This is a genomic window from Vibrio sp. 10N.239.312.C11 (assembly GCF_041466065.1).
Classification (GTDB): Bacteria; Pseudomonadota; Gammaproteobacteria; order Enterobacterales; family Vibrionaceae; genus Vibrio; species Vibrio tasmaniensis_A.
Genome location: NZ_JBFSRZ010000044.1, coordinates 1 through 42,631, shown reverse-complemented (window position 1 = coordinate 42,631; position 42,631 = coordinate 1). Strand labels below are relative to the sequence as shown.

32 protein-coding genes are annotated in these 42,631 nt (G+C 42.9%); 18 read left to right on the top strand and 14 right to left on the bottom strand.

From position 1 onward, the window contains the following. On the bottom strand, positions 1-323 hold a 323-nt coding region (locus AB6D07_RS17135), incomplete at its 3' end, for a LysR family transcriptional regulator (RefSeq protein WP_372125108.1). Between the two features lie 114 nt (positions 324-437). Here AB6D07_RS17135 and AB6D07_RS17130 point away from each other — a divergent pair. Next, a complete protein-coding gene (locus tag AB6D07_RS17130; protein WP_009847040.1) occupies positions 438-863 on the top strand; it encodes an ester cyclase in 426 nt (141 codons plus the stop codon). Positions 864-1,171: 308 nt separating this feature from the next. Further along, positions 1,172-2,806 (top strand): methyl-accepting chemotaxis protein, encoded by a 1,635-nt coding sequence (locus AB6D07_RS17125; protein WP_029222861.1) that lies wholly within the window; start codon positions 1,172-1,174, stop codon positions 2,804-2,806. A gap of 154 nt (positions 2,807-2,960) precedes the next feature. Here AB6D07_RS17125 and AB6D07_RS17120 read toward each other — a convergent pair whose 3' ends face one another. Beyond that, the gene (locus AB6D07_RS17120) at positions 2,961-4,451 is read right to left on the bottom strand and encodes a SulP family inorganic anion transporter (RefSeq protein ID WP_372140737.1); all 1,491 of its coding nucleotides are present in this window, start codon (positions 4,449-4,451) and stop codon (positions 2,961-2,963) included. 720 nt (positions 4,452-5,171) lie between these two features. Here AB6D07_RS17120 and asnS point away from each other — a divergent pair. Together asnS and AB6D07_RS17110 are read left to right on the top strand one after the other, a co-directional pair. After that, on the top strand, positions 5,172-6,572 hold the full coding sequence (gene asnS / locus AB6D07_RS17115; protein WP_004734710.1) for an asparagine--tRNA ligase: 1,401 nt from the start codon (positions 5,172-5,174) through the stop codon (positions 6,570-6,572). Between the two features lie 368 nt (positions 6,573-6,940). Then, positions 6,941-8,317: a hypothetical protein gene (locus AB6D07_RS17110; RefSeq protein WP_017102672.1), complete on the top strand. Its 1,377-nt coding sequence runs from the start codon at positions 6,941-6,943 to the stop codon at positions 8,315-8,317. Between the two features lie 93 nt (positions 8,318-8,410). Here AB6D07_RS17110 and AB6D07_RS17105 read toward each other — a convergent pair whose 3' ends face one another. The 4 genes from AB6D07_RS17105 to AB6D07_RS17090 all read right to left on the bottom strand — a co-directional run bounded on the left by AB6D07_RS17105 (position 8,411) and on the right by AB6D07_RS17090 (position 12,408). Continuing rightward, the gene (locus AB6D07_RS17105; protein WP_017102671.1) at positions 8,411-9,571 is read right to left on the bottom strand and encodes a serine protease; all 1,161 of its coding nucleotides are present in this window, start codon (positions 9,569-9,571) and stop codon (positions 8,411-8,413) included. Position 9,572: 1 nt separating this feature from the next. Further along, positions 9,573-10,250 (bottom strand): hypothetical protein, encoded by a 678-nt coding sequence (locus tag AB6D07_RS17100; RefSeq protein ID WP_017096733.1) that lies wholly within the window; start codon positions 10,248-10,250, stop codon positions 9,573-9,575. A 420-nt stretch (positions 10,251-10,670) separates the two neighbouring features. Beyond that, positions 10,671-10,877 (bottom strand): hypothetical protein, encoded by a 207-nt coding sequence (locus AB6D07_RS17095; RefSeq protein ID WP_004734707.1) that lies wholly within the window; start codon positions 10,875-10,877, stop codon positions 10,671-10,673. A 127-nt stretch (positions 10,878-11,004) separates the two neighbouring features. Beyond that, positions 11,005-12,408 carry a PLP-dependent aminotransferase family protein gene (locus AB6D07_RS17090; protein ID WP_017102670.1) on the bottom strand — a complete coding sequence of 468 codons (1,404 nt, stop codon included), beginning with the start codon at positions 12,406-12,408 and terminating at the stop codon, positions 11,005-11,007. Between the two features lie 220 nt (positions 12,409-12,628). On the opposite strand from AB6D07_RS17090, the gene AB6D07_RS17085 reads away from it, so the two are divergent. Together AB6D07_RS17085 and AB6D07_RS17080 are read left to right on the top strand one after the other, a co-directional pair. Further along, on the top strand, positions 12,629-12,928 hold the full coding sequence (locus tag AB6D07_RS17085; RefSeq protein WP_009847048.1) for a hypothetical protein: 300 nt from the start codon (positions 12,629-12,631) through the stop codon (positions 12,926-12,928). Positions 12,929-13,226: 298 nt separating this feature from the next. Beyond that, positions 13,227-14,753: an HD-GYP domain-containing protein gene (locus tag AB6D07_RS17080; RefSeq protein ID WP_029222860.1), complete on the top strand. Its 1,527-nt coding sequence runs from the start codon at positions 13,227-13,229 to the stop codon at positions 14,751-14,753. A gap of 215 nt (positions 14,754-14,968) precedes the next feature. Here AB6D07_RS17080 and AB6D07_RS17075 read toward each other — a convergent pair whose 3' ends face one another. Continuing rightward, the gene (locus AB6D07_RS17075) at positions 14,969-18,127 is read right to left on the bottom strand and encodes an Ig-like domain-containing protein (protein ID WP_017102668.1); all 3,159 of its coding nucleotides are present in this window, start codon (positions 18,125-18,127) and stop codon (positions 14,969-14,971) included. 198 nt (positions 18,128-18,325) lie between these two features. Beyond that, positions 18,326-21,472 (bottom strand): Ig-like domain-containing protein, encoded by a 3,147-nt coding sequence (locus AB6D07_RS17070; RefSeq protein WP_017102667.1) that lies wholly within the window; start codon positions 21,470-21,472, stop codon positions 18,326-18,328. A gap of 261 nt (positions 21,473-21,733) precedes the next feature. Between AB6D07_RS17070 and AB6D07_RS17065 the strand changes: the two genes are divergently transcribed. After that, on the top strand, positions 21,734-22,924 hold the full coding sequence (locus AB6D07_RS17065) for an amino acid aminotransferase (protein WP_017102666.1): 1,191 nt from the start codon (positions 21,734-21,736) through the stop codon (positions 22,922-22,924). 122 nt (positions 22,925-23,046) lie between these two features. Here the strand turns inward: AB6D07_RS17065 and AB6D07_RS17060 are convergent, their stop codons facing one another. After that, a complete protein-coding gene (locus AB6D07_RS17060) occupies positions 23,047-23,688 on the bottom strand; it encodes an outer membrane beta-barrel protein (protein ID WP_029222859.1) in 642 nt (213 codons plus the stop codon). Positions 23,689-23,838: 150 nt separating this feature from the next. On the opposite strand from AB6D07_RS17060, the gene AB6D07_RS17055 reads away from it, so the two are divergent. After that, entirely contained in the window at positions 23,839-25,728 is a 1,890-nt protein-coding gene (locus AB6D07_RS17055; protein ID WP_009847053.1) for a DUF294 nucleotidyltransferase-like domain-containing protein, read from the top strand. A 5-nt stretch (positions 25,729-25,733) separates the two neighbouring features. Further along, on the top strand, positions 25,734-26,450 hold the full coding sequence (locus AB6D07_RS17050; RefSeq protein WP_012604226.1) for a 3'-5' exonuclease: 717 nt from the start codon (positions 25,734-25,736) through the stop codon (positions 26,448-26,450). 128 nt (positions 26,451-26,578) lie between these two features. On the opposite strand, the gene AB6D07_RS17045 is transcribed toward AB6D07_RS17050, so the two are convergent. From AB6D07_RS17045 to AB6D07_RS17035, 3 genes are all read right to left on the bottom strand, one after another. Further along, positions 26,579-27,271 carry an MOSC domain-containing protein gene (locus AB6D07_RS17045; protein WP_029222858.1) on the bottom strand — a complete coding sequence of 231 codons (693 nt, stop codon included), beginning with the start codon at positions 27,269-27,271 and terminating at the stop codon, positions 26,579-26,581. Positions 27,272-27,337: 66 nt separating this feature from the next. After that, positions 27,338-28,432, bottom strand: coding sequence for a 3-phosphoserine/phosphohydroxythreonine transaminase (gene serC / locus AB6D07_RS17040; RefSeq protein ID WP_029222857.1), 1,095 nt, complete (start codon positions 28,430-28,432; stop codon positions 27,338-27,340). Between the two features lie 163 nt (positions 28,433-28,595). Continuing rightward, positions 28,596-29,858, bottom strand: a complete 1,263-nt coding sequence (locus AB6D07_RS17035) for a DUF945 family protein (protein WP_017101469.1) — start codon at positions 29,856-29,858, stop codon at positions 28,596-28,598. 183 nt (positions 29,859-30,041) lie between these two features. On the opposite strand from AB6D07_RS17035, the gene AB6D07_RS17030 reads away from it, so the two are divergent. The 3 genes from AB6D07_RS17030 to AB6D07_RS17020 all read left to right on the top strand — a co-directional run bounded on the left by AB6D07_RS17030 (position 30,042) and on the right by AB6D07_RS17020 (position 33,389). Continuing rightward, a complete protein-coding gene (locus AB6D07_RS17030) occupies positions 30,042-31,985 on the top strand; it encodes an ATP-binding protein (RefSeq protein WP_017102663.1) in 1,944 nt (647 codons plus the stop codon). Further along, positions 31,978-32,475, top strand: coding sequence for a response regulator (locus tag AB6D07_RS17025; RefSeq protein ID WP_017102662.1), 498 nt, complete (start codon positions 31,978-31,980; stop codon positions 32,473-32,475). Before AB6D07_RS17030 ends, AB6D07_RS17025 begins: the two co-directional genes overlap by 8 nt. Positions 32,476-32,834: 359 nt before the next feature. Further along, positions 32,835-33,389, top strand: coding sequence for a hypothetical protein (locus tag AB6D07_RS17020; RefSeq protein WP_009847060.1), 555 nt, complete (start codon positions 32,835-32,837; stop codon positions 33,387-33,389). 125 nt (positions 33,390-33,514) lie between these two features. On the opposite strand, the gene AB6D07_RS17015 is transcribed toward AB6D07_RS17020, so the two are convergent. Further along, positions 33,515-34,096, bottom strand: coding sequence for a TfoX/Sxy family DNA transformation protein (locus AB6D07_RS17015; RefSeq protein ID WP_009847061.1), 582 nt, complete (start codon positions 34,094-34,096; stop codon positions 33,515-33,517). A 355-nt stretch (positions 34,097-34,451) separates the two neighbouring features. On the opposite strand from AB6D07_RS17015, the gene AB6D07_RS17010 reads away from it, so the two are divergent. The 5 genes from AB6D07_RS17010 (at position 34,452) to AB6D07_RS16990 (ending at position 40,010) form a co-directional block, all read left to right on the top strand. Next, positions 34,452-35,372, top strand: a complete 921-nt coding sequence (locus AB6D07_RS17010) for an HDOD domain-containing protein (protein ID WP_017096721.1) — start codon at positions 34,452-34,454, stop codon at positions 35,370-35,372. A 54-nt stretch (positions 35,373-35,426) separates the two neighbouring features. Continuing rightward, positions 35,427-36,332 carry a lysine exporter LysO family protein gene (locus tag AB6D07_RS17005; protein WP_017096720.1) on the top strand — a complete coding sequence of 302 codons (906 nt, stop codon included), beginning with the start codon at positions 35,427-35,429 and terminating at the stop codon, positions 36,330-36,332. Between the two features lie 174 nt (positions 36,333-36,506). Further along, the gene (locus tag AB6D07_RS17000) at positions 36,507-37,034 is read left to right on the top strand and encodes a hypothetical protein (protein ID WP_009847065.1); all 528 of its coding nucleotides are present in this window, start codon (positions 36,507-36,509) and stop codon (positions 37,032-37,034) included. Positions 37,035-37,152: 118 nt separating this feature from the next. Then, the gene (panP, locus tag AB6D07_RS16995) at positions 37,153-38,796 is read left to right on the top strand and encodes a pyridoxal-dependent aspartate 1-decarboxylase PanP (RefSeq protein WP_017101464.1); all 1,644 of its coding nucleotides are present in this window, start codon (positions 37,153-37,155) and stop codon (positions 38,794-38,796) included. 359 nt (positions 38,797-39,155) lie between these two features. After that, entirely contained in the window at positions 39,156-40,010 is an 855-nt protein-coding gene (locus AB6D07_RS16990; RefSeq protein WP_004734686.1) for a MurR/RpiR family transcriptional regulator, read from the top strand. Between the two features lie 135 nt (positions 40,011-40,145). Here the strand turns inward: AB6D07_RS16990 and AB6D07_RS16985 are convergent, their stop codons facing one another. After that, complete coding sequence (locus AB6D07_RS16985) at positions 40,146-41,438, bottom strand: iron-containing alcohol dehydrogenase (RefSeq protein WP_017102661.1); 1,293 nt, start codon at positions 41,436-41,438, stop codon at positions 40,146-40,148. A 518-nt stretch (positions 41,439-41,956) separates the two neighbouring features. On the opposite strand from AB6D07_RS16985, the gene AB6D07_RS16980 reads away from it, so the two are divergent. After that, complete coding sequence (locus tag AB6D07_RS16980) at positions 41,957-42,220, top strand: GrxA family glutaredoxin (RefSeq protein WP_009847069.1); 264 nt, start codon at positions 41,957-41,959, stop codon at positions 42,218-42,220. Positions 42,221-42,631: the final 411 nt, after the last annotated feature.

Here is a 42,631-nt window from a genome sequence, read left to right as displayed (position 1 = left end):
CTTTGAAAAGCGAAATGTCGCTTAGCTAAGTGTCCAGTCTGACTGGAGCAGATCATTTCTGAACTATCAAACCTCAAAGAATCATTTAAATCTTCAATGCCGTCGACCAACCCATGAGCCTCATTAAAATAGCGACGACCAACCTCAGTTAAGGACAGTGACTTGGTAGAGCGATTCAATAAGCGAGTATTTAGGTAAGCCTCAAGCTCTCTTACATGGCGACTAACTAAAGACTTCGACACTCCGATCTTCTTAGCCGCACCTGTAAAACTGCCCTCCTCAACAGTCACAATAAATGACTTAATAGACGTTAATACGTTCATGAACTCACCCCACTGTTTACATATTGTCGACAGACTATCTACAAAATGGGCTCTACTCAAGGCAGTAACGTTCCATTAGATTGTTGGCACTCAACAAACATAAGGATAGAAACTATGACAAGCAAACAAGTTCAGGTTGTAAAAGACTACTTTAAGCATTGTGTAGACGGTAAACAAACTCACCGTATTGGCGAATATTTCGCTGAAAATACGATGATCCATAGACCTGATTGCAATAAGATAATTAACGGCCTCTCTGAGTTCGAAGCCATGTTAAAAGTTCACGTTACTGAACGATATGAATCACTGGAAACGACGTTTCAAAAAATCGTAGAAGACGGCCATCAAGTTGTTGTTGCGCTCACTCACAGAGCTAAAGGTGCTGATGAGTGGAAAGGCTACCAACTGAATGGAAAAAACGTTACTTGGACTAGCCTTACTTACTTCCGATTCAATGATGAAGGCAAAGTTGTCGAGGAGATTGTTGAACGCAATGAGCTAAGCATGGCACTTCAACTGGGCTTAAACCTAACTAGTTAAAAGCTCACTGGAATGATACTGACTCAGCAGTTAAGTCAGATTGAATAATACGAAGAAGGCATCTATCAGGTGCCTTTTAGAAAGTAATTTTTATTTAAGTTATGTACGTTTATTGGGCTTTAATACCCTTCAAATTTAGCGATAAACTCCCATCCATTCGCCCAAAGAACATCATTACAAACTCGCTACATCACAGAAACATAACCACAACCGGAGTGTGGTCACACAATCGGTTATACCCCATAGGTGGTAGAGCCGCTTACACGTAAAGTATGCATGTCATTATACTTAATAAAAACAAACACCTTATGCGCTCAACAATCACCTTTAAAATCCTAGTGGCCCTCGCCATCGTGTTCACTTTTCTATTAGCAATATCGACCTACTTTCAATATTCGCAGCAAAAGCAACTTGTAAACTCAGTGTTAAGTGAGCAACTTCACGATAAAGCGAGCAACTATTTCGATAGCCTCAATATGATGATGCTCACTGGCACCATGGCACAAAAAGAGACCCTTCGTCAGAAAGCCTTAGCTCAAGAAGGCATTGAAAATGTTCGTGTATTGCGTGCTGATGCGGTAAGTAAATTATACGGTCCTGGCAATGGCAACCAAACACCTGTGGATGATATTGATAAACGAGCGCTAGCGGGCGAAACCGTTATCAAACCCTTTTCTGCCGATTGGGGAAAAGGCTTGGTTATTGCTCTGCCAATGAAGTCGAGCGAGAACTATCGCGGCACCAATTGTGTGGCCTGTCATATGGCGCCAGAAGGGGAAGTATTAGGTGCAATTCGACTTGAATATAACCTTAACCATGTCAACTCGCTGATCAATACTCAAACGATGACAGCGATCGGTATCATGGCAGTGATCTCCTTTGCCGGATTCGTTCTTACTATGGGATTGATTCGTAAGATAATCGTTCGCCCGCTTCAACAAACCTCTCGCTTTATGACTCAAGTCAGCAGTGATAAAAACCTATCCACTCGACTGCCAGAGCAAAGCAAGGATGAAATTGGCACGCTTGCTAACTCCATCAACTCGTTCATGGGCACGGTTTCCGACAGCTTAGAGAGGGTACAAGACACCTCGCACAAACTGAATGCGTCAGCCAATCAACTGACTAGCGTTGCTCAAATTACCGAGCAAGCCGCCAGCGATCAACAAAACGAAACCACAGAAGTGCAAAACAATGTCGAAGGAATACAAGCACAACAGGTCAATGTAGAACAAGCCACTTTAACCGCGTCAGAACTCATCAATCACACCTCAGATGTGGCTTGTAAGAGTGCTAACCAAGCACATGATGCAAGTAGTGAGATTAAGAATCTAGTGAGCAGTATCGAAGAAGTGAAACACAAGATACAAACACTTAATGAGCAAACTGGAGAAGTCTCTTCAATATTGAGTGTGATTCGTGGCATTGCCGACCAAACCAACCTTCTAGCCTTGAATGCAGCGATTGAAGCGGCTCGAGCGGGAGAACAAGGTCGCGGCTTTGCGGTAGTGGCAGATGAAGTTCGTAATCTTGCATCACGAACGGCAGAGGCTACTGGCAGTATTGAGTCTATCATTCATCAGTTCCAACAAGGCAGTGAAGAGTCTCTGACTTCTGCCGATCGCGTTTGCGAGCAAGCACATCAAAGCTCAACAGATATCGACGCACTGTCCGTTGAAATGAATGGTGTCGTTGAAGAAATGAAACAAGTGCTGGCTCATGCACAAAATATTCAGCAACAGACGCAATCCACCACACAAGCAACCCAAGATGTGCAACAAAAAGTTGAAACCATCACTTCTCACGCCGACAACACATCGCAGTCTGCAGCTGAGACTCGTGGAATCAGTAATGATTTAGAAGAGCTATCAGATCACCTTGAATCTCTTATCAACCAATTCACCTTATCGAACTCAAATACCAACGATAAAGGTCAGTCATAGGCCGTTAGAACTCCCCTAGCGACATCAACAAAAAAGCGCTCAAAGATGAGCGCTTTATCTTCACAACAATGTCTAGTTCAGGCTTTAAGATTTTAAGATTTTAAGATTTTAAGATTTTAAGATTTTAAGATTTTAAGAGCACCTTAAACCACGATTAGTGCGTAATGGAAACCGCGGTTAAATCTTTATGCTTGTGGTACATCGCGTGCTTAAATATCAGATTCGCACTCACGGTATCCATTCCTGCGACCTCTACATAAGCACCCTTTTTTCGGAACTTAAACACGACCTTATCAAGCGCCTCAACCGACGTGTTATCTAGGAACGATGCATCCGATATATCGATCGTCACTAAAGAGGTGGCCTTGTCATAGTCAAATAGATCGACAAACGCATCTGAAGAAGCAAAAAAGACATGGCCTTTTACTCGATGGGTGGTGTGCAGTTCGTTAGTCACCACTTCATCAGATATAAAGACCATGGATTTGCTGGCATGCGCATAAAACAGAGCCGATAACACCACGCCAACCGCAACACCTATTGCGAGATTGTGAGTAAACACCACCACCGCCACGGTTGCTAGCATGGTTACATTGGTTGGGAGTGTGTGATCTTTAAGTTCAACAACAGAACGCCATGAAAACGTGCCGATTGAAACCATGATCATCACAGATACTAAAGCCGCCATCGGTATCAGCTTCAACCAATCAGAAACAAACACCACCATTAGCAACAAAACAACCCCAGCGATCATACTGGATAATCGGGTTAAGCCACCTGATTTGATGTTAATGATCGACTGACCGATCATCGCACCCCCCGCCATACCACCAAATAATGAGGCAACGATGTTCGCTACTCCCTGCCCTTTACACTCATTGTTTTTATTGCTTTCAGTATCGGTCAGATCATCGACTATGGTCGCTGTCATCAAAGATTCCAGTAAGCCAACCAGAGATAGAGCGATAGAATATGGCAGGATGGTTGCAAGCGTATCGAACGTGAATGGGATATTAGGAATCAAGAATACCGGCAGTGAATCCGGAAGCTTGCCCATATCGCCAATCGTTCTCACATCTAATCCGAACAACAAACTAATGATTGTCAGGGCAACAATAGCGACCAATGGAGAAGGTATTGCACGACCAAACTTGGGAAAATATGGAAGCAGATAAATGATCGCCAAACCCAAAGCGACTAACACGTAAACGCTCGAAGGGACGTTGATCAACTCAGGGAGCTGAGCCATAAATATAAGAATAGCGAGCGCGTTAACAAACCCAGTAATCACCGATTTGGAAACGAAATTCATCAGATTACCAAGCTTGAGGTATCCAGCCGCGATTTGAATGACGCCAGCAAGAAATGAAGCTGCGAGTAGATACTCTAGCCCGTGTTCTCTCACTAAGGTAACCATCAACAGCGCCATTGCGCCCGTTGCCCCAGAGATCATCCCCGGACGACTGCCAACCAAAGCGGTTACAACACAGATACAGAAAGAAGCATAAAGCCCTACTTTAGGGTCGACGCCTGCGATAATTGAAAATGCGATGGCTTCAGGGATCAATGCGAGTGCAACCACAATCCCAGATAATGAATCTCCTTTAACGTTTGGTAACCAGTGTTTTTTTAAATAATTAAGCATGTAATTCTCTTTTACTTGTACAGCCAGTCCTGCCTTGTTGAGACATAATTTGATCGACTGTTTTTCTTGAATGAGCGAGCGCTCGAAAAGTGCGGGTGTAGAGAGAATGCAGGGGTTAAGGCGGCGTAATTAACACGTGAACATTAAACTCCTTTAGTGGGTGGTTGTTTAGTAGAACGAAATCAACACCTGTGCTTTTTTTTATCGCGTTTGTCCTACACAGGTCAGAATGGCTGACAATATAGAGTGAGTGCCACTTTAATCACACGACCAATATTGCAAACAAAGGTTTCGAATATTAACGCTTCTTAATCCGGCCAAAAACCGCTAGCGGACTCGATTTCAGCCAGCTCTATGTTGTAATCAACTTCAGTTCATGTCATTTCAATCACTCTGCTCACATCGATTTACAAGGTATTGAAGAATACTTAACCATTAGCGCTAGCGCACCTCCTTAGCACTCAAACAAATACCAAACAGAAAGCCAAATCGAACAAAAAACACACCCTAAAAGGTATTTCTGCTCAGTAGACACAATATTTCTTTCACCAAGCAAGAATAAAGGTTGAAGCTGTCGGTATGACAGGTAATATGTTCAATCGATTTAAAAAGTTTATACAACTTAATGTTTCGGCTAATTATTGTGCAAATGTATGTTTATTTGCAGCAATGCCAGAGACTTTGAGTTGAATTTGTCCCTCAATGGAGAATGAAATCAACATGACTTACGCGCCTGTAACAGACGTACTTGGCGGCAAGCTAGCGGTAGACAGTGAAGTAACTGTTCGCGGCTGGATCCGTTCACGTCGTGATTCCAAAGCTGGAATCTCTTTCCTTGCCATTTATGACGGCTCTTGTTTCGACCCGATTCAGGCCGTGGTTCCTAATAATCTTAATAATTACGAAGACGAAGTATTAAAGCTAACAACTGGCTGCTCTGTTGAAGTAACAGGTAAGATTGTTGAGTCTCCTGCGAAAGGTCAAGACTTCGAACTAGCAGCAACTGACGTTAAAGTTGTAGGCTGGGTTGAAGACGCTGACACTTACCCAATGGCTAAGACACGTCACTCTATCGAATACCTTCGTGAAGTTGCTCACCTACGCCCACGTACGAACGTGATCGGCGCAGTAGCACGTGTACGTAACTGTCTATCTCAAGCGATTCACCGTTTCTACCACGAGCAAGGTTTCTTCTGGACTTCAGCTCCGCTTATCACTGCATCTGATGCAGAAGGCGCTGGTGAAATGTTCCGCGTATCGACGCTAGACATGGAAAACCTACCTCGCACTGACGAAGGCAAAGTTGACTTCAATGAAGATTTCTTCGGTAAAGAAACTTTCCTAACAGTATCTGGCCAACTTAATGCTGAAGCTTACGCTTGTGCACTAAGCAAGGTTTACACGTTCGGTCCTACGTTCCGTGCTGAAAACTCAAACACAAGCCGCCACCTAGCTGAGTTCTGGATGGTTGAGCCTGAAGTTGCATTTGCAGACCTTGACGATGTAGCGAAACTGGCTGAAGACATGCTTAAGTACGTTTTCGCTGCTGTTCTTGAAGAGCGCCGCGACGACCTTGAGTTCTTCGCTTCTCGCATCGACAAAGAAGCAATCACTCGTCTAGAGCAATTCGTAGACGCTGATTTCGCACAAGTTGACTACACTGACGCAATCCAAATCCTACTAGATTCTGGTAAGAAATTTGAATTCGACGTTGAGTGGGGCATCGACATGTCTTCTGAGCATGAGCGTTACCTAGCTGAAGAGCACTTCAAAGCGCCTGTTATCGTTAAGAACTACCCGAAAGACATCAAAGCTTTCTACATGCGCTTAAACGACGACGGCAAAACAGTTGCGGCAATGGACGTACTAGCACCAGGCATCGGTGAAATCATCGGTGGTGCACAACGTGAAGAGCGTCTAGACATTCTAGACGAGCGCATGATTGGTATGGGTATCGACCCTGAGCACATGAGCTGGTACCGCGACCTACGTAAATACGGCACAGTGCCTCACGCTGGCTTCGGTCTTGGCTTTGAGCGTCTAGTGTCTTACGTAACAGGTATGGGCAACGTTCGTGACGTTATCCCGTTCCCACGTACACCACGCTCTGCTAACTTCTAATCTCAGCTTTCTTCTTTCAGAGAAGTCAGTATAGATAGATAGATAGATAATTAAATAAATAAAAACCTCCGTATATACGGAGGTTTTTTTATTCCCCGAGATTATTTCCGTTACCCACAACCTCCCTTCCCCACCCACAAATTCTCCTGCGTATTCTCGATTCAAAAGCGGTTAGACGTGAAGATAACAAATCAACAAATCAACAAATCAACAAATCAACAAATCAACAAATCAACAAACCAAAATCATATAGTTAAGCACTGTAATTTTATGTAATGAACACCTGACAAAGTCATACAGTATTGATGTCCTGTATAAATTATTCTTCTTACTAATTAATTTGTGAATATAAATTTTTAGGGACCCCAATGAAAACAAGCATTTTATCTGCAGCTCTACTAATCACTTTAACTGGATGTGGCGGAGGAGGCTCATCGACTCCCGCGAAAAAACCAACAGTTAAGCCAACGCAAAAGCCAGTGGTATTTATCTCTAAATGTTCGCAACCCTTACAAGGGGATACAGCCTTAACCTTCAAGATTAAGGGTACAATAGCGAGTGTCAATGGCGTTGCATGTAGTGGTAGCCCCAAAGCATTTGACGATATGATCAAAGTTCACCCGAATACAAAAACGCTGAACTTCATCGATATGGGTGGCTCTATGAATGATGATGCCAACATTCAACTAGCGTACAAAGTAAGAGCGAAAAAATTAGACACGTACATTAGCTCTATTGGACATGTCGCTTCGGGGGGAACTGACCTTTTCGCTGCGGGTGTGAAAAGAACGATTGAACCAGGTGCTCGATTAGGCGTTCACTCATGGGCACAAGGGTCTTTACAAGGGGCTTCATTGCCTGTTGGTCATAGTGAGCATAAACCCTACATTGATTATTATAAAAAGATGGGATTACCAGATCCGAGCGGCTTCTACTGGTTTACACTGAAAGCTGCTCCGGCTCAAGGAATGCATTATATGACTCCTGCTGAAGTATCTAAGTATGGTTTGGCGTCTGTAATGACGGGTGTTACAAAAGACCTACGAGCAAATTACACTCCTAAAAACAGCCTTTTGAACAACAACCTGTTAGACGTTGTTAGTGATAGTCTGAAAGCTGTAGCCGTTGAAAACCACGTAAGAAGCAGTGTCTATGTGCTCGACCATGTCTCCACACTTCTATTTAAGCATTTCAATGTATCAAATAGAGACGAGTTAATCACTTACATAAAGCTCAATGGGAAACTCGACCCCGTAACGAAATCTTACGTCTTCGCAGCCACGTCAGACAAACCTGCGACGATCTATAACTCAAACAAAGATGTAATTCATTCATCTTACAGCTCCAATAGTAAGTATAAGATCCAAGCTAAACCTTTAATTGAAACTGGCTTGACGATACAAGACTATGGCGTCGAAGACACAACAACAAGTGTTCAAGTCGTATTAAATAGAAGTGATGTCAAAGTTACCGTAGGAAGTGAAGAGTTTTCTCTAACCAAAGCCTCTTCAACAAATAAAATAAACCATTGCAAAATGGATAGTGCAGCGAATTCATCAGGTCACTTAGTAACGATTGCAAACTGTACAGAAAGCCGCCTTCAAGGTGACGTGGTACAATTGGTGAATTACAAGCGAACGACAAAAACACCCTTAATTGGTGGAACTCCCTCAGTAAAGAACTCCATTACTAAGACTTCGAACTTTGAATTCAATGCTAAGCAAAGTACGCTAATTACTAAGTAATTTTACAATGTGTAAAAAAAGCCCTACTTAACATAAGTAGGGCTTCCTTTTTATTTATTGCGCTTAAGTTTCATTTAAGCTGTCCAGACTAAATTAGTCAGCCTTGCGTACCAAAAAGTGATCGAGCATAATTTTTTCACCTGTACTTTGAAGAGGCTTAAATTCAATGACTAACTGATCGCCTTTCTGTTCAAATGCATTCACTTTCAAAAACAGACTTTCTTTGTCCGCTTTAATGTTATGAGCGACCTGACGACCATTAACAAACACATCAAATGCAGGCGCTTTAGAATTTACAGGTATCACTGTTTCAAAAGTGTACTTTTCCCCTTCTATCGCATAAGCGGTGTTATAAATACCACCATCCGCCGTCCAGTAAGTGCCATTGAAATCCATACTATCCGCGTTCCAATAGCTGTAAAATGCATGCAGATTTTCAATATCGTTCTGAGTTGTTGACGTCCACTTTGCGTCAGAGAGGTTTACTGGTTTCGTGTAACTAAAGCCATGATCTCTCATATCTTTATTTAACGAATCTAATCTTCCCAAAACATCATCGAAGGTATCTTGCCAACCAAGCTCACCATAATATTGAAGCCCTATCTCCCCAATAATATAAAACTCACCATCTCTCTCAATCGTGATACCAGAGCCTGAATCCCCATGGATAATTAACCACTGCAAGTTACTTTGAGGCATGATCACTGGGTCATATTTGTACTCAGCTAACCATTTTTTGTCTGTGTCGTTGTACTTAACAAACTTTTTGCCACCATTACGTCCGTTATAGTTGCCAAAGCCAACGCTATTTACTTCATAGACTTCTGAATGATCAAACATCCCTTTCTCGGGCAACTTCGCCGGCTTGATACCGGTGATAGGCGTATCTAAGCGCACCAAAGCGAAGTCGTAAATACCATCGGTAAATTCATACTCCCCCCACTCACCATCAGGGTCAGTAGTCGCACGTGACGTATGAACAACATTGTACTTACCATTCTTATCTTTTTCATAAGAAGAACAAGTTACCGCATTTTCATATCCTTCACTTTTTGAACCTGACACATGATTTGCTGTGATAACCCAATACGGGTCGATTAAAGTGGCCGACCCTGCATTCATGTGGCAAGCAAAATCAAATTGAGTTTGTAAGGCAAACGCTTTGTGTTGAGTAACCGAGCGATCCATCTTGCCTATGCCCGCCTGCGCTGAAAAAGTAGCAACGATCGCTGATGCCAAAATAATTTTTTTCATGTTACTGAGCCTCTCTCAATTGGATAGCTTCAATAGCGTGGTAACCCTGTCTAGCTTCAAAGTCGAACTGTCTATGTTGACGTGTATAAGTGATTTCGACGATATCATCAGGAGATTGGGATTCGAAAACTATCGTATTTTTGACACTGGTCATGTGAAAGGAGATATCATTTTTAATAGTGATACATTGCTTTTTAACACATGCGGTTACATCAGCAGAAGAGAGCCAATTGTGTGTATAAAGCTCTACAGAAAATCGCCCGCCTTTACCTGGCTGAACGTCAAAAGAGAAACCACTAGTGCCGACAAGTAAACCAGAGAAAGCTAGCTCTTGGTTGTAATCTGTAGAATCACCACCCTGCCAGTAATAACGGTTACCAATTGCGTTTTTGGTCTCTGAATTAGAAACTTGTCGTAATTCACCAATAACGTTTACGTCACCAATTAAAGCACTATTGGGTTTATCTTTTCTTTGATGCTCTCCATACAAGAAAACCCAATCTAAACCGTTCAAGTCAACGTCTCTTGCGTAACGATACTTGCCATCATTAAGTTCATAACCGATGAACTCACTAGCGATCGACAAAGTATCTGTACCAATTTCTGAAACATTACTTAATTTATTTAAATCGACCTCAACCTCACTGGCCGCTGCATTGGTTGTTAGCAATGCCAACATGCAGAGGTTCAATTTTGCACATTTTAATCTCATATTTTCGCCTCAGTATTAGTTCCAAGTAATTGTAGGCTAAAGATAAGTTGAAAATGTAAGGTGCTGTAAGGGCTTTGTTCATCACGATTCAAACCTCACCGACTGATAGTTGGCACGAATAACTATAAACCCAACCATACCAATAGTTAATGATGATAAATGGCGTTTGCCAAGCTTTTGACTAAAGGTGATTTACTTTCCAAGTAGTGACTCGACGCTCCTTACATATGCTTACAATAGGTATGGATAGTAATTGTATGTCATTAAGAATTTTTATTTCACGACGATAACAGCGATACCTATGCAAGTTCGTTTCATGTATACAACGAAAAAGCCCCACCAAATCATGGAGGGGCTCTGAAAGATCATTTTTGTGTACTCAAAAACTTAGTCGACATCTTGGTCGATAGCGTATTTTATCGCGAGACCGCAGATTGCCATCATAACGAATGGGATGGCGGCAGTCGTGTATTCTGCCCATGCCATATCAGCGAATGCTTTTGCCAGTAGTACGTGGCCGAGGATTAACAGAAGTGCACACACAATAGCAACGATAATCAACTTAACTTCGTTACCCATAGTCATTTTCAACATAACGGTATCTCCAATATTTGGTCTATCGATATTGAATCACAACTCGTTGGTCAAGAAGGCGTACAGTTGCATCGGAATCAGTCCGTACAGTTGGAATCATTGTCTTTTTTATGAGTGACTTACGGTTTTACGAGTGCGTAAGTTGATGCGCAAGTTTACCAAGTAAGAGCAGCGCTTGCTCTTTCTCTGCTGTGAGTTCATAAGAGAAGTTCAATCTGATCGCGTTATCTACTCTGCCCTGCTCACTAAACAGATCGCCTGAAGCGACGCTGATCCCCTGAGCAATTGCGAGTTGATGGAATTGTTGGCTATCGAAGTGAGGAGAGAACCGTACCCACACGAAGTAACCACCAGCAGGGTCTTCTATCTCGATGGAATGTGGGAAATATTGCTTAATGACCTCTATAAATCGCTTTTTTCTCATTAGAAGATTTTTACGCAATTTACGAAGGTGATTGTCGTAGCTTTCGTGTGTCAAGAAGTGCGCGACGCCAAGCTGCACAGGAGCACTACTCGACAGCGTAGAAAGAAGCTGAAGTTTTTGAATCGCATCATTAAAACGCGAACTCACCACCCAACCAACACGATAGCCAGGACATAAACTCTTAGAGTAAGAGCCGCATAGCAACACTGAGTCTGTTTTATCAAATGCTTTTAGCGGTTTAGGTTTATACCCTTCGAAATATAGGTCGCCGTAAACATCATCTTCGATAATATAAGTCTTGTATTGTTCAGCAACCTCAACCACTCGGCGCTTCGCATCTTCAGACAAACTTGTCCCTGTCGGGTTTTGAAACGTCGTCATCAGCCAACACGCTTTCACATCCTGGTTTTGTAGTGCGCTTTCAAACTGCTCAATATTCAATCCATTGATTGGACAAACATCCACTTCGATAGGGTTGAGTCCTAACCTCTCGACAGCTTGCAGAGCACCATAGAAAGCGGGAGATTCAATCACAACGTAGTCACCGGGCTTGGTTACAGTTTGAAGGCTCAAGTTAAGCGCTTCCATCGCACCAGAAGTAATCACGATATCTTGATGGTTGACGGTAATACCTTGCTGCAGGTAACGTTGAGCGATTTGTCTTCTTAGGGACTCACTGCCCGGTGGCAGATTATTGATCACACTAGCACCTGTCATCTTCCTTCCCGCACTGGCGAGGTTTCGAGTCAAGGTAGGCAAAGGAAAAAGGTCAGGATCTGGGAATGCTGATCCAAAAGGAATAACCCCCTCTGCCGAACTCGATTTCAAAAAGTCGAATAAGCGATCATTAATGGCTTTCTTTTTGTGTACTAACGGCTGTTCATAATCAACGCCGTCCACACGTGGTGCAACAAAGTAGCCCGACTGAGGCTTAGCGATGATCCACCCTTCGCTTTCTAACAATTGGTAGGCTTGTAAGACAGTACTATTGCTGACGCTGTAATTGCGACAACTCATGCGGACGGAAGGGATCTTTTCTCCTGAACGCCACGTGTTGTTCGCTATCTGAGTTCGAATATCCTTTGCAAGCTCTTCATAACGCGCCATCTAATTGTACTACCTAGAGAAATTCTAATAAGCCTGAGATTTTATCACTAACGTTAACAACTATTGCTGCTATCCATATGATTGAGCCTAATTTCTATAATAGTGTGAATTGGTTCACAGATAACTTTGTATGCTTTGCTAAGTTTGTAACCAAGGCGAGAGCCAAGTTCGTTCTACGCCTCTATAATTTGATGTAATCCAAAAAACATGCGAGATAAAAATGAAAAAAATAGAAGCAGACCAGTTAAGTTATAAAGGAGAGTCAAACGGTGTTCATAGTTGGACAACACCGAGTGGCCAGCCATATTACTGGCACCCAGACTGGCTCCATATCGCTGAAGATGCAACAGGCTCACATCCAAAACAGGAGATCGACGTCGATCAAGACCAAGCACCAACTGAGAAACACGCGGTGTCTGCTATTCTGAAACACCTAAACCAATGGGCATCAGACAAACTAGCATCTCACCCAGACATTGAAACCAACTCAATTGAATCTGAAATCAATCTGAAAAAGTAATTTGATTAGAGGTAAGTAGTCGTCAATCACTCTCGACTTTACTCAAATATATCGACTGAATAGTCTCGTATTTCAACCGGGACTATTCAAGTGTCTTCATAAAAACTGCCGTAATAACACCCATATAGCTAACAATTATCTAACACAAACCAATTTTTTGTATCATTCAACAAAAGCTATCGATAGAATCCCCGACCTTATTCACACTCGCTATACTAGCCATACATACCTACCAACCTCGTGAATTAATACACAAAATACGTATTCGTAAACTTAGGAATAGTTGCGAGACCTTAAGATGAAAATGAACAAAGGCTTATCGATGGATACTTCAAATTACAATCAATCGCTAACGACTCAATTATACGTCATCGCTGGCGTGCTATTTGGCACCTACGGCAGTCGGGTATGCCCGATGCTCGAAAGCTTAACGACGTTAGAAATTTTCACCCAAGTCAGTAGTGTCTTTATCTTATTGTGGCTAGCGCGTCATTATTTGCTATCGCAACACACCTTAGTCAAACAAGGTCGATTTGCACAACTCGATACTATGTTGTTCTTTGCCGCGAGTATTCCTTTCGCGCTCTACTACAACCTAAGCTACGACTTCACGATAGACAGTAACTTGAAAGTGCTGTTTGGCATGAGTCTATTCGGTTTCTTTACCGGTACCATTCTTCAACTGAAAGCGAAGCTTAGCCAAATAGATGAAATGGAGATGACTGGGCAATTTGACTTCCACCTGATGGGTGAAAGAAGTTCACTGGTTAAACAAATGATTGGTTTGGTCATCGTGCTTCTGGTAACACTGACCACCATGCTGACTATGGTGGCCGTCAAAGACATCTTCTGGCTAGAACACAACCCCGGTCGTTTGCTAGATGGTACGGGCAAGATCAGCGTGATCAAAGAGTTCATTTATTTGGCGGTTGTACTAGGTGGATACGCGATAACCATCATGACTCTATGGAGCCAGCTGATTAAACGTATTCTTCTAAGCCAAGAGCACGCATTAAGTAAAGTAACTAATGGTGAGCAAGGCGTTCGCTTACCTATATTCAGCTACAACGAGCTTGGGTCAATAGCATCTATGACCAATACCATGCTTGATAGCCTCGAAAACGCGCAACACGAAGTCAAAACCACACGTGACGTTGCGATTGTGAGCTTATCTGCGCTTGCTGAATCTCGAGACAATGAAACTGGCGCCCATATTTTACGAACTCAAGAATACGTAAAGGTACTCGCACTGGAGCTCAGCAAATCTGAAGCTCACGCGATCTTATTAACACCCAACTATATCGAGCTGCTTTATAAATCTGCCCCACTGCATGATGTAGGTAAGGTTGGAGTACCTGACAGTGTGCTGCTAAAACCGGGCAAACTGACGGATGAAGAGTTTGAGATAATGAAAGGTCACCCTGCTATTGGCGCCGAAGCGTTATCTATTGCAGAAAAGCAATTGGGAAGCAGTTCTTTCTTAAGAGTCGCGAAAGAGATTTCTCTCACTCACCACGAGAAATGGAACGGCAGCGGTTATCCCAACCAGCTGTCTGGGGAAGATATCCCTCTGTCCGGCCGCTTAATGGCATTGGCCGATGTTTATGACGCATTAATATCGAAGCGAGTCTACAAGCCAGCCTTTACTCATGAGCAAGCGAAACAGATTATCTTGGAAGGTAATGGGACCCATTTTGATCCGCAAGTTGTCCAAGCTTTTCTGGCCGTCGAACAAGAGTTCGTTTCAATTGCCGCGACCTACAAGGATGGAAAAAACATGCAAAGTGAACTTGAACGAGAAAGCTTTGTTGCTCAACCTGCTTAGTCTTTTCGAAAACCACTAACTATACAGGCTATACCGGTAACAGTAAGTTATTGGGTGCTACACAGCCGACAATAGTTATATAGGTTAGATCGCAGAGTGATTTTTTGAGTCAGCTTCATTCGAGTGTTAAGTTAAGCGAAACAGGAAGAGTGACTGAGTAAGATTCTATAAAAAACCAGCATATATATGCTGGTTTTTTTGGTTTAGAAGAAACACTATCTTAGTAGTTGCACACCACCAAGAGCTACACCTGGGTTCTTCCCTTTACTATCCAGATTTTCTACTTCATATACCCATTTTAGGGTCGTGGTATCGTCTGGTAAATCAACTTGGTGAATACCGTAGCGGCCTACCTTAGTGCCTCTAGGTACACTGACTGAAGAAGAACCGATAGAAGGTAAGCTAGACCACTGATTCCCTGATTTTGCTAACGCGCCATCAATAATATTGTCACCAACGCTATATGCCTTCCATACTTCAGTGCCATTCGCGAATAATTTAAGCGTACCTTTTGGTACGTCTTGAGCACCAGTCCAGCCTTTTCCAATAACAGCGGCTCTAAAACGAATGGCCTTCCAGCTTTGTCCGCTTTCAGCTGTAACTGACACTTCAGGCTTTTTATCTTCACCACCAAGGTAGAGGTGACCTTCCCAGTTAGTGATATCGGCAGGGTTTTGTGTCCAACTATGATTAAATTGGTCAGTTGTATTGCCATCATCCCAACCAAACAGACAATCCCCATTCTTAGTGACTGTACATTGAGGGTAATTAGCACCAGAGTTTGCTTCAGCATAACTGAAAGATAAGTTCTGAATACCCGTTTTGAGTGAGTTACGAACAGACCATACTTTTCCGGTTTTACCATCAAAATCAATGCGCCAATATAAAACATCGCTTGCTGGGTCTAGATTGACAGTGTGCGAACCTGAAGCAGCAGAACTAGCACCTGATTGAACTTCTAACCAAGTGCTATTATCTGTACTGGTATACACTTTGTAAGCACTTGATTTAGATACTTTCCAAGTGAACTTATGGTTACCCTTGAATGGGAACGATTGTCCATTATATGGTCGCGGTGTATACGCATACTTTAAGCTATCATTAGCAAGCGCCACCATGTCACCATCAGACAAAGCAAATGAGCGCATCTCGATATTATCAACCAAGATATTACCTGCTTTTTGCTCAGACTTTATATTAGCTGTAGCATCTTTGCCTGCATCCATCCAAGGCTTAGAAATGATCAACCCTTGGCTTGTGCCCGCAGACAAACGGCTACCCGCCCCCCAAACACCCGCATAACCATCAGCCAACTCCATATCATCGCTTTCTTCTTTACTGCGACTGTAGTTGTTAACTAGCGTAGCTTGCTTTCCATTAACCCAAATAGAAACTTTTTGAGTGGTACGATCAACACGCACTGCGACAGTATTCCATTGACTGAGGTTAAGTGCCTCTTTGGTTGTAACAGACACCTTTCTAAGGTCACTTCCACCCGCATAAGCAGCAAGTTGACGCGAAATCATGAACCACTCTAGTGTTCCTTCGTTCGTTAACTTAAGTTGGAACCCATCAACCCAAATGCCCTTACTAACGAGATCAATTGGATGTTCTAGCTTGACTTTAGGTTTCACTTTGAGTGACAAAGTAAAATCGTCTTCACCGAAATCGAAATCATGTCCGTAGTGGAACTTATACTTATAAGATTCCTGAACATCGTTCTCTAGTAAGTTAGATTTTACTGACTCGTAAGCACCTAGTTTTAGTGTTTTCGAATTCGCGTAACCTTGGTTAACCCAAACTTCAGAAACTTCCTGCTTACTCGACTCTTTTACAACAGCAACTTGTCCTGCCAATCCTGTTTGAGCGTTCACCATCCATAAGTCATCAACAGGTGCGTCTTCAAAATCGAAACGAGCATATAGATCTGGAGTCGTAACCTTGACATGAACAACGTCACGATCGAACAGTTTCTTGCCATCAGTAATGATGTAGTGGAACTCATCCTCACCAATAAAGCCTTTTGGTGCTTTATAGGTGACTTTCCCATTTGTGATACTGAGCTCAGCACCTTGTGCCGAGTATTTATCAACGTTGTGGATAGAAATCTTATCGCCATTAGCATCTACGTCATTTTTCATGACATCTAATGCCGTCGTGCTATCACGTTTTATACTAAAGTGGTCAATTTTAGCCGAAGGAGGCAGAGGGTAATCCGCAGGTCCAACAAGATTTCTTCTTAGACGGTTATTTTTATAAATATTGAAATTGATATCGTCAACGTGCGCTTCACCACCTTGAATTCCGTGGCCTTCAGCAGAAGTACTATGCCCTGTGCCTAAGTAGTGCGCGGTTTCATGCAATACAACGCCATCAGCACCAATGATGTCACCTGGAGAGCGAACAATACTTCCGAAGTTTACACCTAGAATCCAGTTACCTTTCAGCCACAACATTCTATGTTTAAGGTCCCAACCTCGCGTTTTTCTTTGTTCATCCCACCATTTTATAGCAGCGACTCTAATGGGTTCATTCTCGTGTTGGTACCCCCAAGTCTTACAAGCGTCATGAGAAGCGCTTTTTTTACAAGTTTGGTAATGGTCGTCCAGATAGCCCCAAGTTTCTATCAACACATCATTGACAGAGAAACGTAACAAAGCATCTCGACTCAAAACATAATCAACCAAGTTAATGTAGTAATCGACGAGCACCATCGCATCATCCAAGTTGCTATCCGCTTCTTGAACAAACGCTTGGTAAGAGACATGAACTGCCACTTTTACTTTGTGCAGCTGAACTTGCGTTTTGTCTTTAGCAATTAAGTTATCTAAACCCGATGTTGGTGCACTCGGGTGCTCATCTACGGTTTTAATTGCTTTTTGCATGTTGTCTAAAATTGCAGACTGCGGCGTAACCGAAGCTAAGTTTTGAGCTGTTGCTGTTAGCTTCTTAGCGGAAAGACCGCTTATGATGTCCGCTTTTTCAATTGTCCATACTCTTTGACTACCACGGAACGCTGTCACATAGAGTTTATTTTTACTGGTCAGTGCGGCAATAACTTGCGTATTCTCATCACTGGTATCAACACCACGATAAACACGAATCGCTGGCGTATTAATAGTACTGGATGGTGCATTCCCATTAATACGGTGATCCCAAAGATATACTTTCATATCGGGCTCTCTGATCGAGTAACGATGGAGCTCTAACGTACGCTTTTTACCATTAACCGTAATTGCCACTGAAAGATCTGGGGGTGATGCTTTCGTAGGGTTGTAGACCATAGGTTTATGGCCTTCGTTTTTGCTATCTTTGCACCCACCAGCCATGACTACCGCTAGTACCACAAAACATAGACTCAGTATTTTATTCATTCTATGTGGTTCCCTTATATCGACCAGTCTAAAGATGAATAAAAACCATAGTAATAGCAATGAATTACGTTGAACAAAACAACGCCAACGTACAGCCTATCAAAGGACTGTCTTTCAAAAGGGAGCATGATTTAACTACGTAAATAAAAAAGCCCAGCGTACAAATACGCTGGGCTATTAAAGTTTAAAAGAAAAGTACTACCTTATTAGTTGTACGCCTCCTATAACGGCTCCGGGGGTCATTCCTTTGCTATCTAAGCGTGAGCTTTCATATTCCCATTTGAGCTGTGTGACATTTGCAGGGAGATCAATAAAGTGAACGCCATACATATCAGATTTCACTTTACGAGGTACACTTACTGAGTAAGTACCGATAGAAGGCAGTGACGCCCACTCTGTACCTGCTTTAGTCCAAACCTCATCACCGATATTATAAGCTTTCCATACTTCCTTCCCATTTGCATACAGCTTCAGTGTACCTGAAGGGTAATCGTCCGCACCGGTCCAACCTTTGCCCGCCGCAGCTGCTCGAAAACGAACACCAGACCACTCACCGGTTGGAGTATCAACTTGTAAGCTCAACGTTTTTTGTTTACCACCAAGATATATATGGCCTTCCCAGTTAGTAGTCCCGCCGTTGTCAATTGTCCAAGTATTACCATATAAGTCGTTATAACCATTTTGCGTTGCTGGCCAACCAAATAAGCAGGTTACACCTGATTTGACTTCACAATCAGGTATTGCGGCACCGTTACTAATTTCAGAGTGACTGAATGCGACTTCTTGACGACCATTAACTAGATTATTTCGAACCGACCACACTTCGCCGACAGAACCGTTCACGTCGACACGCCAATAAAGCGCCTCATCGGAGGCATTGAGCGCGACAGTATGTGAACCCGAACTACCATTACCAATTTTTTCAGTAGACCAAGACTTTCCATCACGGCTAATCATTAACTTGTAAGCCGATGACTTAGACAATTTCCAGCTCAGTGTTTTGCTTCCTGAGAAAGCAATGCCTTCACCATTATATGGACGCGGTGCATAAGGATACACATAATTGTTGTTGGTCAATTTTGATATCTGATCATCTGTAAGTGCAAATGACCTCAACTCTACGTTATCGATACGCAAATAGCGGCTCTGGCTTTTTTGTAACTCCTGCTTGTGTACTTCGTCCGTATCCCACCATGCTTGCCCGATAGTCAAACCTTGACTGATACTTGACGCTCTTCGGCTACCTCCGCCCCATAAACCAGCATAACCTTTAGGAAGATTAACCTCATTTTGCGCTTCATCGACAAGCGACTGTTTAACCCCATCAACCCATAAGCTTGCTTGATTCGTTGTTCGGTCAACTCGCACAGCAATTGCATGCCATGCGCTATCAGCAGGTAAAGGTGACTCCGTCGTCATTGTTACAATGCGGTAATCAGTACCGCCTTTATGCATAGCGTATTGACGAGACTTCATGTACCACTTTAGTTTTCCATCTTTCAGTAGTCGTAAGTGGTAGCCTTCTCTCTCCATTCCACGGTTAACCAAATTAATGTCATGAGGAAGTCTAGTTCCAACTTTCACTTTCAATGAAACCGTGAAGCTATCATCACCGAGATCAAATGCATGACCGTAATGAGTATTATATTTAAACGACTCAGGTACATCGTATTTGCTTTTGATTGACCTTACCGCTTCATGAGCGCCCAGCGTTAATGTCTTTCCATAGGAATCGTTAGTCACTGATTGTGAGTAATCAACCCAGACATCCTTCCCTGAACGCCAATCACGACTAACATGAAGCTGACTTGCTAGTCCGGTCTGTTCGTTAGGAATCCAAAAATCTTCAATCGCGCTTTCAAATCCGAATCTAGCGTACAAACCAGGGCTTGTTACTCTTAAATGAACCTCTTCACGATCATACAATTGTTTTCCATGATGCTTAGTTGAGTCAGTGATTTGATAAAAGAACGAATCTTCTCCCACAAACCCTTTCGGTGGGGTATAGACCAGTTTATCTCCGACGATCTTAACTTGACCGCCTTGAACGGTAAGCGAGTCCACTTTATTTATCGATATCGAATCACCATTTGCATCAAAGTCATTTTTCAACACATCTAATGTTTTCGCTGTATCACGCAACACACCAAAGTGATCAATTTTAGCCGATGGGGGTAACGGGTAATCAGCAGGGCCAACAATCGCTCGTCTGGCTACACGGTTTTTGTAACCGACTAAACCAATATCTCCCACGTGCGCTTCACCACCTTGTGAGGTTTCTTCCTCGCCACCAGTATGGTGCCCCGTACCTAAATAGTGTGAGGTTTCGTGTAAAACAACACCATCCGCTTGAATCAATTGACCCATCGAGCGAACATAAGATCCCCAGTTCACACCAACAACCCCACTGCCTACCAAATCAATCATGCGATGTCGAACATCCCAATGGCGCGTTTTTCTTTGGGCATCCACCCAACGTCGTGTTGCGTTTTTAATTGAGGTATTCTCATTTTGGTAACCCCAGTCTTTACATCTATCGTGACTGCTACTCTTTATACAGTTATTGTAGTGACTCCTTAAATGCCCCCATGTTTCAATAAGAACATCTTGCATAGAGAATCGAATTAACGCATCACGACTATACACATAGTCCACTAAGTTTATGTAGTAATCAGCTAAAACCATAGCATCATCAAAGTTACCGTCAGCTTGCTCTTTAAAAGTCTGGTAACTAATTTGAACAAATGCATTTATCTTACTCAGTTTAATGTCTGACATATTTGTTGGTAAGATATTGTCTAGACCCGAAACTGGGTTATCCGGATTTTTGTCTATTGGCTTAATCGACTTCTGAACCGCATCTAATATACTGTTTTGTCGAGACACAGAAGAAAAGCTAGACTTCAGCGGTTGGATAGTACCCGCTGATTTACCACCAGTTACCGCTGCACCCTTGATCGACCAAACTCGGTGGCTACCACGAAAAGCAGTTACATATAATTTATTTTTAGTGGTAAGAGCCGCTATAACTTGAGTATTCTCATCACTCGTATCAACGCCTCGGTAAACACGAATGTCCGGAGTTTTAATAGTACTCGAAGGGGCGTTCCCGTTAATACGATGATCCCATAGATATACTTTCATATCGGGCTCACGAATAGAGTAACGATTCAGCTCTAACGTACGCTTTTTTCCATTAACAATAATTTCAACAGAAAGCTCTGACGGTGATGCTTTCGTTGGCTTATAGACCATAGGTTTATGGCCTTCATTTTTGCTATCTTTACAGCCCCCAGCAGTGACCACTGCTAAAGCCACGAAAAACAGACTCAGTGTTTTCTTCATTCTAAAGAGTTCCTTCATGTTTACCGCCCTAAACATGAACAAAAACAACATTGTTAGCAATGAATTACGTTAAACAAAACCGCATCGACGCACAGTCATTTCAAATGGAAATGCCGAAAAATTCCATAAATCAAATTTTCGAAGCTGTTGGTTATAAATCGTTTTAATAAATTCTAGGTTTTGAGTTGTAACAACCTTGTATGAAAGGTATAAATACCGGAGTTATTATTACCTCCCTCTCAATTGACATGGATGAAGATTATGTTTGAAAAAGTGTTAGCAGCTCCCGCCGATCCTATTCTCGGCCTTACTGAAGAATTTAAAAAAGACTCTCGTGAAGAGAAAATTAACCTTGGTGTTGGCATCTACAAAAATGAAGAAGGTCAAACGCCAGTACTTAAAACAGTAAAGAAAGCAGAAGCTGCACTTCTTGAAAACGAAAAAACCAAATCTTACCTAACGATTGAAGGTACCGCTGAATACGGTCTAGCGGTTCAGAAACTGCTTTTCGGTTCAGATGCAGAGATCGTAACGTCTCAACGCGCTAAAACAGCACAAGCTCCAGGTGGTACAGGTGCACTTCGCGTAGCGGGTGAATTCATCAAGCGCCAACTGGGTGACGTGAAAATCTGGATCAGTAACCCAACTTGGGCTAACCACAACGGCGTTTTCGCTGCTGCCGGTATCGAAACAGCTCAATACAGCTACTACAACGCTGAAACCAAAGACAAAGACTTCGCAGGCATGGTTGCTGACCTAGAGAAAGCTTCTGAAGGCGACATCGTTCTTCTTCACGGCTGCTGTCATAACCCAACAGGCATCGACCCAACAACTGAAGAGTGGGAAGTACTTGCTAAGCTAGTTGCTGAGAAGAAACTGCTTCCTCTATTCGATTTTGCCTACCAAGGTTTTGCTAAAGGTGTTGAAGAAGATGCAGCTGGCCTGCGCATTTTTGCTCAATACAACAAAGAGATTCTTGTTGCTAGCTCGTTCTCTAAGAACTTCGGCTTGTACAACGAGCGTGTGGGTGCATTCACTCTGGTTGCAGAATCTGCAGACGTAGCAACAACAGCGTTCTCTCAAGTTAAGAGCATCATCCGCTCTATCTACTCTAACCCACCAGCGCACGGCAGTGCTGTCGTTACTCACATCCTTGGTGATGCTGATCTACGTGCTGAATGGGAAGCAGAAGTAGCAGAAATGCGTGACCGTATCCAAGAGATGCGCGAGCTATTCGTAACGACACTGAAATCTGAAGGTGTTGATGCAGACTTCACATTCATCGAGCGCCAAAACGGCATGTTCTCTTTCTCTGGTTTAAGCAAAGAGCAAGTAACTCGCCTGAAAGACGAATTCGCTATCTACATTGTCGGTTCTGGCCGTATCAGCGTAGCGGGCATGACGAAGTCAAATATGGGTCCTCTATGTAAAGGTATCGCTGCGGTTCTTTAATCGAAAAAGAAACCTGCACTTGCAGACCAATAGATATGCAAAAGCCAGCTATTAAGCTGGCTTTTTTGTGTCTGTCTCCTTTATATGTCAGTTTTTAAGACGCTTAGTCTATATATCGCTAACTAATACTCTAGGAAGAACTCTACACCTAGCTCGTTAGTGCGTTCACTACGAATCTTACCTTCGCCATTTCTGTGTTGATAAGAGCCACCAATCGCAAACTTGTTGGTCACGAGATAACGTAAACCCACGTGGTAAATTTCTTCATCAAACAAGTCACTTCGGTTCACTTGCACACTACCGTTAGCAATCCAACGTTTCGCAAAGCCATAGTTGAGTTCGGCTTTTATCCCTTGGATAAACTCCGAGTCTGACGAGCGAGTAATGTTAGTTCCATTATCTTCGACTTCCCCCTTAGTAATACCAAGCAGGTAGTAAGCCACTATATCTAGATCTCGCTTAATACTGTAACGGTACCCAATGCCCGGCATAAGGGTATCCATTCGAGTTGTTGATTCATCTGGGTGAATGAAACGAGCACTGTAGTCACCCAACAATAGCCAATCATCCGATATCGCATAGCTGATACCTAATCCATAAGATGATGCATTGTTATTGCTGCCTGCATCTTCATTCAAACTTCCCGAATGAGCGGTGGCGTATATATGGTCATAATCAAGAATATCCACACTGTGAGTTTCGGCCCACGAACTTGAAGAAAACATAAAAATTGCAGACACTAAACTAAGTTTCCACTTCGGCATTCCTATCATCCTTTAACTGTCACCCTATTATTTGAAAGATTAGTCTATCCCTAAGACTTTAAAAAGGTTTTAGCTCACAGATTGATTTGTGACGGCAAAATATTATCAAATGTTGTACCATGAAATCATACAAACCAATGGATGATCATTATGGATGCTGAGTTATTAGAGATTCAAAACTTTCTGGCACAATACCCCCCTTTCACAGAACTCCCAGAGGAGATGTTGGCGAAAGTGACCAGTAGCGTCGAAATTTCTTATTACCGCCAAGATACCCCTATCATTCACTTTGGTGATCAGATTAACGACCTTTACATTGTTCGAAGCGGCGAAGTAGAAGTCTATCGTCGTAAAGGTGAGCTCTATAACCGGCTGGATGAGGGACACTTATTTGGCCAAATGGGGCTACTCACCAACAATAAAGTTCGCTTCCCGGTAAAAGCAACAGAAGACACCCTACTCTACTGTATCCCTGAACCTATTTTCCAAGAACTCTACGACAACTATGATTCATTCGCTGACTTTGTCGAAGTAGAAGATAATGCGCGACTGCGTCAGGCTAACTCAGACAGCAACGACGCTAACGATCTAACCACGTCAAAGGTAAAGACGCTGCTGACTAGCGAAGCGCCAATGATCGAAAAAACACGAACCATCCAACAAGCTGCTACCATGATGGCACAAGATAATGTTTCATCTTTGCTGATCATCGACCCGGATATTGTCGAAGATGATGAAGACGATTCGACGCCCGTTATTGGCATCATTACCGACCGTGATCTGTGTACCCGAGTTTTAGCAGAAGGACTCGATCCATCGGATGAAGTATCAAGTGTAATGACAGCAGAGGTTATCTCGCTCGATCATAATGCCTATGTCTACGAAGCTATGATGACCATGCTTCGCTACAACGTGCATCACCTACCAGTACTAAAAGACAAGAAGCCTATTGGTATTATTGAAGCGACCGATATTGTACGTTACGAGTCTCAAAACTCGCTGTTATTGGTAAGCAGCATCTTCCAGCAACAAAGTATCGAAGACCTAAAAGTCCTTTCTGAGCAAGTAAAAGACAGCTTTGTGCGCTTGGTTAACGAAGACGCCAACGCCCACATGGTGGGTACCGCAATGTCGGTAATTGGCCGTAGCTTTAAACAACGAATTATTGAATTAGCCGAAGATAAACTCGGTAAAGCGCCGATCCCTTATTGTTTCCTCGCGCTCGGCTCGATGGGGCGTGATGAGCAGCTGCTCGTTACTGACCAAGACAACGCAATTATTCTTGATGATACCTACGATGAGAAAAAGCACGGTAAGTACTTTGAAGAGCTATCGACCTTCATTTGTGATGGCTTAGACCAATGTGGCTATGTGTACTGTACCGGTGACATCATGGCCACTAACCCAACTTGGCGTATGACACGTCGACAATGGGAAGAATGCTTCGCCGATTGGATTGATGATCCAAACCCGAAAGCACTGCTGAACGCCTCTATCTTCTTTGATTTAGATGGGGTTTATGGTCGCTTAAAATGGGCAGAACAGTTAAATAGCTTTATTGTAAGACGTGCGCGTAAGAACAACCGCTTCTTGGCGTGTCTTGCTCGCAACGCACTCAACCGAACACCGCCTCTGGGTTTCTTTAAAGATTTCGTAATGGAGAAAGATGGTCGTCATAACAACTCGATCAACCTTAAACGTCGTGGTACCGCGCCACTTGCCGATCTAATCCGCGTTCACTCTTTAGCAGTTGCATCTCGCTCTAAGAACTCATTCGAACGTTTAGATGACATTATCGACGCAGGTATTTTGCCAAAAGGTCGAGCTCAAGACTTGAAAGATGCGATGGAATTTATCTCCTTAGTTCGTATTCGCCACCAAGCACACGATGTCGACAACAACATCGAACCGGATAACAACATCGAACCAGAGAACCTTTCTGACTTCGAGCGACGTAATCTAAAGGATGCATTCCAAATATTAAGCAATGCACAGAACTTTCTTAAGTTCCGTTATCAAGCCAGCAATAAGTTTAAGTAGGTGCTATGAACAAACTATTCAGATCACCTGCAGTCGATTGGCCATTTAAGTTTGCTCAGAAATTGGAACGAGCGAGAGACGAGCGCTTAAAGCAATTTTATAGCCAGCCTCTTCCTGCACCTGATACGCCATTATCAGAAGTGACTTTCTTAGCTGTCGACTTTGAGACAACGGGTTTAAACCCAAACAAAGATGGCATCATTACCATTGGTCTAGTTCCGTTTACGCTAAATCGAATCTACCTAAGACAAGCCAAGCACTGGACCCTGAGACCAAAGCAGAAATTGGAAGAAGACTCGGTTGTTATCCATGGCATCACTCACAACGACATCATTGATGCGCCAGACTTAAGTGAAGTATTAGATGAGATCTTAGAATCAATGGGCGGCCATATCCCAGTCGTTCATTATCGCCGCATCGAGCGTGATTTCTTGGATAACGCGTTGAAGGTCAGATTAGGTGAAGGAATTGAGTTTCCAGTCCTCGACACGCTCGAGATTGAATCTCAAATCCAAAACAAACTGGCCGGCGGTCTATGGAATAAGCTAAAAGGTAAGAAGCCTGCGTCAGTAAGGCTTGGTCAGAGCCGTCGTAGATACCACTTGCCTGACTATACTCCGCATCATGCGTTAACTGATGCGATTGCGACAGCGGAGCTTCTACAAGCACAGATTGCGCACCATTTTAGCCCTGATATGCCTGTTAAAGATTTCTGGTTATAGCTAGATAAACTAGTCGCTGTTAGTTACTGACTAATAAGTGCTCACCTCAGAACTAAAAACGCTCACATCTTCTAGATAGTGAGCGTTTTGTTTTGCGCATGATTGTCTTTTAAGCATGAATGGAAAGTCTACTCGGCTGTCGGGCCAACCAATCTCATTTCCCAATCTTCAACTTCGCCAGTTTGAAGTCGACGTTCTACGAGCGTGCCCCAAGATTCCACTAGAGGCAGCTCCGCCAATTCTCTAAGCTCTTGTTTATCCAAACAACCCGTGAACACCGCACCCATAACCCGGCTTAACGGCCATTCTGGGTAAGGTCTTTCACACAGGATAATCTCGTCGCCGGAGCCGATATCACCCTCTTCCAAAACACGGAAGTACCAGCCAGTTCGAAGGGTGTCTTGTAGCCTTTTCGCCATATCATTTTGATCGAATCGTACATTGAGCTTCCAACAAGGCATACGACCTTGTGAAACTTCCAGCAAGGTTGAACCAATTCGAATCTTATCTTTTAAACAAATGGAAGCTTCAGTCACCCCACTTGAACTTATGTTCTCACCAAATGCACCTTCAGATTGGAAGATTGCTTTGTCGCCCAACTCCTCCTGCCAAATTAAGTAGTGCTCGCTTGGGTAGATATGAAGGGCTTTCTGAATACCACCATGAAAGCGAGGGTCGCCTTGCTCATCGTTAATAAATCCAAGCTCAGTGGTGTATTGGCGCTCAGATAAAACCTGCTTATTGATAGCACTCTGTGTACCGTGAGCAAAAGCAACAACCTTACCGCCCAAAACACTGTTTACTGTACCTAACTTCTTCATACCCTTCCTTTTCAGCAAGTAAAAAAAGAGAAGCTTTCGCTCCTCTTATTGTGAAATACGCCTTAATTAAGCGTATTTCTCTTCAAAGTCTTTCATGAAGCTGACTAATACTTGCACGCCTTCCAGAGACATCGCGTTGTAAAGTGATGCTCGCATCCCACCTACCGCTCTATGGCCTTTTAGTGATTTCAGACCAGCAGCATCAGCCAACTCTAAAAACTTAGCATCTAGCTCTGGTTTCGCTAACTGGAATGGCACGTTCATTCTTGAACGGTTTGCTGTATGAACATCGTTTTTGTAGAAAGCAGAATCGTCAATCGCGTTGTAAAGTAGCGCTGCTTTTTCTTGGTTAACACGTTCCATAGCCTCTACACCACCTTGAGCTTTCAACCACTTGAATACAAGGCCTGATAGGTACCAAGCGTACGTTGGCGGTGTGTTGAACATTGAGTCTTTTTCAGCAAGTACTTTGTAGTTAAGAATACTCGGCAATACGTCGTTTGCTAGCTCTAGCAGATCATCACGCACGATAGCAATGCAGATACCCGCAGGGCCTATATTCTTTTGAGCACCAGCGTAGATAACACCATACTGAGACACATCGATCTTACGAGACAGAATGTTAGATGACATATCCGCTACGATTGGCTTATCCGTTTGAGGAAGCTCACTGATTTCAATACCATCGATGGTCTCATTTGGACAGAAATGTACATACGCCGCTTCCGGGTCGATTTTCCAATCTTTAGCTGGAACAACCGCTGCTTTGCCATCAATTGACGTCTTGGCATTGAATACATCGATTTCGCAATATTTGCTCGCTTCAGTCACTGCACTTTCAGCCCAGTAACCCGCATCAATGTAAGTCGCTTTCGTCGCGTTACCTAGAAGGTTTAGAGGAACAGCAGCGAATTGAGCACGAGCGCCCCCCTGACAGAAAAGAACTTTGTAGTTGTCTGGGATGTTCAGAAGATCACGTAAGTCCTGCTCGGACTCGTCTGCAACTTGAATAAATTCCTTGCTGCGATGGCTGATTTCCATCACGGAAGTCCCTAAACCATTCCAATCAATAAAGTCCGCTTGCGCTTGTTTCATTACCGGTTTAGGCAGTGCCGCTGGGCCAGCACTGAAGTTGAATACGTTATCTAATGTAAGTTCCATGGGGATGATTGCTCCTGCTAAATAATAACTATGCAAGTAATACCATGTTTTACCCAACATAAAAACAACAAAAGAGGTCTTAAGACCTCTTTTGTTTTGTACCGTATAAAATGTTTAAGCTTAACCTGCTAAATCACCCTATCAGTATTCAGCCTTGTTCTGTTTATTGAACAAAAACCGGCATAAGTAGAGCAATTAATGGAATTTCTTGGCCATTTTCGAACACTAGGTTTCCATTTTCAACGTCAGCACGGATTTCATAACCACTTTCTGTTTCTTTGATCATTTCCATCACAAGCAATTCATCAATACCTTCACGGATGAATGGGTACTCTTCAACAAGCTCATTTGAGAAGCTAGAGTGAACGTTACCCTTTAATGCAGGTACAATCATCGAAGGATTACTGCTGATGTTTTCGGTTCCTTCCGGTACGCTCACTAACCACTTAGATTCGAATTGACCCTTACCTAGATCTAACGACATATTGTTCATTGAAAGGTCGAAGCCTTTAGCAAACAGGATATCGATAAATGGAATGATCTCGGCAACGTCTTCTTGCGTCATTACTGGATTAGATTGGTAAATCTCAAAGATTTTCTCAAACGATTCGCTATCCAATTTCGACATTTCGAAATCGACGTTTAGGTTGTTCAACTGGCCTTCACTGGTCTCGATGTTTGCGATATCCAGCTTAAGGTTGCTGCGCAGACGCTTAGTCGCTTCATCTAGATGTGATTCAAAATCGTACTTAGAGTTTTCAATGGTCATGAAAGGCTGCATTGCAGAGTCTGTAACCAAGAAGCTATCGATAGTAAAATTCTGAGAACCTAACCAGTAGCCTTTCGCTTGTTGACCTGAACCTACACCTTTTAGGTTTGACAGTGTTACCTCTTCACCGGTTTCAAAATCAATTTGAACTGAAGGGATTGAAAGCTCGTAATCAACTTGCCCTAAAACAGTGGCATGGCCAGACAGATTCGATTTCGTGATTGATACCGAAGTACCATTCTCATCAGAACCTTGATGATTGAACTGGCTTAACTCGAAGTTAAAGTCAGTGTTGCCGTTTAGCTCAGTGCTAGTTGTCAGAGTTAGAGGCAGAATATCAGTATTATCAAACGTCGACAGTGCATTCAGGCTCACCAAACCGTGGCTAACCGCACTATTGATGACAAACTCACTCGGCAGCCCATCAATCGCGAGTTGTTCTTTCAGGTTTTCATCGGTCACAGTTAGGCGAGTAGTTACGTTAGAAGACAGGTAACCTCTATCGTACTCCACGATCTCCGCTTGAATGCTTGAATTGTTAAGCTTTGCAACACCATCGGTAATGGCATTTTGTCCAATTTGGCCAACCGCTAGTGGCCAACAAAGTGCCAATGAGATTGCGCCGCCAATTGCACCAATTTTTCTTAACTGTTCCATGAGTTCTCTTTCTACACGTGTCTGTTTTTTTTAGTCTAACCCATCAGTAGCAAACAAGAAACATTGAGTTAAATCAGTCTATTGCTCAATACTTCGATTGCCTCAATAAATTAACGGCTAGCTCTCATCCTTATTCGGCGGTTCTTGCTAGGCTAGAGACGTCGCTACTATTAAGGTTGAGCTGTGAATCAATACGCTGTTATCTGTTTGGACAATAATCCGGTTAGCATTGAAAGAATACGTTCGGAGTTGGCTCCGTTGGCTTCTGTATTCGATATTTATACTGCCGAGAACATAGAAGACGCGCATCACGCATTAGAAGATATTCATGATCACAACCAAACCGTAGCCTTGGTGATCACTCATCATCATTCTGAATTTAATGGCGTGCAATTTCTGATTGAACTCGAACAGCTGCCCCATAGTAATACCGCAAGAACGATATTAGTCAGCGCTTCGTCAGACATTCAATCCATTCTAACCGCTGTAAATGAAGGCAGGCTCAACCACTGTCTAACCAAGCCAGTTCAAGATCAGGTTCTATTCAAATCAGCGCAAAAAGAGCTAACGTCTTTTGTCATCCAATACGACTCAGAAAACCTGCTCTCTTACAGCGATGCATTGGATCAACAGCGCTTACTCAGAGCGCACATTGAACAAAAGATTCACTCTTTCCAATCGGGTTTCATTCACGATTACCACCAGCTTTCTGACAATGCCCTTGCTGAGCGTGTCGTCAGTGCTCTGCAGGATGTCTTTTCAAAAGATGATAAAACCAAGGCCATTCGTGATTATTCACCAGAGCATCTGCTGACGGTTGAGGGCGAAGATAATCGCTTTCTTTGGTTAATTATTGAAGGTGAAGCGGCGCTCTATAAAAAAGATGAACTGGGGCAGCAACGCGAAGTTGTGCGTCACTCTAAGGGCAATATTGTCGGAGGGATGTCATTCGTGACGGGTGAGCCTTCGTTCTCTACTGCGATTACTCTGACTCAGACCCAAGTCATCAAACTGGATAAAGATAGCTTTGCTCAGGTGATGCATTCAAACAACACTCTGCTGCCGCTGTTTACCAATCTACTACTCCGTCACTTTAACCGACGATTACAAAGAAGCATCAACAATAAGATCCAGCTTCAGCAAACGCTAGAATCGTTGGAATCTGCACATCAACAATTGATAGAGAAAGAGAAGATGGCGATGCTCGGCCAACTCGTGGCGGGTGTTGCACATGAGTTGAACAACCCGATTGCAGCGATCTTGCGAAGCATTGAAACCTTGTCTGAACATCTCGATCAAATACTCGAGAACTCGGCACTCCCAGAATCCAATAAAGGGACGGATGTATTAGCACAGTCAAAAATGGCGAAGCCACTATCAACAGCTCAAGAAAGACAACTTGTAAAACACCTCACCTCTACTATCGATGACCGCGCGCTAGCTAAAAAAGCCGTAAGACTGAACCTGAGCCAAGACTCTGCGGTTCTAGATACCTTAAAAGGCTCCCCAGTCGCAGGCAAAGAGCTACTTAATGACTTAGAGCATTATCACTATGTTGGAAACTCTATCCGCTCAATTCAAGTATGCAGCAAGCGTATTGCCGATATGGTTAAAAGCCTAAAAAGCTATGCCCGAGAAGATGAAGAGGTTCGCCACTACGCAGATATCCACGAAGGGCTTGAAGATACGTTAGTGATCTTTGAAAACAGGCTCAAACATCACCAACTTGAAAAACACTACGACACCGACTTGCCGCTTCTATTGTGCCAGTCGCTCTCGCTGCAACAAGTGTGGACCAACCTTCTCTCTAATGCACTTGATGCTCTTTCAGAGCGAGGCAAAGTCTCTATCACCACGTCTCAAGAAACTAAAGGTGACGACACGTTTCTTGTAGTGCAAATATCGGACACTGGACACGGTATCGCCAAAGAAGACATCAACACTATTTTCAACCCAAACTTCACGACCAAAAAAGAAGGCAATTTCGGTTTAGGGATTGGGTTATCCATTTCTCAACAAATCGTTTCGGCTCATCAAGGTTTTATTTTGGTGGAGTCTGAGGTAGGCAGCCATACACACATGCAAGTGTGGCTTCCATTCAAACAAGAAGGAGCACCTCATGAATAAGTACCTAATTTTATGTGTCGATGATGAACCTGAAGTTCTCAATAGTGTCCTTCAAGATTTAGCACCATTTGAAGACAACTTTATTGTTGAAGGTGCCGAATCGGTCGATGAAGCTAAGCAAGTCATTCAAGAAATGGGACAGGAAGGTATTAAGCTCGCCTTAATCTTGTGTGACCACATCATGCCTGACAAAACGGGGATCGACTTTCTTATCGAACTTAACCAGCACGATTCTACAATGCCGACACGCAAACTACTGCTTACCGGGCAAGCCGGGCTAGAAGATACCGTCACAGCAATTAACAACGCGGCGCTTGATTTTTATATTTCAAAACCTTGGCAAGGCGATCAACTTAGAGACACGATTACTCAACAACTGACAGACTATGTCATTGCAAACGACAAGCAGTTGTTAAACTGGACTTCCATTTTAGATACTGAGCGCATACTGACATCAATGTCGGACAAGCGAACTAGTTTCAGTGAATAGCGATAGGTTGGTAAATAGAGGTTGTTTGCTGAATAGTGATTAGATGATGAATAGCGATTAGTTAGTCGCGATGCATCTTTGACACTAAGTGTATTTTGTATAACAGCGAGTAAATTAAGTATATCTAATAGTTATCGATAACAAGTGAATGGATACTAGATTTTGCTAAATAACCCTAAAACATGAGATCTCTGTAACAGAGCAGTACTTTACTTGCTTGTTTTTTAGCTAAATGACAAATGAATAGCATTTTTATGGGTTACTTTTCCGCGAGTTAGATTAAACTGTCTCAATGTTTATGGTTTGGCTATTTTTTATCAAACCAAAGGGATCAACACTAATAAAGGTTTACGGTCGTTATGCGCAAAATTCTACTTACTACCGCTATGCTATTGGCTTCTAGCCAAGCACTAGCTGTCGATGGACAACCAAATGAACAAGCACAAGTAATGAGCAACTTTAGCTACGATTACTTTGACGCTCGTATCGGTGCGAGCCCAATTACATTTGGTGGTGCGTTCAGTAAGTCAATCCACCCGAATGCTCACGCAGTAGCGCGTATCGATTCAGAATTTGAAGGCGATTACGACTCTGCTGTAGGTCTTGGTTTCCACGCTCCAATTAACAACTGGGCAGATCTAACGGGTGAAATGCTAGCTCGTATAGTTCAACCAGCTGCGAAAAGCTCTCCTGATGTTGGTATGGAATTCAACGTTGGTGTTCGTCAATGGCTTGGCCCACAACTAGAAGTTGGCGGCAAAGGCGGTTACGTTTCTATCGATGATAAAGATGATTGGATCGGTTCTGCTTACGTTCGTTTCCACTCTACAGAACTATTCTCTCTAGGTGCAGAAGTTCGTATCAATGATTTCTACGGTGATCAGTTAATGTTCACGACTCGTTTCAAGCTTTAAGTAAAACGAGAAAGCTCTTAATAAGAGCTTAGCCTTTAAAACGGGCTAGATAGAAACAAAAAACCGAGGAAATCCCTCGGTTTTTATATATAAACAGTAATCTTATGCATATACAGGCGATATCTTTAGTGGCAGCTCTTTAATAATTGCTGCTTGCGTGGCTCTTGTAATAGTTTCCAGTGAATACCATCAATTGCACCCGCAAACTTCCAAAGTAATTTTAGGTCAACATCGTTTCCGTACGCTTCGCGAACCTTATTAAACACTTCAGATGCACCCAACTGCATAAACATTGAAACATCATCCACTCCAGCCTTTTTAACCATGCGTTCTAACGTCAGTTGCATGTTAGGCAAGTCCCTTAATCTACGGCTAGCAGATGATTTTTTGAAGCTACGCTGCTGAATTGAATTATCGATTGAAGTACGAATAATACTATCCAATTCAGGATGCTCAGACGTAAAGAGATCCGTGATGTCGTAGTAATTCACGGTCGCTGTCGTCTGCTTTTTTACGTGACGATACTTTTCACAATCAAGCCCCGTCAGCTTTTTATCTAATAACTTCCCACCTCGAATGAATACACAATCTTCACTCAACAAAGCGAACATAGCGTCATTTTGAAAGAGGCCAATACCTCCAAACATAGAGCGCTTTTGATGTTCACCAAATTGATTCACGTAATTAATAAATGCTGTCTCGGTCATATCCGTTGATCCTTAATCAAATTACCCCGATTAGGTTGATCGCCAGACAAGCAGCTTTTTATGCGAAAAATTTTAAATCTATTTAATGTTTAGGTGAATATTATGGTTTCGTTTGTCACCTTTGAAATAAATGATACTTCGAAAAGAAAAATAAGTCAGGGCGCAGCTCACATCAATCAGTTGAATATCCTTGCTTTTAATGATTTACATCACATTAAACTATCAAATCACGCCAAGAATTTAATTCTTAGTGATACCCCCGTTCAAGTTATCAAAGCTTATGTGGTTCGATGAGTATTGCCTCGCAGCATCGCGGCTTGTAAAATGGTACGACATACATGTTCTTACTCTTAATATGAATCATTTATCATTTTTCTGGCTACCACAAAATAAAGCTCTTCTCCTTAAGGGCCTAGAATCCGAGTTTGCCCAACTTGTTGGACATTCCATCTCAGCGGGAAAAATAACTCTTCCTCCGATTCCTGAGGTTGTACTTAAAATTCAAAAGCTATGTACTCTTGAACCAACAGGCGTCGCCGAAGTTGCCGAGTGCTTACTTGAAGACCCAGGGCTGACAGCAATCGTGATCAGAGTTGCTAACTCAGTTGTCTTCAACAGACGCAATATTACTTGTGTCGATGTTATGACGGCCGTATCGCGTCTTGGTATATTGAGAGTGCGTGACATTGTCACGGCTCAGGCTATTGAACAACTTAAACATTCCGTCAATTTGAGTAAAGAGTGCAACGAGCTATTGGTTCAGAGCGCTTCTGTATCAAAAGAACTCGCCGCAACTATGGTGTTAGTCACTAACCTATTTAAAGAACTATCCCCTACCGAATACCGTTATCTAGAGCATGAAAAGTCACTACTTGTTGGGTTACTTGCAGACATTGGCTTGTTCTGTTTGGTTAGTGAATATCACCTCTACCTAGACAACGGGAACTATTTAGATCACGACATCGCACTGCAAATATTCCAAGGCCAATGTTCAGCAACCAGTAAGTTGGTCCTTAGACGCTGGGGTTTCGACAGCGACTTTATCGATGTGTGCAGCAACACCATTAATAATCACGAAGAGCGCGAGGTGTCTTACCTTGATATTGCGCGGATAGCTAACCACCTACTGATGTTTAGAAACAAGGATGAGAACATTGATGAGCACGAAGTAGAACTAAACGTGACAGGAGCGGAAGTACTTTATAAATTAAGCAACTTGAGCAAACAGGATTTTAATGCAAAGCTAAGTGACGTGATCAATACTAGCGGCTTCTAAGTTACTGTTAAATTGCTAGTAAATGCAATATGAAGTCAATGCAATGGGGAAAGCATGTTTACAGGGATGATCTTTATATTTGCGCCACTCGTCGTGGGGTATCTTTTTTCAATTTCGAACGCTCAGACGCTAGAATTTATCAACCGCTCTACTTCGCGGTTGATCTACGTGATTCTCGCGTTAATGGGACTTAGCTTAGCCGCACTCGATAACCTAGGCAGTAACCTGCAGACAATTCTTCTATACACGGCCACTTTCTTCGTCTGCTTAAGCGTTTGTAATCTAATGGCGCTACCTGCTATTGATAAGTTACTGCCACTCCAGACAGACAGCTGTAATAAGAAACTCCCCCTGTCTTCTATGGCGATGGAGTCTGCCAAACTCATCTTAGTGGTCGGTTCCGGCCTTATTGCGGGTTTAGTTCTGCCTATTGGCCTTGATTGGGTTGATACCGCGAGTGAATGGATTCTGTTTGTTCTACTGTTCTTTATTGGCATTCAGTTACGCAATAGCGGACTAACACTTCGTCAAATCTTACTCAACAAGCACGGTATGGTAATCGCAATCGCAATCATCACCACCTCAATGCTTGGTGGTATTATTGCGTCTTATATCCTTGATATTCCTTTGTTCAGAGCCTTGGCAATGTCTTCAGGGTTTGGCTGGTATTCTTTAGCCGGTATCTTGATGGGCGACGCCTTTGGTCCTATTTATGGTGGCGCTTCTTTCATGCTTGAGCTGTTAAGAGAGTTAGTTGCTTTAATACTTATTCCTGTGCTGATCCGAAGCTACCCATGCACATCGATTGGTTATGCAGGCGCAACAGCGATGGATTTCACATTACCTGTCATTCAAACCACAGGTGGCGTTCGGTGCGTGCCAGTCGCCATAGTCAGTGGCTTTATCCTCAGCTTGCTTGTCCCGATTTTGATGTTGTTCTTTGTATCTCTTGCTAACTAGATCGCAGGAATAGCGTTTGTTTTAGATTAGAATGCAACTCGAATACCGATGCCCAAGACACCGATACAGTTACCGAAATAAAAAGACACTAAGTGTCATTGCTCAACAAATAATGATCACGGTAATCTGTAACGACAACGTTATAAAAAGAATAAACTTACAAAAGGAACCGCTATGAAACGCCTTTGCGTCGCATTACTGCTAGCTTCAACTTCGACTTTCTCTTTTGCAGCAGATTCAATGTCTGAGACAAATCAGTGCCAAGCAAAAAAATATGATGCGTACATCGACGCCTCTTTAGGTTGGTATGCTGACCTCGCTACATTAACTTCTGAGCAATACCCAGAATTGACAGAAGTAAGCGAGTGGTTCCTAGAAGGTCGTAAGCACCACTTCGAGCTTAATCGCGCTGCGGTAAACTACTACCTTGTGAACGATTCAAGCAAAGTGGCAACAGAGCAACCGGTAGAAGGCTGGCTGCAACTGGAACAACACGACATTAAGACGTTATCAACACGTGATGATGAACTTGGTAGAATTGCGAAAACAACGTTCGACGACCGCCAATCAACACCTCACGCTCAAAACTACGAGCTACGTTCCGCCTTTGCTGAGCTGCTTAGTCACCCTAAGCAAATCGATACAGCACTGCAGCGTTACAACCAGTCGATCGCCAAACTAGAAGCGATTAAGTGTAAATAACCCTTAATTTACTATGCTTTTATGGGAAGTTGGATTTCATAATTAAGACGGGACATTGTTCCCGTTTTCGTTTAGATTATCCCGCTCGCGTCAATATAAGAAAAATAACTCGCTTGCTATGGTTACGGAACAAAAAACAGCAGATGTTAGCTTTGACAGTCTTCTACGTATCTTTACAGTACCAGAAGGCCCAGACTCAACACTCACTCAAATCGAAGACAAACTTTCACGAAACCTGAATCAATTCTTACGTGAACACATTGTGGCTGAAGAAAAGCCATTACGTGAGATTGAGAAAGATTTTTCGAATGCTCATATCCCAGAGCAGCCTGAGTTTGTTTCAGAACATACCGAGCATCTCCTCGATTCTCTTGTATCTCATTCTGTACATACGTCGTCGCCAAGTTTTATTGGTCACATGACGTCTGCGCTACCCTATTTCCTGATGCCGCTGTCTAAAATCATGATTGCGCTAAATCAGAATCTAGTAAAAATCGAGACCTCAAAAGCTTTCACTCCCTTAGAACGTCAAGTTCTGGGTATGTTACATCGCCTGATATATCAGGATAGCGACCAGTTTTATTCTCGCTGGATGCACAGTGCCAACCACTCTTTAGGAGCGTTTTGTTCTGGCGGTACCATCGCGAACATAACAGCGCTTTGGGTTGCACGTAACAACGCGCTAAAAGCACAAGGTTCGTTCAAAGGTGTGGAAAAAGAAGGCTTGTTTAAAGCCATGAAGCACTACGGCTACGAAGGCCTTGCTATCTTGGTTTCTGAACGTGGTCACTACTCTCTGAAAAAAGCAGCGGATGTCCTTGGTATTGGTCAAGAAGGTCTAGTGTCTGTTAAAACAGATAACGACAACCGCATTTGTACGGACGACCTAAGACTCAAGATTGAACAGCTCAAGCAGAATAAGATAAAGCCTTTCGCTGTCATTGGTGTGGCTGGTACAACCGAAACCGGTAATATCGACCCTCTAAGAGACATTGCAGAAGTATGTGCTGAATCCGATTGTCATTTCCATGTTGATGCCGCTTGGGGAGGTGCGACTCTAATGTCGAACAACCATCGTCACCTTCTTGATGGTATTGAATTGGCTGATTCAGTCACGATTGATGCGCATAAACAGCTTTATATCCCTATGGGTGCTGGCATGGTTTTGTTTAAGAAGCCAGATGCGATGACCGCAATCGAACATCATGCTCAATACATCCTTCGCAAAGGCTCAAAAGACTTAGGTAGCCATACGTTAGAAGGCTCTCGTTCAGGCATGGCAATGTTAGTCTACGCCTCAATGCACATCATCAGTCGCCCTGGGTATGAACTGCTAATCGACCAGAGCATCAATAAAGCGCGCTACTTTGCTGACCTGATTAAAGATCAAAACGACTTCGAACTGGTTTCAGAGCCTGAGCTTTGCCTACTGACCTATCGCTATGTGCCTGAATCAGTCAAAGCAGCACTACTCAAGGCTAAAGCACCAGAGCGTGTTGAACTGAATGAGCTACTGAATGAACTGACCAAGTTTATTCAGAAGAAGCAACGTGAAACGGGCAAGTCTTTCGTATCGCGAACGCGCTTAAACCCCGAAATATGGGCGCATCAGCCAATCATCGTTTTCCGTGTAGTATTAGCAAATCCACTGACGGGCAACGATATTCTCTCTTCAGTGCTTGAAGAACAGCGTGAAATCTCTAAACTAGCACCCAACTTGATGAGTAAAATCACCAAATTGGTTAAGCTAATCAACGCCTAGCCATTCAATTTTAGTTGCATCAAATTGAAAATTTCTTTCTTTTTGATGTAACTTAGCTGTCAGTTCATACTCAATTTGCATTCTTTTTGCTCAAACCCTCTTCCAATTCTGTAGTTTTCTAAAATTTTGTTGAGGTTTGTCATATTCTTAAGCATTGATGCCGTGTTTTTGTATTAGTGAATAGTATCTTGGGTTTATACTGACTCTATGGTGCTAGTTAGCTTGATATCTATTTGATGCAGTAGAATTTACAATACCGAATATAAGTTTGGTTTTGTATTTTCTTATATTTGTTTCAGCCATACCCCCTGGTAAAAGATATTAACTAGCAAGTTGTTCTCTATACCCTTGTGAACACTATGAATACATTAGAAAAAATACAAAAAAACCTGGAAAACTTCAGCAAGTCTGAGCGTAAGGTAGCCGAAGTAATCATGGCTTCCCCTCAAACTGCAATTCATTCTAGCATTGCTACCTTAGCGAAAATGGCTGACGTGAGTGAGCCTACAGTTAACCGCTTCTGTCGTCGTTTAGACACAAAGGGCTTCCCTGACTTTAAACTTCACCTAGCTCAAAGCTTGGCGAACGGTACACCTTACGTGAACCGTAATGTTGAAGAAGATGACGGCCCAGATGCTTACACGCATAAGATTTTTGAATCAACTATGGCTTGTCTAGATGTTGCTAAAAACAGTTTAGACGCGATGCAAGTAAACCGAGCGGTTGACTTACTGACACAAGCAAAACGCATTTCGTTCTTCGGACTGGGTGCCTCTTCTGCTGTAGCCAAAGATGCTCAAAACAAATTCATTCGTTTCAATATCCCAATCACTTGTTTCGAAGACATCGTGATGCAACGCATGAGCTGCATTAACTGCAGTGATAACGATGTTATTGTTCTGATCTCTCACACTGGCCGCACTAAAAGCCAAGTAGAGATTGCGAACTTAGCTCGTGAAAACGGGGCGACAGTTATCGCTATCACAGCAAAAGACTCTCCGCTAGATAAAGCGAGTTCTCTGTCTATCTCATTGGATGTACCGGAAGACACTGACGTTTACATGCCAATGGCAAGTCGTGTTGTTCAGATGACGGTTATCGATGTGTTAGCAACAGGCTTTACGCTTCGTCGTGGTTCTGGCTTCCGAGAGAACCTGAAACGAGTAAAAGAGTCGCTTCGTGATTCACGTTACGAAAAGTACTCTCAGTTCTAATCTGTTAAGATGTGAGCTTAAGAATTCAATTGAAAAACGGAGCCTAGAGCTCCGTTTTTATTTGTCTGTTTAAATGGGTTTGTGCTGTGATTGGTTATACTGTGTCTGGTTATGCCAAGAGCAGATTGAAGACTGTTAGATAGTCCAGCTATTGCCCTTCTCAACCACGCTGTTCTCGGACGCATAAGAATTGATAATGGTAAAGCTCGACTCGGCGGCAGGCTCTTGCTCGATTTGATTCATTGAAGCTCCCTCATGATGCCCTTCTACACAACCACACTTCTCGCAAACCTTCTTCAGAATATGTACGAGCCGTTCTTGGTTCAGCGGTAAAGGGTTCCCTTTAATCGCCACTGACTTGAGCGCGTCGGCAGACACCTCATCAAATTGGGCTTCACAGACACCAAATTCCAGTAAAGTTGGAAGCTTGAGCGTATCCAACACTTCAGACAACCAAGAAATCGCATCTTCTTCTGTTGCTTCTACGTTATCTGTCACTATCTGAGAAACTCGCTGATAACGCGCTAGGATGTCGCTTCTTTGCTGCTCTTTCGCGACGGCTATGTTCTCTAACATCACAAATGGTGCTAAACGTGCAGTTATCACACTATGAGGAGCCGAGATTTTGCCACCTAGCGCAGAAGCCAAACCATGCGCAGCGCCAAGTTTGGCGTTAGTTATCGCTATTCCCCCTAACATAGAGGAAAACGCGAGATCAGAACGCGCTTGAGGTTCATCGTAGATACACGCCTGAATGACAGAACCACTCAGCTTACGTAAGCCTTCTTCACAGATCATATCAGTCAGTGGGTTCGGTTCACCGCACACATAGGCTTCCATTAGATGGGTAAATGCGTCCATAGCACCTCGCCCCGATAAATACAGATTCGTACCATGAGTTAGGGTTGGGTCAACAATCGCAACGTCAGCCAGCATGTCTGGGTTTCTAAGGCTGATTTTTACTTGGTCTTGCCCTGATTTCAGCACCGCGTTTTTAGTGACTTCTGCACCTGTACTCGCTGTGGTTGGAATCGCAATGAACGGAAGCGGTTTGGTTTTAAGAGGGACATTACGCCCAACGACTTCAACATAGTCATACAAACTACCTTGGTTAGGTAAAACCGCGGCTAACGCTTTGCCCATATCGATGGCGCTACCGCCCCCCATAGCGACAACCATATCTGGCTTAAATCGACGTGCAGAAATAGCAGCCTCCTCAACCATTTTGATATTAGGTTCACCGGATACGGCAATGTGTTGATAGCGCAAACTCTGTGCATCGAGATAGTCAGTGACTATTGAAGTGCGCTCTAATGTATTGCCAGTCACCAATAGCACGCTGTAACCGTATTGATTAAAGAGAGACAATGAAGCGGAGAGTGCTCCATCACCAAAGATGATCTTTGTAGATGTCATAAATTGAAACATGGTGCCTCCTGCGCCTATGACCGAACAAAACTGCGAACTCTTGGTTTTTAGGAAATTGGTCTCTTGGATTTCACATTTGAAATTTGAAATTTGATTTTCGTATTTACAACACAATCCCGGCACCCCAAATACGAATGCACTAAAACATCATTACTTCAGACTGCTTACAGAATATGGTTCCATACCTAGATAAAGGATGCCTCGTTCTGCGTTTGATTTTTTTGACAAGGTGCAACTTTTCGCACTAAATATCGACTAAAGTTGCAATCTTAGGGGTAATTCACATACTAATACTGAGGGGAATTCACGATGACAGTGGCCAATAAACAAGACTCTAGCCTTTTATGATTAATATTTGCGCTGATAGGCAAAACCTATCGTATTAAGAGGCAATTCCATCTTTATTTCCCCATGCCATTGAGGCATAGTTGGTTTTAAGAAATTTTGAGTGGCATTCATAAAAGAATAGTTAACATAAATGAGTTAACGAGCCTCATCCCGTATTTAGGAGAAATTAAATGTTTGTAGTTATTTTTGGTCGCCCTGCTTGTCCATTCTGTGTTCGTGCAAAAGAGCATGCTGAAACTCTTAAAGCTAAACGCGATGACTTCAACTACCGTTACGTTGACATCCACGCTGAAGGCATCAGCAAAGCTGACCTAGAGAAGACTGTTGGTAAACCTGTAGACACAGTTCCACAAATCTTCATCGACCAAGATCACATTGGCGGCTGCACAGAATTTGAAGCATACGCAAAAGAAAACCTAGGTCTTTTCGATTAATCTAGAATTTCTCATACGAGAATCGAAGCTAAAGCCTTAAACGGCTGATAACTAAAATAGTTAGACTGTATGATTGATATAGAGCCCGCTGATTGTAGCGGGCTTTTTTATGACAATTTTTCAACCGAAGTAAGATTAAGGTCAATATCGAATAAAATTGAAAATAGCACTTATAATTTATTTATATTTAGATACAATTCATTCCTCAAACTGATCCTGTGTTTCACGTTAATTATTGAGCAATCACTGTGAATATCGACGTTGTCTTGCTGTTAAAACAAAACCCCATCCTTCTCATTTTTGTTGTGTTATCTATTGGCCTCGCCATTGGTAAAATTCGTTTCGGTAGTCTCCAACTGGCTTTGTTGCGTAATTCAATGGAACTAAATCAAGAACCTACGATCTGATCAG

Excerpts from the sequence above, each read along its gene's own strand:
- AB6D07_RS17130 (WP_009847040.1), top strand. The coding sequence starts at position 438 with ATGACAAGCAAACAAGTTCAGGTTGTAAAAGACTACTTTAAGCATTGT.
- AB6D07_RS17125 (WP_029222861.1), top strand. The coding sequence starts at position 1,172 with ATGCGCTCAACAATCACCTTTAAAATCCTAGTGGCCCTCGCCATCGTG.
- AB6D07_RS17120 (WP_372140737.1), bottom strand. The coding sequence starts at position 4,451 with ATGCTTAATTATTTAAAAAAACACTGGTTACCAAACGTTAAAGGAGAT.
- asnS (WP_004734710.1), top strand. The coding sequence starts at position 5,172 with ATGACTTACGCGCCTGTAACAGACGTACTTGGCGGCAAGCTAGCGGTA.
- AB6D07_RS17110 (WP_017102672.1), top strand. The coding sequence starts at position 6,941 with ATGAAAACAAGCATTTTATCTGCAGCTCTACTAATCACTTTAACTGGA.
- AB6D07_RS17105 (WP_017102671.1), bottom strand. The coding sequence starts at position 9,571 with ATGAAAAAAATTATTTTGGCATCAGCGATCGTTGCTACTTTTTCAGCG.
- AB6D07_RS17100 (WP_017096733.1), bottom strand. The coding sequence starts at position 10,250 with ATGTTGGCATTGCTAACAACCAATGCAGCGGCCAGTGAGGTTGAGGTC.
- AB6D07_RS17095 (WP_004734707.1), bottom strand. The coding sequence starts at position 10,877 with ATGTTGAAAATGACTATGGGTAACGAAGTTAAGTTGATTATCGTTGCT.
- AB6D07_RS17090 (WP_017102670.1), bottom strand. The coding sequence starts at position 12,408 with ATGGCGCGTTATGAAGAGCTTGCAAAGGATATTCGAACTCAGATAGCG.
- AB6D07_RS17085 (WP_009847048.1), top strand. The coding sequence starts at position 12,629 with ATGAAAAAAATAGAAGCAGACCAGTTAAGTTATAAAGGAGAGTCAAAC.
- AB6D07_RS17080 (WP_029222860.1), top strand. The coding sequence starts at position 13,227 with ATGAAAATGAACAAAGGCTTATCGATGGATACTTCAAATTACAATCAA.
- AB6D07_RS17075 (WP_017102668.1), bottom strand. The coding sequence starts at position 18,127 with ATGAATAAAATACTGAGTCTATGTTTTGTGGTACTAGCGGTAGTCATG.
- AB6D07_RS17070 (WP_017102667.1), bottom strand. The coding sequence starts at position 21,472 with ATGAAGAAAACACTGAGTCTGTTTTTCGTGGCTTTAGCAGTGGTCACT.
- AB6D07_RS17065 (WP_017102666.1), top strand. The coding sequence starts at position 21,734 with ATGTTTGAAAAAGTGTTAGCAGCTCCCGCCGATCCTATTCTCGGCCTT.
- AB6D07_RS17060 (WP_029222859.1), bottom strand. The coding sequence starts at position 23,688 with ATGCCGAAGTGGAAACTTAGTTTAGTGTCTGCAATTTTTATGTTTTCT.
- AB6D07_RS17055 (WP_009847053.1), top strand. The coding sequence starts at position 23,839 with ATGGATGCTGAGTTATTAGAGATTCAAAACTTTCTGGCACAATACCCC.
- AB6D07_RS17050 (WP_012604226.1), top strand. The coding sequence starts at position 25,734 with ATGAACAAACTATTCAGATCACCTGCAGTCGATTGGCCATTTAAGTTT.
- AB6D07_RS17045 (WP_029222858.1), bottom strand. The coding sequence starts at position 27,271 with ATGAAGAAGTTAGGTACAGTAAACAGTGTTTTGGGCGGTAAGGTTGTT.
- serC (WP_029222857.1), bottom strand. The coding sequence starts at position 28,432 with ATGGAACTTACATTAGATAACGTATTCAACTTCAGTGCTGGCCCAGCG.
- AB6D07_RS17035 (WP_017101469.1), bottom strand. The coding sequence starts at position 29,858 with ATGGAACAGTTAAGAAAAATTGGTGCAATTGGCGGCGCAATCTCATTG.
- AB6D07_RS17025 (WP_017102662.1), top strand. The coding sequence starts at position 31,978 with ATGAATAAGTACCTAATTTTATGTGTCGATGATGAACCTGAAGTTCTC.
- AB6D07_RS17020 (WP_009847060.1), top strand. The coding sequence starts at position 32,835 with ATGCGCAAAATTCTACTTACTACCGCTATGCTATTGGCTTCTAGCCAA.
- AB6D07_RS17015 (WP_009847061.1), bottom strand. The coding sequence starts at position 34,096 with ATGACCGAGACAGCATTTATTAATTACGTGAATCAATTTGGTGAACAT.
- AB6D07_RS17010 (WP_017096721.1), top strand. The coding sequence starts at position 34,452 with ATGAATCATTTATCATTTTTCTGGCTACCACAAAATAAAGCTCTTCTC.
- AB6D07_RS17005 (WP_017096720.1), top strand. The coding sequence starts at position 35,427 with ATGTTTACAGGGATGATCTTTATATTTGCGCCACTCGTCGTGGGGTAT.
- AB6D07_RS17000 (WP_009847065.1), top strand. The coding sequence starts at position 36,507 with ATGAAACGCCTTTGCGTCGCATTACTGCTAGCTTCAACTTCGACTTTC.
- panP (WP_017101464.1), top strand. The coding sequence starts at position 37,153 with ATGGTTACGGAACAAAAAACAGCAGATGTTAGCTTTGACAGTCTTCTA.
- AB6D07_RS16990 (WP_004734686.1), top strand. The coding sequence starts at position 39,156 with ATGAATACATTAGAAAAAATACAAAAAAACCTGGAAAACTTCAGCAAG.
- AB6D07_RS16985 (WP_017102661.1), bottom strand. The coding sequence starts at position 41,438 with ATGTTTCAATTTATGACATCTACAAAGATCATCTTTGGTGATGGAGCA.
- AB6D07_RS16980 (WP_009847069.1), top strand. The coding sequence starts at position 41,957 with ATGTTTGTAGTTATTTTTGGTCGCCCTGCTTGTCCATTCTGTGTTCGT.